Source organism: Stenotrophomonas sp. 05L413 (assembly GCF_056397945.1).
In genome coordinates this window covers 113262-170932 of the sequence record NZ_JBFTOL010000003.1, presented here as the reverse complement: position 1 = coordinate 170932, position 57671 = coordinate 113262, and the positions used below count along the sequence as shown (strand labels likewise).

The 57671-nt window shown below is 65.2% G+C and carries 45 protein-coding genes and 1 pseudogene (2 of these 46 cut by a window edge); 21 read left to right on the top strand and 25 right to left on the bottom strand.

The window, feature by feature from the left end; genetic code table 11:
* A protein-coding gene (locus AC1DIQ_RS07385) for a polysaccharide biosynthesis protein (protein WP_183073785.1) crosses the window boundary here: on the top strand, positions 1–572 show its final stretch. 1336 nt of this gene lie to the left of the window's left edge; 572 of the gene's 1908 nt are visible here — the last part of the coding sequence; its start codon lies beyond the left edge, outside the window; its stop codon occupies positions 570–572.
* Positions 572–1453: a UTP--glucose-1-phosphate uridylyltransferase GalU gene (gene galU, locus AC1DIQ_RS07380; RefSeq protein WP_121042144.1), complete on the top strand. Its 882-nt coding sequence runs from the start codon at positions 572–574 to the stop codon at positions 1451–1453. The genes AC1DIQ_RS07385 and galU overlap by 1 nt, the downstream gene beginning before the upstream one ends.
* Positions 1454–1723: 270 nt before the next feature.
* Here galU and AC1DIQ_RS07375 read toward each other — a convergent pair whose 3' ends face one another.
* Genes AC1DIQ_RS07375 through AC1DIQ_RS07365 form a run of 3 tightly spaced genes read right to left on the bottom strand, consistent with a single transcriptional unit; the run spans position 1724 to position 6033 of the window.
* Positions 1724–2932, bottom strand: a complete 1209-nt coding sequence (locus AC1DIQ_RS07375; RefSeq protein WP_478049759.1) for an acetyl-CoA C-acyltransferase — start codon at positions 2930–2932, stop codon at positions 1724–1726.
* A gap of 22 nt (positions 2933–2954) precedes the next feature.
* The gene (locus AC1DIQ_RS07370) at positions 2955–5327 is read right to left on the bottom strand and encodes a 3-hydroxyacyl-CoA dehydrogenase/enoyl-CoA hydratase family protein (RefSeq protein ID WP_478049758.1); all 2373 of its coding nucleotides are present in this window, start codon (positions 5325–5327) and stop codon (positions 2955–2957) included.
* Positions 5328–5370: 43 nt separating this feature from the next.
* Positions 5371–6033, bottom strand: coding sequence for a TetR/AcrR family transcriptional regulator (locus tag AC1DIQ_RS07365; protein ID WP_478049757.1), 663 nt, complete (start codon positions 6031–6033; stop codon positions 5371–5373).
* Between the two features lie 321 nt (positions 6034–6354).
* Here AC1DIQ_RS07365 and ndk point away from each other — a divergent pair, with 321 nt between their 5' ends.
* The 15 genes and pseudogenes from ndk (at position 6355) to AC1DIQ_RS07290 (ending at position 25498) form a co-directional block, all read left to right on the top strand.
* Positions 6355–6780 carry a nucleoside-diphosphate kinase gene (gene ndk / locus AC1DIQ_RS07360; RefSeq protein WP_008265389.1) on the top strand — a complete coding sequence of 142 codons (426 nt, stop codon included), beginning with the start codon at positions 6355–6357 and terminating at the stop codon, positions 6778–6780.
* A 10-nt stretch (positions 6781–6790) separates the two neighbouring features.
* Positions 6791–7996 (top strand): dual-specificity RNA methyltransferase RlmN, encoded by a 1206-nt coding sequence (gene rlmN / locus AC1DIQ_RS07355; RefSeq protein ID WP_152150567.1) that lies wholly within the window; start codon positions 6791–6793, stop codon positions 7994–7996.
* Positions 7983–8780 carry a type IV pilus biogenesis/stability protein PilW gene (gene pilW / locus AC1DIQ_RS07350; protein WP_121042154.1) on the top strand — a complete coding sequence of 266 codons (798 nt, stop codon included), beginning with the start codon at positions 7983–7985 and terminating at the stop codon, positions 8778–8780. The genes rlmN and pilW overlap by 14 nt, the downstream gene beginning before the upstream one ends.
* A 6-nt stretch (positions 8781–8786) precedes the next feature.
* Positions 8787–9650 (top strand): helix-turn-helix domain-containing protein, encoded by an 864-nt coding sequence (locus tag AC1DIQ_RS07345; protein ID WP_121042156.1) that lies wholly within the window; start codon positions 8787–8789, stop codon positions 9648–9650.
* Between the two features lie 59 nt (positions 9651–9709).
* Complete coding sequence (locus AC1DIQ_RS07340; RefSeq protein ID WP_019183086.1) at positions 9710–10348, top strand: YfgM family protein; 639 nt, start codon at positions 9710–9712, stop codon at positions 10346–10348.
* Positions 10348–11556 carry an outer membrane protein assembly factor BamB gene (gene bamB, locus AC1DIQ_RS07335; RefSeq protein ID WP_121042158.1) on the top strand — a complete coding sequence of 403 codons (1209 nt, stop codon included), beginning with the start codon at positions 10348–10350 and terminating at the stop codon, positions 11554–11556. The genes AC1DIQ_RS07340 and bamB overlap by 1 nt, the downstream gene beginning before the upstream one ends.
* Before the next feature lie 12 nt (positions 11557–11568).
* Positions 11569–12960: a ribosome biogenesis GTPase Der gene (gene der / locus AC1DIQ_RS07330; RefSeq protein WP_121042160.1), complete on the top strand. Its 1392-nt coding sequence runs from the start codon at positions 11569–11571 to the stop codon at positions 12958–12960.
* A 138-nt stretch (positions 12961–13098) separates the two neighbouring features.
* Positions 13099–14232 (top strand): molybdopterin-synthase adenylyltransferase MoeB, encoded by a 1134-nt coding sequence (gene moeB / locus AC1DIQ_RS07325; protein ID WP_478049756.1) that lies wholly within the window; start codon positions 13099–13101, stop codon positions 14230–14232.
* A gap of 165 nt (positions 14233–14397) precedes the next feature.
* Positions 14398–16224, top strand: coding sequence for a monovalent cation:proton antiporter-2 (CPA2) family protein (locus AC1DIQ_RS07320; protein WP_121042164.1), 1827 nt, complete (start codon positions 14398–14400; stop codon positions 16222–16224).
* 138 nt (positions 16225–16362) lie between these two features.
* A pseudogene (locus AC1DIQ_RS07315) lies at positions 16363–17082 on the top strand (tetrahydrofolate dehydrogenase/cyclohydrolase catalytic domain-containing protein); the annotation flags it as partial.
* Between the two features lie 207 nt (positions 17083–17289).
* Positions 17290–18747, top strand: coding sequence for an IMP dehydrogenase (gene guaB / locus AC1DIQ_RS07310; RefSeq protein ID WP_176989807.1), 1458 nt, complete (start codon positions 17290–17292; stop codon positions 18745–18747).
* 111 nt (positions 18748–18858) lie between these two features.
* The gene (guaA, locus tag AC1DIQ_RS07305) at positions 18859–20424 is read left to right on the top strand and encodes a glutamine-hydrolyzing GMP synthase (RefSeq protein WP_176989808.1); all 1566 of its coding nucleotides are present in this window, start codon (positions 18859–18861) and stop codon (positions 20422–20424) included.
* 177 nt (positions 20425–20601) lie between these two features.
* On the top strand, positions 20602–23814 hold the full coding sequence (locus tag AC1DIQ_RS07300; protein ID WP_478049755.1) for a hypothetical protein: 3213 nt from the start codon (positions 20602–20604) through the stop codon (positions 23812–23814).
* Positions 23814–24275: a response regulator gene (locus tag AC1DIQ_RS07295; protein ID WP_478049754.1), complete on the top strand. Its 462-nt coding sequence runs from the start codon at positions 23814–23816 to the stop codon at positions 24273–24275. The genes AC1DIQ_RS07300 and AC1DIQ_RS07295 overlap by 1 nt, the downstream gene beginning before the upstream one ends.
* Complete coding sequence (locus tag AC1DIQ_RS07290) at positions 24272–25498, top strand: phosphorylase family protein (RefSeq protein WP_478049753.1); 1227 nt, start codon at positions 24272–24274, stop codon at positions 25496–25498. The genes AC1DIQ_RS07295 and AC1DIQ_RS07290 overlap by 4 nt, the downstream gene beginning before the upstream one ends.
* 458 nt (positions 25499–25956) lie before the next feature.
* Here AC1DIQ_RS07290 and lpdA read toward each other — a convergent pair whose 3' ends face one another.
* Genes lpdA through AC1DIQ_RS07270 form a run of 4 tightly spaced genes read right to left on the bottom strand, consistent with a single transcriptional unit; the run spans position 25957 to position 31013 of the window.
* On the bottom strand, positions 25957–27363 hold the full coding sequence (gene lpdA, locus AC1DIQ_RS07285; RefSeq protein WP_478049752.1) for a dihydrolipoyl dehydrogenase: 1407 nt from the start codon (positions 27361–27363) through the stop codon (positions 25957–25959).
* Between the two features lie 3 nt (positions 27364–27366).
* Complete coding sequence (locus AC1DIQ_RS07280) at positions 27367–28710, bottom strand: dihydrolipoamide acetyltransferase family protein (RefSeq protein WP_478049751.1); 1344 nt, start codon at positions 28708–28710, stop codon at positions 27367–27369.
* Positions 28711–28713: 3 nt separating this feature from the next.
* A complete protein-coding gene (locus AC1DIQ_RS07275) occupies positions 28714–29757 on the bottom strand; it encodes an alpha-ketoacid dehydrogenase subunit beta (RefSeq protein ID WP_070427218.1) in 1044 nt (347 codons plus the stop codon).
* 5 nt (positions 29758–29762) lie between these two features.
* Positions 29763–31013, bottom strand: coding sequence for a thiamine pyrophosphate-dependent enzyme (locus tag AC1DIQ_RS07270; RefSeq protein ID WP_478049750.1), 1251 nt, complete (start codon positions 31011–31013; stop codon positions 29763–29765).
* A gap of 262 nt (positions 31014–31275) precedes the next feature.
* On the opposite strand from AC1DIQ_RS07270, the gene AC1DIQ_RS07265 reads away from it, so the two are divergent.
* Entirely contained in the window at positions 31276–32187 is a 912-nt protein-coding gene (locus AC1DIQ_RS07265; RefSeq protein WP_478049749.1) for a LysR substrate-binding domain-containing protein, read from the top strand.
* Here AC1DIQ_RS07265 and AC1DIQ_RS07260 read toward each other — a convergent pair.
* From AC1DIQ_RS07260 to AC1DIQ_RS07225, 8 genes are all read right to left on the bottom strand, one after another.
* Entirely contained in the window at positions 32157–33353 is a 1197-nt protein-coding gene (locus tag AC1DIQ_RS07260) for a YkvI family membrane protein (RefSeq protein ID WP_121036608.1), read from the bottom strand. The genes AC1DIQ_RS07265 and AC1DIQ_RS07260 overlap by 31 nt on opposite strands.
* The gene (gene bla / locus AC1DIQ_RS07255; RefSeq protein WP_121036609.1) at positions 33350–34351 is read right to left on the bottom strand and encodes a class A beta-lactamase; all 1002 of its coding nucleotides are present in this window, start codon (positions 34349–34351) and stop codon (positions 33350–33352) included. Before bla ends, AC1DIQ_RS07260 begins: the two co-directional genes overlap by 4 nt.
* The gene (locus AC1DIQ_RS07250) at positions 34348–35391 is read right to left on the bottom strand and encodes an N-acetyltransferase DgcN family protein (protein WP_121036610.1); all 1044 of its coding nucleotides are present in this window, start codon (positions 35389–35391) and stop codon (positions 34348–34350) included. Before AC1DIQ_RS07250 ends, bla begins: the two co-directional genes overlap by 4 nt.
* A gap of 192 nt (positions 35392–35583) precedes the next feature.
* The gene (locus AC1DIQ_RS07245; protein ID WP_478049748.1) at positions 35584–37791 is read right to left on the bottom strand and encodes a TonB-dependent receptor; all 2208 of its coding nucleotides are present in this window, start codon (positions 37789–37791) and stop codon (positions 35584–35586) included.
* A gap of 484 nt (positions 37792–38275) precedes the next feature.
* Positions 38276–39607, bottom strand: coding sequence for a peptide MFS transporter (locus AC1DIQ_RS07240; RefSeq protein ID WP_282258948.1), 1332 nt, complete (start codon positions 39605–39607; stop codon positions 38276–38278).
* 19 nt (positions 39608–39626) lie between these two features.
* Positions 39627–41627 (bottom strand): serine hydrolase domain-containing protein, encoded by a 2001-nt coding sequence (locus tag AC1DIQ_RS07235; protein WP_478049747.1) that lies wholly within the window; start codon positions 41625–41627, stop codon positions 39627–39629.
* A complete protein-coding gene (locus AC1DIQ_RS07230) occupies positions 41624–42622 on the bottom strand; it encodes a dipeptide epimerase (RefSeq protein ID WP_121036614.1) in 999 nt (332 codons plus the stop codon). The genes AC1DIQ_RS07235 and AC1DIQ_RS07230 overlap by 4 nt, the downstream gene beginning before the upstream one ends.
* Before the next feature lie 33 nt (positions 42623–42655).
* The gene (locus AC1DIQ_RS07225) at positions 42656–44530 is read right to left on the bottom strand and encodes a serine hydrolase domain-containing protein (protein ID WP_478049746.1); all 1875 of its coding nucleotides are present in this window, start codon (positions 44528–44530) and stop codon (positions 42656–42658) included.
* Between the two features lie 389 nt (positions 44531–44919).
* On the opposite strand from AC1DIQ_RS07225, the gene AC1DIQ_RS07220 reads away from it, so the two are divergent.
* On the top strand, positions 44920–45555 hold the full coding sequence (locus AC1DIQ_RS07220; protein ID WP_121036616.1) for a helix-turn-helix domain-containing protein: 636 nt from the start codon (positions 44920–44922) through the stop codon (positions 45553–45555).
* 72 nt (positions 45556–45627) lie between these two features.
* Here AC1DIQ_RS07220 and AC1DIQ_RS07215 read toward each other — a convergent pair whose 3' ends face one another.
* From AC1DIQ_RS07215 to AC1DIQ_RS07200, 4 genes are all read right to left on the bottom strand, one after another.
* A complete protein-coding gene (locus AC1DIQ_RS07215) occupies positions 45628–48747 on the bottom strand; it encodes a galactose-binding domain-containing protein (protein WP_478049745.1) in 3120 nt (1039 codons plus the stop codon).
* Positions 48748–48913: 166 nt separating this feature from the next.
* Positions 48914–49807, bottom strand: coding sequence for an SDR family oxidoreductase (locus tag AC1DIQ_RS07210; protein WP_121036618.1), 894 nt, complete (start codon positions 49805–49807; stop codon positions 48914–48916).
* A 44-nt stretch (positions 49808–49851) separates the two neighbouring features.
* Complete coding sequence (locus AC1DIQ_RS07205; RefSeq protein WP_220668885.1) at positions 49852–50382, bottom strand: hypothetical protein; 531 nt, start codon at positions 50380–50382, stop codon at positions 49852–49854.
* Positions 50383–50392: 10 nt separating this feature from the next.
* Positions 50393–51130 (bottom strand): SDR family oxidoreductase, encoded by a 738-nt coding sequence (locus AC1DIQ_RS07200; protein WP_478049744.1) that lies wholly within the window; start codon positions 51128–51130, stop codon positions 50393–50395.
* A 113-nt stretch (positions 51131–51243) separates the two neighbouring features.
* Between AC1DIQ_RS07200 and AC1DIQ_RS07195 the strand changes: the two genes are divergently transcribed.
* Together AC1DIQ_RS07195 and AC1DIQ_RS07190 are read left to right on the top strand one after the other, a co-directional pair.
* Positions 51244–52149: a LysR family transcriptional regulator gene (locus AC1DIQ_RS07195; protein WP_121036620.1), complete on the top strand. Its 906-nt coding sequence runs from the start codon at positions 51244–51246 to the stop codon at positions 52147–52149.
* 167 nt (positions 52150–52316) lie between these two features.
* Positions 52317–53345, top strand: coding sequence for a phosphotransferase enzyme family protein (locus AC1DIQ_RS07190; protein WP_478049743.1), 1029 nt, complete (start codon positions 52317–52319; stop codon positions 53343–53345).
* Between the two features lie 112 nt (positions 53346–53457).
* Here the strand turns inward: AC1DIQ_RS07190 and AC1DIQ_RS07185 are convergent, their stop codons facing one another.
* The 6 genes in view from AC1DIQ_RS07185 to AC1DIQ_RS07160 are tightly spaced (at most 50 nt apart) and all read right to left on the bottom strand, a layout consistent with a single transcriptional unit that may run on beyond the window.
* A complete protein-coding gene (locus AC1DIQ_RS07185; protein ID WP_478049906.1) occupies positions 53458–54345 on the bottom strand; it encodes a DMT family transporter in 888 nt (295 codons plus the stop codon).
* Between the two features lie 32 nt (positions 54346–54377).
* Complete coding sequence (gene murB, locus AC1DIQ_RS07180; RefSeq protein WP_478049742.1) at positions 54378–55427, bottom strand: UDP-N-acetylmuramate dehydrogenase; 1050 nt, start codon at positions 55425–55427, stop codon at positions 54378–54380.
* Complete coding sequence (locus AC1DIQ_RS07175) at positions 55424–56479, bottom strand: quinone-dependent dihydroorotate dehydrogenase (protein ID WP_478049741.1); 1056 nt, start codon at positions 56477–56479, stop codon at positions 55424–55426. Before AC1DIQ_RS07175 ends, murB begins: the two co-directional genes overlap by 4 nt.
* A gap of 9 nt (positions 56480–56488) precedes the next feature.
* On the bottom strand, positions 56489–57259 hold the full coding sequence (locus AC1DIQ_RS07170; protein ID WP_121036623.1) for a class I SAM-dependent methyltransferase: 771 nt from the start codon (positions 57257–57259) through the stop codon (positions 56489–56491).
* 7 nt (positions 57260–57266) lie between these two features.
* Complete coding sequence (locus AC1DIQ_RS07165) at positions 57267–57551, bottom strand: DUF4190 domain-containing protein (protein ID WP_121036624.1); 285 nt, start codon at positions 57549–57551, stop codon at positions 57267–57269.
* 50 nt (positions 57552–57601) lie between these two features.
* Positions 57602–57671, bottom strand: partial view of an SDR family NAD(P)-dependent oxidoreductase gene (locus AC1DIQ_RS07160; RefSeq protein ID WP_282258916.1) — the 3' end only. The gene runs 716 nt beyond the window's last position; only the last 70 of its 786 coding nucleotides appear in the window; its start codon lies off the right edge, out of view; its stop codon occupies positions 57602–57604.

Below are 57671 nucleotides of genomic sequence, written 5' to 3'. Positions count from 1 at the left end.
TGCGCTTCGGCAACGTGCTGGCCTCGGCTGGCAGCGTGGTGCCGGTGTTCCGCGAGCAGATCCTCAAAGGCGGCCCGGTCACCGTGACCGACCCGGAAGTCACCCGCTACTTCATGACGATTCCCGAGGCCTGCCAGCTGATCCTGCAGGCGGCCGCGTCGGCCTCGCATGGGGCGATCTACACGCTGGACATGGGCGAGCCGGTGCCGATCCGGGTGCTTGCCGAGCAGATGATCCGCCTGGCCGGCAAACAGCCGTACAAGGACATCGCCATCGTCTATACGGGCCTGCGCCCGGGCGAGAAACTGCACGAGACGCTCTTCTATTCGGACGAAGATTATCGTCCTACCGCACACCCGAAGATTCTCGAAGCCGGCGTACGCACGTTCGCGCGCGAACAAGTATTGGCCAACGTGCCGAAACTGCGCGAGGCGATCGCCACCTACGACACTGATGCGATCAACAGCATTCTGTTCTCGACCATGCCGGAGTTCTCGCCGCTGCAACAGGATGATCACGTCAGCTCTGCTAAAGTTCTGGCCTTTCCCGCGCGTGAGGCCAACAGGTTCTGATGAGCAAGCGTATTCGCAAGGCGGTATTTCCTGTCGCAGGGTTGGGAACGCGATTCCTTCCGGCCACCAAGACCGTTCCGAAGGAAATGCTGCCGATCATTGATCGGCCGTTGATCCAGTACGCCGTTGATGAGGCGATCGAGGCCGGCTGTGACACCTTGATCTTCATCACCAACCGCTACAAGCATGCGGTCGCGGATTACTTCGACAAAGCCTACGAGCTGGAGCAGAAGCTCGAGCGCGCCGGCAAGAAGGAACAGCTCGAACTGGTCCGTCACGTGCTGCCCAACGGCGTTCGCGCGGTGTTCGTGACGCAGGCGGAAGCGCTGGGCCTGGGCCATGCGGTGCTGTGCGCCAAGGCGATTGTCGGTGACGAGCCGTTCGCCGTGCTGCTGCCGGACGATCTGATCTGGAACCGCGGCAACGGTGCCCTCAAGCAGATGGCCGATGCCAATGAAGCCACCGGCGCCAGCATCATCGCGGTTGAAGACGTGCCGCATGACAAGACCGGCAGCTACGGCATCGTGGCCACCGAGGCCTTCGATGGCCGCCAGGGCAAGATCAACGCGATCGTCGAAAAGCCCAAGCCCGAAGACGCCCCCAGCGACCTGGCCGTGGTCGGCCGTTACGTGCTCAGCCCGAAGATCTTCGAGCTGCTCGAAGCGACCGGGACCGGTGCAGGCGGCGAGATCCAGCTGACCGATGCGATCGCCGAGCTGCTCAAGAGTGAGCGTGTCGACGCGTTCCGCTTTGAGGGCCGCCGTTTCGACTGCGGCACCCATCTGGGCCTGGTCGAAGCCACGATCCGCTTCGCGCTCGACAACGAGAAGCTGGCCGGCCCGGCGCGCGAAGTGCTGCAGAAGATGCTGGCCGAAGGCTGAGGACGGGCTGCCGCCGCGCGATGCAGCGGTGGTAGTGCCGGCCGCTGGCCGGCTCATCAAGCAGCGAGGGTAGTGCCGGCCGCTGGCCGGCTCCCGACAGAACAGAAAAGGGCAGCCGCGAGGCTGCCCTTTTCGTTTCCGACTGCGCACCGACCAGCGGTCGGTGTCTACCCGTTGCATTGGCGCCACCGGGTTGCACCGGTGACACCCACTGCACCGGTGACACCCACTGCACCGGTGCCGACCCGTCGGCCGGCACCGATCAATGCCTTACAGCGACTCGAAGATGCCCGCCGCGCCCATGCCGGTGCCGATGCACATGGTCACCATGCCGTACTTCTGCTGACGACGGCGCAGGCCGTGCAGCAGGGTGGCGGTGCGGATCGCGCCGGTCGCACCCAGCGGGTGGCCCAGGGCGATCGCGCCGCCCAGCGGATTGACCTTGGACGGGTCCAGGCCGCAATCACGGATGACCGCGAGCGACTGCGCCGCAAAGGCCTCGTTGAGCTCGATCCAGTCCAGCTGGTCCTGGGTCAGGCCAGCCTGCTTGAGTGCCTTCGGGATCGCAGCGATCGGGCCGATGCCCATCACTTCCGGGCGCACACCGGCGACGGAGAAGCTGACGAAGCGGGCCAGCGGGGTCAGGCCGTAATCCTTGATCGCCTGCTCGGAGGCCAGCAGCACCGCACCGGCGCCATCGCTCATCTGCGAGGAGTTGCCCGCGGTGACCGTGCCACCGAACTGGCCGTTGCGGAACACCGGGCGCAGCTTGGCCAGGCCTTCAGCGGACGAATCCAGGCGCGGGCCTTCGTCGGTATCCACGATCTTGTCGCGGGTGATGATGCGGCGGCCGTCGGCCAGGTCCGGCTGGCGGGTGCGCACGTCGTACGGGCTGATCTCGTCCTTGAACTCGCCGTTCTGGATCGCGGCGATGGCCTTCTGGTGCGAGGCGAGGGCGAAGGCGTCCTGCTCCTCACGCGAGACCTTCCATTCCTCGGCGACCTTCTCGGCGGTGATGCCCATGCCGTAGGCAATGGCGACGTGGTCGTTGTCGAACACGCTCGGCGCCATCGCGATCTTGTTGCCCATCATCGGCACCATCGACATCGACTCGGTACCACCGGCCAGCATCAGGTCCGAATTGCCCAGGCGGATCTGGTCGGCGGCCATGGCCACGGCCTGCAGGCCGGAGGAGCAGAAACGGTTGACGGTCTGCGCGGCAATGGTGTCCGGCAGGCCGGCCAGCAGCACGCCGATGCGCGCCACGTTCATGCCCTGCTCGGCTTCCGGCATCGCGCAGCCGATGATCGCATCATCGATGCGGTTGAGGTCGATGCTCGGCGCCTGTGCGACCACGGAGCGGAGCACATGGGCCAGCATGTCGTCGGGGCGGGTATTGCGGAACACGCCCTTGGGCGCCTTGCCCACCGGGGTGCGGGTGGCGGCGACGATGTAGGCGTCCTGGATTTGCTTGGTCATTGCAGTGATCTCTTTAAAAGGGTCAGTTACGCAGCGGCTTGCCGGTCTTGAGCATGTGCGCGATGCGGGCCTGGGTCTTTTCCTGCTGGGCCAGTTCGACGAAGTGCTTGCGCTCCAGCGTCAGCAGCCACTCTTCGTCCACAAGCGTGCCGCGATCCACTTCGCCACCGCACAGCACGGTGGCGATGCGCACGGCGATCTCGTAGTCGTACGGGCTGATGAAGCGGCCTTCCAGCATGTTGACCAGCATCATCTTGAACGTGGCGATGCCGACGTCACCGGCGACCTGGATGCGGCGGGCCGGCATCGGCGGACGGTAGCCACCTTCGGCCAGCGCCAGCACTTCGGCCTTGGCGATGTGCAGCGTCTCGAAGCTGTTGAACACCACCTTGTCGGTCGCGCGCATCAGGCCCAGTTCCTTGGCGTTGACCGCCGAGTTGGAGACCTTGGCCATCGCGACGGTTTCGAAGGTCTTCTTCAGCTCGGCGAACACGTCGCCGCCGGGACCTGCGGCCTGCGAGGCGCGCACGGCCAGTTCCTTCAGGCCACCGCCGGCCGGCAGCAGGCCTACGCCTGCTTCAACCAGGCCGATGTAGCTTTCCAGCGCGGCCACGCTCTTGGCGCTGTGCATCTGGAACTCACAGCCGCCCCCCAGGGCCAGGCCGCGCACGGCGGTCACCACCGGCACCAGCGAATACTTGATCGCCTGGCTGGTGCGCTGGAAGTTGTGCACCATTTCTTCGAACTGGTCCACCTTGCCGGCCTGCAGCAGGCCGAGCGCACCGGACAGATCCGCACCGGCGGAGAAGGGTTCCTTCTGCTGCCAGATCACCAGGCCCTTGTAATCCTGCTCGGCGCGCTTGATCGCTTCCTGCAGGCCGTTGAGCACGTGGTCGGACACGGTGTTCATCTTGGTCTTGAAGCTGACCACCGCGATGCCGTCGCCGTCGTGCCACATGCGCACGCCGTCGTTCTCGAACACGGTTTCGCCCGGGCTGAAGGTCTCGCCCAGCAGCAGATCCGGGAAGCGCTGGCGCTGGTACACCGGCAGGGCCGAACGCGGCAGCTTGGCATTGCGCGACGGGCTGTAGCTGCCTTCGGCGGCGTGCACGCCGTCGCGGCCATCAAACACCCAGTCCGGCAGCGGGGCATTGCTCATGCTCTTGCCGGCGACGATGTCATCGGCGATCCACTGGGCGACCTGCTTCCAGCCGGCAGCCTGCCAGGTTTCGAACGGGCCCAGCGACCAGCCGTACCCCCAGCGGATGGCCAGATCCACGTCGCGCGCGGTCTCGGCGATATCGGCCAGGTGGTAGGCGCTGTAATGGAACAGGTCGCGGAAGGTCGCCCACAGGAACTGCGCCTGCGGGTGCTGGCTCTCGCGCAGCTTGGCGAACTTCTCGGCCGGGTTCTTGATCTTGAGGATCTCGACCACTTCCGGTGCGGCGGCGCGGTCGGCGGGGCGGTAGTCCTGCTTGTCCAGGTCCAGCACCATGATGTCCTTGCCGACCTTGCGGAAGATGCCGGCACCGGTCTTCTGGCCCAGCGCGCCCTTGGAAATGAGCGCGTCCAGCCACGTCGGCGAGGTGAAGAATTCATGCCACGGATCGTTGGGCAGGGTGTCGCCCATGGTCTTGATCACGTGCGCCATGGTGTCCAGGCCGACCACGTCGGAGGTGCGGTAGGTCGCCGACTTCGGGCGGCCGACCAGCGGGCCGGTCAGGCCGTCCACTTCATCGAAGCCCAGCCCGAAGGCCTGCGTGTGGTGGATGGTGGACAGGATCGAGAACACGCCGATGCGGTTGCCGATGAAGTTCGGGGTGTCCTTGGCATACACCACGCCCTTGCCCAGCGTGGTGACCAGGAAGGCTTCCAGGCCTTCCAGCACGGCGGCATCGGTGGTGGTGGCCGGGATCAGCTCGGCCAGGTGCATGTAGCGCGGCGGATTGAAGAAGTGCACGCCGCAGAAGCGGTGGCGCAGCTGCTCCGGCAGCACGTCGGCGAGCTTGTTGATGCCCAGGCCCGAGGTGTTGGAGGCCAGCACGGCGTGATCGGCCACGAACGGGGCGATCTTCTTGTACAGGTCCTGCTTCCAGTCCATCCGTTCGGCGATGGCTTCGATGATCAGGTCGCAGTCGCGCAACTGCTCCAGGCCGGTCTCATAGTTGGCCGGCGTGATCGCCTCGGCGTAGGACTTGCTGGCGAGCGGGGCAGGGCTGAGCTTGCCCAGGTTGGCGATGGCTTTGAGCACGATGCCATCGGCCGGACCTTCCTTGGCGGGCAGGTCGAACAGCACCGTGTCGACGCCGGCGTTGGTCAGGTGGGCGGCGATCTGGGCACCCATGACGCCGGCACCCAGCACGGCGGCACGGCGGACTAGCAGGGAATTGGACATGTCGATAAGCCTTTGTTGTCTGGAAGCCGGTCAGCGCCCGGCTCTACGGGGTGGAAAGGGAGGTCGTCGGAGCGCTCGAGGCCGCGCTGGCGCGGAATCCGGCTTCGGCGAAATGAATCAGTTCCTGGGCGGCATGGGCACGATGCGCCGCTTCGGTGACACCGGCGGGTCGCTTGATCAGGCCGAAGTCGGCCATGGCATAGGTCAGCGAGCCGGCGAGGAAATCCAGGCGCCAGTACAGCTCTTCCTTGCTCAGCCCCGGCACGCAGGCGGAGATCGCCTTGCCGAAGTCGCGCAGGACGTGGCCGTAATGGTCGGAAAGGAACTTGCGCAGGTTGTCGTTCTTTTCGGCGTAGGCGCGGGCGATGACCCGCACGAACGCGCCGCCGGTCTGGCGGTCCTGGGCCATCGCCAGGGCCGGCTCGACGAAGGCGGCCAGCACCGGGCGCAGCTCACCGGGGTGCTCACGGCGTGCAGCCTCCAGCTGGCCCAGGCGGGCCGAGGTCATTTCATCCATGCGGCGGCGGAAGACCTCGTTGACCAGGTTCTCCTTGGAGCCGAAGTGATAATTGACCGCGGCGATGTTCACATCGGCCTGGCTGGTGACCTGGCGCAGCGAGGTGCCCGCGAACCCGTGCAGGGCGAACAGTTCCTCGGCAGCGCCGAGGATGCGGTCCTTGGTGGAGAAGTGGGCAGGTTTGGCCATGGGGCAGGGCAGTTCAATCAAACGATTGTTTGATACTAGACCTGTGGTTGCGTCACCGCATTGTGCGGCGCAGCAGAAACGGGGGTTCGTTCATCCGCGCTCCCGACAGTGCCGGCCGCTGGCCGGCAACCACGCCGTTGCCTGAACAGGCCGATCACCCGAGGCGCACAGGGCGTTGCCGGCCAGCGGCCGGCACTACCGTACGGCGGGGTTACACGTTAGAATTGGCGCACGTATATCAGGCTAAGCCCGCGTTTTGACGCGGGTTTTTTTCATGCTAACCTCGGGCCGATCAAGTGGCCCGCCCAACGGAGTATTCCCATGGCGCTGGAGCGCACCCTTTCCATCATCAAGCCGGACGCCGTCGCCAAGAACGTCATCGGCGAAATCTACGCCCGCTTTGAAAAGGCCGGCCTGAAGGTCGTCGCCGCCAAGTACAAGCAGCTGTCGCGCCGTGAAGCCGAAGGCTTCTACGCCGTGCACCGCGAGCGTCCGTTCTTCAACGCGCTGGTCGAGTTCATGATCTCCGGCCCGGTGATGATCCAGGCGCTGGAAGGCGAGAACGCCGTGCTGGCCCACCGCGACCTGCTGGGCGCCACCAACCCGAAGGAAGCCGCCGCAGGCACCATCCGCGCCGACTTCGCTGAATCCATCGATGCCAATGCCGCCCACGGCTCGGACTCGGTTGAGAATGCCGCGATCGAAATCGCCTACTTCTTCGCCGCGACTGAAGTCGTCTCGCGCTGAGAGTGATGCCGTGAACGAGGTCGTACAGCCAACCGCCATCCCATCCGTGCTCGTCTCGAGCCCGGCTGTGGCCAAGCAGAACCTGCTCGACCTCGATCGCGAGGGTCTGGAGCGCTTCTTCGCCGAGACACTCGGCGAAGCGCGCTACCGTGCCCACCAGGTGATGAAGTGGATCCACCATCACTACGTCACCGATTTCGATGACATGACCGACCTCGGCAAGGCGTTGCGCGCCAAGCTCAAGCAGCATGCCGAGGTGCTGGTCCCGAACATCGTGTTCGACAAGCCCTCCGCCGATGGCACCCACAAGTGGCTGCTGGCCATGGGCACCGACGGCAAGAATGCGATCGAAGCGGTCTACATCCCGGACAAGAATCGCGGCACGCTGTGCGTGTCCTCGCAGGTCGGCTGCGCGCTGAACTGCACCTTCTGTTCGACCGCCACCCAGGGCTTCAACCGCAACCTGTCCACCGCCGAGATCATCGGCCAGGTGTGGGTCGCGGCGCGCCATCTGGGCAACATCCCGCACAAGCAGCGTCGTCTCACCAACGTGGTGATGATGGGCATGGGCGAGCCGTTGATGAATTTCGACAACGTCGTGCGCGCCATGAGCGTGATGCGCGACGATCTGGGCTACGGCCTGGCCAACAAGCGCGTGACGCTGTCCACCTCCGGCCTGGTGCCGCAGATCGACCGCCTCTCCACCGAGAGCGACGTGTCGCTGGCGGTGTCGCTGCATGCGCCCAACGATGCACTGCGCGAGACCCTGGTCCCGCTCAACAAGAAGTACCCGATCGTCGAGCTGATGGCCTCGTGCGCACGTTACCTGCGCGCCAACAAGCGCCGCGAATCGGTCACTTTCGAATACACCTTGATGAAGGGCATCAATGACCAGCCTGAGCACGCCCGCCAGCTGGCGCGGCTGATGCGCCAGTTCGACAACGCCGTGCAGGCCTCGAACGCGGGCAAGGTCAACCTGATTCCGTTCAATCCATTCCCGGGCACGCGCTATGAGCGCTCCGGCGAAACCGATATCCGCGCCTTCCAGAAGATCCTGCTCGATGCGAAGGTGCTGACGATGGTGCGACGCACCCGTGGCGACGACATCGATGCCGCCTGTGGCCAGCTCAAGGGCCAGGTCATGGATCGCACGCGCCGCCAGGCCGAGTTCAATAAAACGCTGCAGGACGGGAAAGGCCGGGATGCCGCTGCCTGATTGCCGATTGCCAGCCGTTGTTTTCCTCGCGCTGGCAGTGGTCGGCTGTGGCAAGCAAGGCATCAAACCGCCGTCCGGTCCTCTCGAGGTCGCGCCAACCTACGAGGCCCGCGACAACCCCGAGATCCGCAAACGCGTGAACTACCAGGACCAGATGGTCCTGGCCGGCGAGTCGCTGCGCGCGGGTGCCCCGGATGCCGCCGAGAAGCGGGTGCGGGCGGCGATGAAGATCGATGCGCGGCGTCCCGAGGCCTACATGCTGCTGGCAGCCATCGCCGCCCAGCGCGGCAACCAGGCCGAAGCGGGGCAGCTGTACGCCAAGGCCGCCGAGCTGGGCCCGGAGCGCGGCGACGTCCTCAACAATTATGGCGCGTGGCTATGTGCTCATGGCCGGCCGGCCGAGTCGCTGGTCTGGTTCGACCGGGCGCTGCAGGCGCCGGGCTACACCACCCCGGCGTCCGCCCTGGCCAATGCCGGTGGCTGTGCACTGGACGCCGGCCAGCCCGAACGGGCCGTGCCGGACCTGCGACGGGCACTTGAGATAGATCCCGTCAATGCCTATGCGCTCGAGTCGATGGCCCGCAACGAGTACGCCCAAGGGCGCTATTTCGAGGCCCGGGCCTTTTCGCAACGGCGTTTGACGGCTGCACCGGCCACACGTTCCGTGTTACAACTTGCCTCTCAAATCGAGGCGCGGCTTGGCGACAGCGTGGCATCCGGTCGCTATCTGCAGCGAATTCATGACGAATTTCCGCAGGATGCGGCACCTAATCCCCGGGGTTGAAGCATTGTGATTGATGACCAGACTGTGAACGCTTTTGATACTGCGGCCGGTTGCGGAGCTCGTCTTCGCCAGGCCCGGGAAGCGGCCGGACTGACCCTGGAGGCGGTGGGGCAGCAGCTGCACATGCCCGTTCAGGTACTCAAGTCCCTCGAAGAAGAACAGTGGCAGCGCCTCGGCGCGCCGGTTTTCGTGCGCGGCCAGCTGCGCAGTTATGCCCGTCTGCTGAAGGTGGACATCGGCGAGATCCTCGAGCAGGCGCATATCGGGCCGATCGTGCCACCGCAACTGGTCAGCCACACTCATACCCCGCGGGCCCGGCGCATTGCCGAGAGCCTGGGGCGTCGTGTTCTGTATGTCGGCATCACCGCGGTTCTGGCCGTGCCGGTCTGGTTCGCCACCCGCGGCCATTTCGATGGCACGGCGACCACCCCGAACACCGCCTCGCTGGATGTGATCCCGGCGGCGGTACCGGTGGCCGGTGGCGACACCCCGGACCCGGCCGCACCGGCGGCGGTCGAAGCGGCCAAGCCCTCGGCACCGGCGGCGCCGTATCTGGCATCGCTGACCCCGGTTCCGCGTCCGGCCGCTGCGCCGGCACCGCAGGCCGGCGCGCTGAGCCTGCAGTTCAAAGGCGACAGCTGGGTGGATATTTCCGGGCCCGACGGCACCACCGTCGAAAAGGCCCTGATCAAGTCGGGCGAGACCCGCAGCTTCGCGCCAGGCCAGGTGGCCCGCATGGTGCTGGGCAATGCATCGGCGGTCGAGGTTCAGCAGGCCGGCACTATCGTCGACCTTTCGCCGTACCAGCGAGCCAACGTGGCACGCTTTACGGTATCCTCTGACGGCTCCGTGGTCCCAGTTTCGCACTGAACCGCGTTTCCCCAATCCAATTCAAATAGCTCCTCCTCATGGGCGGGGCGAGAGTACGCATGGCGATCGACGACCTGCTCGACGAGCACGAACAAAGTGAACGCGTCCGCGGCTGGCTGCGGAAGAATGGTGTCAGCATCCTTGCTGGCGTAGCCATCGCGATCGGTGGCATCTGGGGCTGGAAAGAATGGCAGACCCGGCACAGCAACAGCCTGGCCGGCGCCAACGTCCAATACCAGATCGTCCTCAAGAGCCTGGAAGAAAAGGATCTGGAGCAGGCCGCCAAGGGTGTGAAGGACCTGGAAAGCGGCAAGGCCAACATCTATGCCGATCTGGCCGCATTGCAGCTGGCCAAGGCCCAGGTCGATGCCGGCAAGAACGAAGATGCGCTGGCGACCCTGCGCGCGATCAAGGCCGACCCCGAATTCAAGCCGGTGATCGAGCAGCGCGTTGCGCGCCTGCTGGTGGCCACCGGCAAGACCGAGGATGCGATCAAGCAGCTCGGCACCGCAACCGACAGCGCCAGCCTGGAAATCCATGGCGACGCACTGATGGCGCAGGGCAAGCGTGATGCGGCCCGCGAGCAGTATGAGAAGGCGCTCAAGACGCTGGACGTGGCAGCGCCCCAGCGGCGCCTGCTGGAAACCAAGTTGACGGATGCCGGTGGCACCGTCACCGATCCTGCGGAGTCGGTGTAATGAATCAGATGGTCATGATCAAGCGCGTTGCCACGGTTGCCCTGTTGGGCATGGCCCTGACCGGCTGCAGCACGATGAAGGGCTGGTTCGCCGGCAAAGATGCCGCGGCCAAGAAGGCACTGGAACCGGCCGAGCTGGTCAAGTTCGATGCCACTGCCAAGGTCGACAAGATCTGGACGGCCAACGTCGGCAAGGGTGAGAAGCGCATCGGTGTCCGTCAGGGCCCGGTGGTCGCCGATGGTCGCGTGTACGCGGCCGCCATCTACGGTGGCGTGCATGCCATCGACCTGCAGACCGGCAAGAAGATCTGGACCTACGAACCTGCCAAGGTGAAGAAGCAGCCCAAGCTGCGTCTGTCCGGTGGCCCGGGCGTGGGTGACGGCCTGGTCGTCATCGGCACGCTGGATGGCGAAGTCATCGCGTTGAACGCGGCCGACGGCACTGAGAAGTGGCGTGCCAAGGTGCCGGGTGAAGTGATCTCCGCGCCGGCCGTGGGCCAGGGCATGGTGTTCGTGCGCAGCAACGACGGTCGCGTGACCGGTCTGGATGCCGAGAATGGCACCCAGCGCTGGTTCAACCCGCGCGAGCTGCCGGCACTGACCGTGCGTGGCAACGCGCCGGTCGTCACCGGCCCGGGCGTGCTGTTCATCGGCAACGACGACGGCTCCATCGCCGCGCTGGCCATGCAGGACGGCCGCACGCTGTGGGACCAGATGGTAGGCAACGGCGAAGGCCGTACCGAGCTGGACCGCATGGCCGATATCGACGGCGCCCCGGTGCTGGAAGGCAATACGCTGTTCGTCAGCAGTTTCAAGAACCAGACCATGGCGATCGAAGGCCCGACCGGCCGTCCGCTGTGGGCACGTGATCATGGTGGCGCCGGTGGCGTGGCCCTGACCTCGAGCAATGTGTTCGTCACCGACAACAAGGGCGGCGTGTTCGGCCTGGACAAGGCCAGCGGTTCGGCCATGTGGTCGCAGACGGGCCTGGCCCGTCGTTCGCTGACCGGTCCGGTCATCCACGGCGATTACGTTGTGGTCGGTGATTACAAGGGGTATCTGCACTGGTTGCGGACCGATAACGGTGAGTTCGCGGCGCGCGCCAAGAGTGGCGGCGACGCCCTCCTGGCACAGCCGGTAGCTGCCGATGGGATTCTGCTGGTGCAGAACGTTGATGGAAAGCTGACCGCGTTCCGGTTGGCACAATAAGGAGTTACCGCGATGCTGCCCTTGGTCGCCCTGGTTGGACGGCCGAATGTCGGCAAGTCCACGCTGTTCAATGCGTTTACCCGTACGCGCGACGCGCTGGTCCATGACCAGCCCGGCGTGACCCGGGACCGTAATTACGGTGTTTGTCGTCTTGATGAAGACCACCCGTTCCTGGTGGTCGATACCGGCGGTATCGCCGGTGAAGAAGAAGGTCTGGCCGGTGCTACCGCCCGCCAGGCCCGCGCCGCCGCCGCCGAGGCGGACCTGATCCTGTTCGTGGTCGATGCCCGTGAAGGCCCGATGGACGACGAGATCCTGTCCTGGCTGCGCAGACTGGCTCGTCCGACCCTGCTGTTGATCAACAAGATCGATGGCATGAACGAAGACACCGTGCGTTCGGAATTTGCCCGTTACGGCTTCAGCGAAATGCTGACCGTCTCGGCCGCGCACCGCCAGGGCCTGGATGATCTGCTGGACGAGGTCGTGGAACGGTTGCCGGAAGAGGGCACCACCGAGACCCTGGACACCGATCCGAACCGCATTCGCATCGCCTTCGTCGGCCGCCCCAACGTGGGCAAGTCGACGCTGGTCAATCGTCTGCTCGGCGAAGAGCGCATGATCGCCTCTGAAGTGCCCGGTACCACCCGTGACTCGATCGCGGTGGACATGGAGCGCGACGGCCGCGAATACCGCCTGATCGATACCGCTGGCCTGCGTCGCAAGGCGCGTGTCGAGGAAGTGGTCGAGAAGTTCAGCGTCATCAAGACCCTGCAGGCCATCGAGCAGTGCCAGGTTGCGGTGCTGATGCTCGATGCCTCTGAAGGCGTGACCGATCAGGACGCCAGCGTGCTCGGTGCGGTGCTTGATGCCGGCCGTGCATTGGTGGTGGCGATCAACAAGTGGGATGGCCTGACCGATTACCAGCGTGAGCAGGCCGAAGCGCTGGTCTCGCGCAAGCTCGGCTTCGTGCCGTGGGCGGAAGTGGTGCGCATCTCGGCCAAGCACGGCTCGGGCCTGCGTGAGCTGTTCCGCTGCATCCATGCCGCGCATGCCTCGGCCACGCACGAGTTCAGCACCAGCGAAGTCAACAAGGCGCTGGAAACGGCCTACGAGACCAACCCGCCGCCGGCGATCCGTGGTCACGTGTCCAAGCTGCGTTACGTGCATCCGGGCGGTTCCAACCCGCCGACCTTCATCGTCCACGGCACCCGTCTGAAAGACCTGCCGGAGTCGTACAAGCGCTACCTGGAGAACTTCTTCCGCAAGCGCTTCAAGCTGGTCGGCACGCCCGTGCAGTTCATCTTCCGCGAGGGTGTGAACCCGTACGAAGGCAAGAAGAACGTGCTCACCGAACGTCAGCTCAAGCGCAAGCGGCGCTTGATCAAGCACGTCAAGGGCAAGTGATGCAAAGAAGAGCCGGCGCAAGCCGGCTCTTTTCATTGGCGCGGCCGGCCAGTGGCCGCACGCAGCCGTAGTGCCGGCCGCTGGCCGGCAACCCGGACAAACCGACCGCCGGCGCGCACGTGCGCGATAATCCTCCGCATGAGCATCCCCGAACTCACCCCGGCGCAGGCCCGTGAACGGCTCGCCCACGGCGCGCTGCTGATCGACATTCGTGAGGCACACGAACGTGCCACCGGCATGGCCGAAGGCGCGCTCGGCATCGCCCAGGGCGATCTCCAGGCCGAAGCCGGCACGCACCTGCCGGCCATCGACCGCGAGGTCGCCCTGATCTGCCAGAGCGGCAAGCGCTCGATGCAGGCCGCGGCTTTCCTGGCCGGCCTCGGCTACACCCGCATCGCCTCCGTGCACGGTGGCACCACCGCGTGGCGCGCCGACGGCTTGCCGCTGGTGCAGCCGATGCAGAGTGATGCCGAGCGTGACTTCAACGAGCGGTACTCGCGTCATCTGCTGCTGCCGCAGGTGGGTGTCCAGGGCCAGAAGACGCTGCTCGCCTCACGCGTGCTGGTACTCGGCGCCGGCGGCCTCGGTGCACCGGCCAGCTTCTACCTGGCCGCGGCCGGGGTAGGGCACCTGCGCATCGCTGACGACGATGTGGTCGACCGCAGCAACCTGCACCGGCAGATCATCCATACCGATGCCAGCGTCGGCGAGCCCAAGGTGCTCTCCGCCCGCGCGCGCCTGCTCGCCCTCAATCCCTCGCTGGATGTGGAGGCCGTGCAGACGCGGGTCACCTCGGACAACATCGATGCGCTGCTCGAGGGGGTCGACGTGGTGCTGGATGGCTCGGACAATTTCCCGCTGCGTTATCTGCTCAACGATGCCTGCCTCCAGCACGGCATCCCGATGGTGTATGGCGCGGTGGAGCGCTTTACCGGCCAGGTCAGTGTGTTCGATGCCGGTCGCCAGCGCGGCACCGCGCCTTGCTACCGCTGCCTGTTCCCCGAGCCGCCGCCGCCCGAGTTCGCGCCCAACTGCTCGGAGGCCGGTGTGCTCGGCGTGCTGCCGGGCATGGTCGGCCTGCTGCAGGCCACCGAAGTGCTCAAGCTGCTGCTCGGCATCGGCGAGCCACTGATCGGCCGCCTGCTGACCTTCGATGCGCTGGGCATGCGCTTCCGCGAGACGCGGCTGCGTCCGGATCCGGCCTGTCCGCTCTGCGCGCCCGGGCGCGCGTTCCCCGGGTACATCGATTACGCCGCGTTCTGCAGCGGCTGAGGGGTCGGGTTCCGGTGTCGTTATGGCGGCGATTTCGGGACGATGTGGCGTCCAGATTCAAAATCGTTCTGAATTCAGCACGATAAAACGCAGCATCCGCGCTATTGCCCTTCACCGCTTTGCCCTATCGTTGACCCATCTTATGTAGTCCGGGGAAACAACCGCATGGCGGTGGAAGCAGGTGCCAGTGAACTGGTGAAAGTGGTCGCCCTGCTGGGTGCGGCAGTGGTCATGGTGCCGCTGTTCCGCCGGCTCGGGCTGGGCTCGGTGCTGGGCTATTTCGCCGCGGGCCTGGCCATCGGCCCGTTCGGGTTCGGCTGGTTCTCCGATCCGCAGGCCATCCTGCATACCGCCGAGCTGGGCGTGGTGATGTTCCTGTTCGTGATCGGCCTGGAGATGCGGCCCTCGCACCTGTGGAGTCTGCGCAACGAGATCTTCGGCCTGGGCACGCTGCAGATCGTGGTCTGCGGCGCGGTGCTGACCGGCGTGTGCATGCTGCTCGGCTTCCCGTTGCCGGTGGCCTTCATCGGCGCCGCCGGGTTCGTGTTGACCTCCACCGCAGTGGTGATGCAACTGCTCGCCGAACGTGGCGACATCGCGCTGCCGACCGGCCAGAAGATCGTCTCGATCCTGCTGTTCGAAGATCTGCTGATCGTGCCGCTGTTGGCTGTGGTCGCGTTCATGGCGCCGGTGCACAGCGACGCGGGCGAGAGCTCGCGCTGGGTCACCGTGGGCATCGCCGCCGGTGCGATCGTCGGCCTGGTGCTGGTCGGCCGCTTCCTGCTCAATCCGCTGTTCCGCATCCTTGCCGCCGCCAAAGCGCGCGAGGTGATGACGGCCGCTGCCCTGCTGGTCGTGCTCGGCGCCGCGCTGCTGATGCAGCTGGGCGGGCTGTCGATGGCGATGGGTGCGTTCCTCGCGGGCGTGCTGCTCAGCGAATCCACCTTCCGCCACCAGATTGAAGCGGACATCGAGCCGTTCCGCGGCATCCTGCTCGGCCTGTTCTTCCTCAGCGTCGGTATGGCGCTGGACCTCACCGTGGTCGCCAACAACTGGCCGCTGATCGTCTCCGGCGTATTCGCGCTGATGTTTGCCAAGGCAATCTGCATCTACGTGGTCGCGCGCATCCTCGGCAGTGATCATCGCCAGGCGCTGGACCGTGGCGTGGTAATGGCGCAGGGCGGCGAGTTCGCCTTCGTGCTGTTCTCCGCCGCGGCGGTGGCGGGTGTGATCGACGTGCAGGTCAACGCCAACCTCACCGCGATCGTGGTGCTTTCGATGGCACTGACACCGCTGTTCGTGCTGCTGCACGACAAGCTGATGCCGGACCGTGAAGTCTCACTCGATGGCGTCGAAGAAGCCGACGGCCTGTCCGGCAGCGTGCTGCTGATCGGCTTTGGTCGCTTCGGCCAGGTGGCGAGTCAGTCGCTGCTGGCGCGCGATGTGGATGTGACCATCATCGACAACGACATCGAGATGATCCAGAGCGCCGAGAAGTTCGGCTTCAAGATCTACTACGGCGATGGCACGCGTCTGGATGTGCTGCATGCTTCCGGCGCGGGTGTCGCGCGGGCGATCGCGGTGTGCGTCAACGACAGTGCGCAGGCCGATCGCATCGTCGAACTGGTCGCGCACGAATTCCCGCAGGCCAAGCTGCTGGTGCGCTCGTTCGATCGCGAACACTCACTGCGCCTGATACACGCCGGTGTCGATTTCCAGATCCGCGAAACCTTTGAATCCGCGGTGGCCTTCGGTGAGGCTGCGCTGATCGAGCTCGGCCTGGACGAAGAAGATGCCGCGACCATCGCGCGCGAAATCCGCCGCCGCGATGCCGAGCGTTTCGAGCTGGAAATGGCCGGTGGTGGGCTGATCGCCGGGGCGCATATGGTCTACGGCAGTTCCCTGCCGGGCGTGCCGACGCCCACGCCGTTCACCGCGCCCAAGCGCAAGGCGCGCACGCTCAACGCGGATGAGTTGCCCGAAGAGGAATAAGGCTTCGGTAGTGCCGGCCGCTGGCCGGCAACCCGATAGGGCCGGCCGATATGCCGGTGTCGGCGGGCATGACCGGTGTCCGCCACGGGCCGAATCAGGGACAATAGACGACCGTCGCCCCCACGCCTGCCGCCCTCGATGAGCTCACCGACTTCCGACACCGCTTCTTCCGCCCGCATTCTCGACGGCCGCCGCATCGCCGAAGACCTGCTGGACAGCCTCAAGGTCCGGGTTGATGCCCGCCTGGCTGCCGGTGGCAGCCGTCCGGGCCTGGCCGTGGTGCTGGTGGGTGGCGACCCGGCCTCGACCGTGTACGTGCGCAACAAGCGCCGCGCGGCCGAGAAAGTGGGTATCGAAGCCTTTGATTACGATCTGCCGGCCGGGACCACCGAGGCCGAGCTGCTGACGTTGATCGACCAGCTGAACGCCGATCCGAAGATCCACGGCATCCTGGTCCAGCTGCCGCTGCCGGGCATCCCGGACGCCAATCGCCTGATCCACCGCATCGACCCGCGCAAGGACGTGGACGGCTTCCACCCGGAAAACGTCGGCCATCTGGCCCTGCGTGAGTTCGGCCTGCGCCCGTGCACGCCGCGTGGCATCGTGACCCTGCTGGGCCACACCGACCAGCCGGTGCGTGGCCGCAATGCCACCATCGTCGGCGTCAGCAACCATGTGGGCCGCCCGATGGGACTGGAGCTGCTGATTGCCGGCTGCACCGTGACCAGCTGCCACAAGTTCACCCCCAAGGACGTGCTGGAGCAGTCGGTGCGCAACGCCGACATCCTGGTGGTCGCGGTGGGCCGCCCGGGCATCGTCCCGGGTGAATGGGTCAAGCCGGGCGCGGTGGTGATCGAGGCCGCCAACCCCGTAGCGCCGCCGAAGGATCATGAGGAGCCGGCCAGCGGCCGGCACTACCGCGGGTTGGCTTTGGCGGCATTCTCGGCTGCCTTCCACCGTCCTGAACCGACGTTTGCCGGCGCGACACAGCGTCGCACCTGCCCCCTGCCAATGACGCCCGAATCAGGGTAAAATGTCGCGCTTCCCCACATCTCGGGTATGCCGATGCTGCGCATCCAGGCTGAAGCTCTCACCTACGACGACGTCTCCCTCGTCCCCGCTCATTCCATCATCCTGCCCAAGGATGTCAGTCTGGAAACGCGCCTGACGCGCGACCTGCGGCTGAAGCTTCCGATCCTCTCGGCTGCCATGGATACCGTCACCGAAGCCCGCCTGGCCATCGCCATGGCCCAGCTCGGCGGCATGGGCATCATCCACAAGAATCTGAGCGTCGAGCAGCAGGCTGCCGAAGTGGCCAAGGTCAAGAAGTTCGAGGCCGGCGTCATCCGCGACCCGATCACCGTCGGCCCGGAAACCACCATCCGCGACGTGCTGGCCCTGACCCAGGCGCGCAACATCTCCGGTGTGCCGGTAGTGGACGGCGGCGGCCAGCTGGTCGGCATCGTCACCCACCGTGACATGCGCTTCGAGACCGAGCTGGACGATCCGGTCCGCCACATCATGACCAAGAAGGATCGCCTGATCACGGTCAAGGAAGGCGCGGCCTCCGATGAAGTGCTGCAGCTGCTGCACCGCAACCGCATCGAGAAGATCCTGGTCGTCAACGATGAGTTCGCCCTGCGCGGCCTGATCACCGTCAAGGACATCCAGAAGAACACCGACTACCCCAATGCCGCCAAGGACACCGCCACCCGCCTGCTGGTCGGCGCGGCCGTCGGCGTCGGTGGTGATACCGACCGCCGGGTCGAGGCGCTGGTCGCCGCCGGGGTGGACGTGCTGGTGGTCGACACCGCGCACGGCCACTCGCAGGGCGTGCTGGACCGCGTCAGCTGGGTCAAGAAGCACTTCCCGCAGGTGCAGGTCGTCGGTGGCAACATCTGCACCGGTGAAGCCGCACTGGCACTGCTGGACAGCGGCGCGGACGCGGTCAAGGTCGGCATCGGCCCGGGCTCGATCTGCACCACGCGCGTCGTCGCCGGTGTCGGCGTGCCGCAGATCACCGCGATCGACCTGGTCGCCGAAGCGCTGCAGGACCGCATCCCGCTGATCGCCGACGGTGGCATTCGCTACTCGGGCGACATCGGCAAGGCGCTCGCCGCCGGTGCCTCCACCATCATGATCGGTGGCCTGCTGGCCGGTACCGAGGAATCGCCCGGCGAGACCGAGCTGTTCCAGGGCCGCTCCTACAAGAGCTACCGCGGCATGGGCTCGCTGGCCGCGATGGAGAAGGGGTCCAAGGACCGCTACTTCCAGGACGCCTCCAGCGCCGACAAGCTGGTGCCCGAAGGCATCGAAGGCCGCGTGCCGTATCGCGGCCCGGTCGGCGGCATCATCCACCAGCTGATGGGCGGTCTGCGCGCCACCATGGGCTATGTGGGCTGCGGCACCGTCGATGACATGCGCACCAAGCCGAAGTTCGTCAAGATCAGCGGCGCCGGCCAACGTGAGAGCCACGTCCACGACGTGCAGATCACCAAAGAGCCGCCGAACTACCGCGCCTGATGCGGCATGAGCAAAGAGGAACGAGGAAGCTGATTCCCGTTCCTCTTTCTCTATCCGCCGCCGGTAACGACGCTGTGTTTCCCGTATTTACTCCTGCATTGCCCGGGCACCATGACCAACATCCATAACGACAAGATCCTCATCCTCGATTTCGGCGCCCAGTACACCCAGCTGATCGCGCGCCGCATCCGCGAGCTCGGCGTGTACTGCGAGATCTGGGCATGGGACCACAACCCGGCCGACATCGCCGCGTTCGGCGCCAAGGGCATCATCCTGTCCGGTGGCCCGGAATCGACCACGCTGCCGGGCGCGCCTGCCGCGCCGCAGGAAGTGTTCGACAGCGGCCTGCCGATCTTCGGCATCTGCTACGGCATGCAGACCCTCGCCGCCCAGCTCGGCGGTGCCACCGAAGCGGCCGACCAGCGTGAGTTCGGCCATGCCGAAGTCAACGTCGTCGCCCCGGACGCGCTGTTCAAGGGGCTGAGCGACCACGGCGGCGAGCCGAAGTTGAACGTCTGGATGAGCCACGGCGACCACGTCTCCGTCGCGCCCCCGGGCTTCACCGTCACCGCAGTGACCGATCGCATCCCGGTGGCCGCGATGGCGAACGAAGAGAAGCGCTGGTACGGCGTGCAGTTCCACCCGGAAGTGACCCACACCCTGCAGGGCCAGGCGCTGCTGCGCCGCTTCGTGGTGGACGTGTGCGGCTGCGAAACCCTGTGGACCGCCGCCAACATCATCGACGACCAGATCGCCCGCGTGCGCGAGCTGGTGGGCGATGACGAAGTGATCCTGGGCCTGTCCGGCGGCGTCGATTCGTCTGTCGTGGCCGCGCTGCTGCACAAGGCGATCGGCGACAAGCTGACCTGCGTGTTCGTCGATACCGGCCTGCTGCGCTGGCAGGAAGGCGACCAGGTGATGGCGATGTTCGCCGAGCACATGGGCGTCAAGGTGATCCGCGTCAACGCGGCCGACCGCTACTTCAGCAAGCTCGAAGGCGTGAGCGACCCGGAAGCCAAGCGCAAGATCATCGGCAATCTGTTTGTGGATATCTTCGATGAAGAGTCCACCAAGCTGAAGAACGCCAAGTGGCTGGCGCAGGGCACCATCTACCCCGACGTGATCGAGTCGGCCGGCAGCAAGACCGGCAAGGCCCACGTGATCAAGAGCCACCACAACGTGGGCGGCTTGCCCGAGCACATGAAGCTGGGCCTGGTCGAGCCGCTGCGTGAGCTATTCAAGGACGAAGTGCGTCGCCTCGGCGTTGAGCTCGGCCTGCCGCGCAGCATGGTCTACCGCCACCCGTTCCCGGGCCCGGGCCTGGGTGTGCGCATCCTCGGCGAAGTGAAGCGCGAATACGCCGAGCTGCTGGCCAAGGCCGATGCCATCTTCATCGACGAACTGCGCAAGGCCGATCTGTACGACAAGACCAGCCAGGCGTTCGCCGTGTTCCTGCCGGTGAAGTCGGTGGGCGTGGTGGGTGATGCGCGGGCGTATGAGTGGGTGATTGCGCTGCGCGCGGTGGAGACCATCGATTTCATGACGGCGCATTGGGCGCACCTGCCGTATGAATTCCTGGGTACGGTGAGTAACCGGATCATCAATGAGCTGCGGGGGGTGTCGAGGGTGGTCTATGACATCTCGGGGAAGCCGCCGGCTACTATTGAGTGGGAGTGAGTTGAAGAACGAGGGCGCCGAGAGGCGCCCTTGTTGTTTGTGGTGGGCCTGTATGGCCTCTGTCTAGGACTTCGTAGTCCACCCAGCACCCTGTACGTCAGACAATTTCAGGCGCACCCGGATTCGAGAGTGAAGAGTGCGCTGCGAACAGCGTGAGCTCCGTATAGGATATGACGAATGGACGCGCAGCGGCGCTTAGGGGGAAGGATGAGTTCCGAATGGAGTGGGAAGAGGCTGGTAAACCATTTACGAGCATCAATCAGTCATGGACGTGGACGTGGTGCACTTGAACATGTAAGAACCGTTGCGCATCCTTCGCAGTACAGAGTTCTCATTGCGACTGCATATCGAGTCCCTAATCGTAGCCGATACCCACTGCTCCCGGGATTTAGGCAGAAGTCGCGCGAAATATTATCTTTCACTCCATTTCGTGCGCTTGATTTAAAGCGCGAACTTGAGTGGGCTGCGGCGATTCTTGAGCGAAATGAATCCAAGGTTGTCGATTTCTTGCAGCAATTGGTAGGGATGCAAAACTGTGTCTGTAATGGTGATGATGCTGCGGCGCTAAGAATACTGGCTGAAATTCAAGAGAAGTACGGCTATTCGGGTTGGGCAATTCAGTCCAAGATCGCCCTTCTACAAATTACAGAAGGCCAAGAGGCACAAAAAAGCTACGCTTCGGACATTGTCAGTGAAAATAGTGGGCTGCTACTTGGCATCGCCCACTTGGCCAGTCAGCGTAACGAAGTGCCCGTTGGAATTTCGGGATTCAAGTATCGTGCAAGTGAGACCATTGGCAGCTGGGATGTTCCGCATGCTTGGCGCACATACCTCCGCTACGCGCTTCTTGGGGATATTCCAGAGAATGAGGCCGGCGCAGTCGATCTCCTTACAACCGTGTGTTCGGGTACTTGTATCGACTTGGCCGTCACCCTGTCTGATCTGATGGCAATAAACCGTTCCCTCTACGAGAGTGCTAATCCAGCGGCAACTAAGCGAATCGAAGGAATTTTTGCGAAAGTTAATGTTGGTAATCGTGATGTGCTAAGGGGTGTATTAGCACAGGCGAGGAGTGGGGACGGTGGGGCTCCATCGGGAGGTGGCGCTATTGGGAAAGTTGTGAGCTGCTTGGCTGCGGTGCTGAACAGAAATTTTGATGCTGCTGAGCGAAGTGACGAACTCGACAAACTATGCACTAACTTCGGTTTCCTGCCGTTGTTTAGGGTGATTGGGAGTTTTTCAAAGAAATTGACGGGCGAAAAAGTTCCCAAACTGTCAGATTTAAAGTACGAGGCTTCTTTAAGGCTGCGAAGGCCGCTGCCTTTTTGGGGCGGCTCTAACCCCGCGCATTCGGAAAGCGAGGCGGCAATCGATCGGCTTGAAGAGAGCTGGAAGAATGCCGACTTCGATGCAGCCACACGAGCGTGCGAAGAGCTTTCCGGAGGCGACTCGTTCGACTTTGTAATTGCAGCCAAGGCTCGCTATGCGATCGGACTTGCTTGCGGCGATTGGCAGGCCGCCGCTCTAACTGCAGTTTCTTGTGTGGCGAAGCTACCTGGATCGCGCTACGAGTTTAGTTTTTCGGAGGTAATCGATGGTAAATCATGGGGTGAGCTGAAGACTTCTGAGCATCCTATGGTTACGGCTATCGCCGCATGTTATGCAGTGCGCGAGCTGCCTGCAGGGCGAGATGCGCAAAGGCTTCATAGGCATTTGCAACAACTCGCACTTCAAGTTCTAAGGAAAATTAAGGTTTCTCACTTTTCTGAACTTTTCTTGGACGAGATGACTCCTATCCAAAAGCAATTTCTCTCAGATGTTTGTACGCCTGACGTTATTGAGGTGAACATCAATCTTGGTAGCTCGAGAGCTCTCTTTGCTGAACGGATGAAGATATGCCAGCAACTTGTGAGGCAGGACCCTGGCGCAGCAACGAAGTACCTGGAGGAAATTCGTCAGATTACATACACCGTCGAGCTGGAGGAGGGTATTCGAAACTTCGATAGCAGCCGGTTGTTTGTTAATGAGGCGGCCATACAGGAATGGGGGGCGAAATCGCTCGCGGAAGATTATTCCCGATATCGACTTCTCCAAGATGCATCCCTTCCAGAGCTAGAGAATATCCAAGCGGCGGCTGTCTTCGTCTTGAATGACAGGGAATCCCCCCTTCCGCAGGCACTTCTTGATCAACCTAAGACAGAGGCTGATCGCTTGCTGTTGGATCTAGCTCAGCGGGTTCTGCGTGAATTTCTCTACGGTGCCACGTCAGGACTGAACGCGTATTTGAGTCTGAGGATCCGGCACGGGAGTCTGGCTGGACACCTGCGTGGACCATTGGAAGAGTCTGGTGCCATTGCTCTGAGAGATTCGACGAGCGGGGTCTATCAGTCTATTTCGACATGGTCGGGAATAATTTTTCATCTCCCAACACGCACCGGCAGTCTAATTAATAAAGAATTTGATGATTTTTCGCGGCGATTTGACGAGAGAGTTGCCTATTTCATAGAAGAGATTTTGCAGATAAGAAGTGATTCCAAGCCGCTAGGGGTTTTTGATCTCCAAGTGTCTACTGTTTTACTCAATCTCTTGAAGGCGTCAACTTCCGAAATTGAGGAGGCGTATGAATTTGTCGAGGCTTGCACTAGCAACTTCAAGAGTGCCCTTGCTCCTGCGATGATGAAGATAAAGACCCATCTGCAAGACATTAAGGATGAGACCGGGAGGGATGTGGATAGGCTCTTGGAGCATATACAGTCCGAGTCCTCAGATGGAGCGATATCGCCAATTCTCGATTCTATCAACAGAGGTCGTACGAATTTCAACTTTGCTGCTGACAGAGTGTCAGACTGGTTCTCTTCGATTGATCGAGCTGAGCACGAGAGGCACTACTCGATCGACCAGGTCATTCGGATAGGCGAAAATCTTACGAGGAATACTAGGCCCTACTTTTCGCCGGATCTAAAAATCCATTTGATTGGAGAGTTGCCGAGGTTTGCTCCTCAGTTTGGTGCGTTCTTGATTGCTGACGCAATGTTCATTGCTCTGGATAATGCGTATCTTCATTCGAAGATAGATGGTCGTATTTCTATAGATGTAAGGGTGGAGTTGTTTGAGGGAAAACTCCTTGTCTTCGATGTTGTGAATGATGTTTCGGATGATGCGGCTACGCCTCAAGCACTTGAGAAGCTGGAGAGAATTCGAGCTCAGCTCGATTCTGGTGAGTACAAGGGGATGGTGTCGGGCGAAGGTGGCACAGGACTATTCAAGTTGAGGAGGCTGACGGACCGCTCAGGTGGCGGCGGTGACCTCTCCTTCGGGTTTGATGGTGATCGATTTAAAGTCAAATTTGGAATTCCCATCCGGTCCATCGAAGTGGAAGAGGACCAGTGATGAGGAAAATTCTTATAGTTGAAGATGATGAATTCAAACTGGAAAGCATCGCCAAGTGCGTGTCTTCAAGGATGCCTGATATAGTGCTGGTATTTGCCAGATCAATCGTCAGTTCGCTTCGTGAAATTGAGTTGGATCAGGCAATCGAGTTCGTGATCTTGGATATGTCCCTGCCTACTTACGACGTTGGGTCTGATGAGTCTGGAGGTCGTCCCCAAGGGTTCGGTGGGCTCACCGTGATGCAGCATCTGGATGCATTGGAGAGGCGAATTCCAGTTCTCGTGGTGACCCAATTTCTCAGCTTTGAAGAAGGTGATGAGATCCTTGAGGTAGAGGATTTGAAACGGGCCTTGGTGGATGATTATGCCGATCTCTTTGTCGGTCTGGTTCAGTACAGTGGCGGGTCAAGTAACTGGAAGGATGAGTTGATGATGAGGCTTGAGTCGGTGGTGCGCCAATGAAGAGTTTGAGTATTCTTATTGTTGAAGATAATTCGGAGAAGCTTGGCAAGGTCGAGGCGGCCATTAAATCTGCTGGTATCGTGTTCAGCTGCGATGTGGCGGAAACGATAATTAGTGCGAAGCAGTTTGTTGTGGCTAAGCAGTATGATTTGCTCATCCTCGATCTTTCTCTCCCAAATTATCCTGGCGAGGCGGAGCGTGAAGACGCAGGTGCAAATTTCCTGAGAGAAGTTCAGGACTATGATATCTATCATCCTCCGAAGTACGTCATTGGCGTAACCGCTTTTGAAGAACTTTCCGATAAATACGGAGACAAATTTTCTGAAAGGTTCTGGAGAGTTATAACCGTCGAATCTGGGAGCGATAGCTGGTCTAGGGAGATAACTTCGTTCGTGCAGCATCTCGGCAGGGTCATCTCAAAGGATGATGCCCAGGCGGTAGTGGATGTAGTGGTGATCACAGCGCTTTCAGATGAATTTGATAAAATATTGTCCCTTCCATTTGGTTGGTCCAGTCCAATGGAGCTGGATGACCAGATCTACTATAGGCTCGGCACTGTTGTTTCTGGCGGGCAGTCTATTTCTGTGGCTGCCATTTGCTCGCTCCGGATGGGACCAGTCCCTGCTGCAACGCTTGGCTGCAAAGCCATGGCTCATTTGAGGCCTCGCGTCATCGGGATGACAGGGATATGCGCAGGGGTAAAAGGCCAAGCAAATTTAGGCGACATTGTTGCTGCGACGGAAGTCTTTAGCTGGGAGTCTGGGAAGTTGATTGCAGATTCCGATAATCCTTTTTTGCCAGAGCCCGTTTCTGTAAGTATTGCTGAAATTGTCGTTGCGAAGGTCCAGCAAATCCAGAGTGACAGCAACTGGCTTGATCAAGTTCGTCGTGAGTACGGCGGGCAAGCTCCGGTAAATGCGCTTCAGATTGTTTCTGGGCCGATTGCCACCGGAGGGCCGGTTGTGTCGGACACCGAGATTGTTGAGCGAATTAGGAAGATAAACAGAAAGACTGTTGGCATAGAGATGGAAGCGTTTGGATTGCTTTTCGCGGCACGGTCTTGGCGAGCGTCGCCGCCGCTGCTTTTTTGTTTCAAGGCTGTCTCTGACTTTGCTAATAGTGATAAGGACGACAGCGTCAGGCACTACGCGTCTTATGTAAGTGCGCGTCTTTTTGGGGAAATGCTGATACGGTTTGGTGGTGTCCTATTGCCGCCGCGATAGGGTATGTCCGCTTTCGTATAGAAGTTTCTTTTGATTGGCGTCAATTTCCAGCCGGCCCGTGCGAGGTATCCGGCGACCTGATAGAGCCGCCCGGCGTCGGTCAGGTCTGCGGGCCGGGCGGTCCGTTGCTCCGGTTGCCTGCCTAGTCGTGCTTCAATACGAATGACCGCGCGACTCAACCCTGAGAGGGGGGGGCAGCGCCACCGCGGCTTGGAACCGCTAGCTGATCACCGGGCAGAATCCGGCGTCGGTGCTGGAGGTGGGGCAACGGTTGGTCGAGCGGCTGAAGATTGAAAAGAACTCTGCGCTGGCTTCCAGCAGCAACCAGAACTAGGTGCCTAGCAGACGATGATCGCACCACGCGGCAGAGATCGGTACCACGCGAGACGCACCTCTGATCCCAGAAAACGAACGGCCCGCAATGCGGGCCGTTCGTCGTCCATCAAACCCACACACCCTCAGATATGCAACGCATGCCCCAGCGCACGCAGCGCCGCTTCCTGCACCGCCTCACCCAGCGTCGGGTGCGGATGGATCGTGCCGGCGATGTCTTCCAGCGTGGCGCCCATCTCAATCGACTGCACGAAGGCGATGGACAGTTCCGAGACCTGCACGCCCACGGCCTGCCAGCCGAGGATGCGGTGGTCACTGCTGCGTGCGACGACGCGCACGAAGCCATCGGTGGATTCCAGCGACATCGCACGGCCATTGGCCGCGAACGGGAACAGCGCGACCTTGGTCTCGACGCCCTGGGCCTTGGCTTCGTCCGGCGACAGCCCGACCACCACGATTTCCGGATCGGTGAAGCACACCGCCGGAATCGCGGCCGGCACGAAGTGGCGCTTCTTGCCGCTGACGATCTCGGCCACCAGTTCGCCCTGCGCCATCGCGCGGTGCGCGAGCATCGGCTCACCGGCGACATCGCCGATCGCCCACACGTTGCGCATCGAGGTCTTGCACTGGTCGTCGATCTTGATCGCCTTGCCGGTCAGATCCAGCTGCAGCGATTCCAGATGGAAGCCGTCGGTCTTCGGGCGACGGCCCACCGCGACCAGGATCTGGTCGGCGTCCAGCGCGATTTCGTTACCGTCCTTGTCACGCACGCGCAGCTGGCCGTTGTCGGCCAGGCCGAGCACGCTGTGCCCGGTCAGCAGCTTCACGCCGGACTTCTCCAGGTGCGTGGCCACCGGCTTGGTCAGCTCGGCGTCGTAGGCCGGCAGGATGCGCTCCTGGGCCTCGACCACGGTGACTTCGCAGCCCAGCTTGCGGTACACGGTGCCCAGCTCCAGGCCGATGTAGCCGCCACCGACGACGATCAACTGCTTCGGCAGCGCGGTCGGCGAGAGGGCTTCGGTGGAGGAGATGACCTTGCCACCGAACGGCAGGAACGGCAGTTGCACCGGCACCGAGCCGGTGGCCAGCAGCAGGTGCTCGCAGGTGATGCGCAGCGTGCCGCCGTCTTCCGCGGCACCGGCGATCTCGACGGTCTTGCCGTCGACGATCGTGGCCCAGCCCTTGATCAGCTGCGCGCCGTTCTTCTTCAGTAGTGCGCTGACGCCACCGGTGAGCTTCTTGACGATGCCGGCCTTCCACGCGACGGTCTTGGCCAGATCCAGCGACGGTGCCTGCACGCTGATGCCCAGCGGCGAGGTGCCCGCCGCGTACGCGGTGACCTTGGCGAATTCCTCGGCGGCATGGATCAGCGCCTTGGACGGGATGCAGCCGATGTTGAGGCAGGTGCCACCCGGATTGACGCCCTCGACCACGATGGTCTTGACGCCGAGCTGGCCGGCGCGGATGCCGGCGATGTAACCGCCGGGACCGCCGCCGATGATCAGCAACTGGGTTTGAAGGGTATTGGACATCGCTTACTCCACGAACAGCAGGGCCGGGGTTTCCAGGCGCGTACGGATCGCCTGCACGAACTCGGCCGCATCCATGCCATCGACGATGCGATGGTCGAACGAAGACGACAGATTCATCAGCTTGCGGGCCACCACCTGGCCCTCGCGGAACATCGGGCGTTCGATGATGCGGTTCACACCGACGATCGCCACTTCCGGATGGTTGATGATCGGTGTCGACACCACACCGCCGACCGCACCGAGGCTGCTGATGGTGATGGTCGAGCCGGACAGCTCCTCACGCGTTGCTTTGCCCACGCGCACGGCATTGGCCAGGCGCGCGATTTCGGTGGCGGTCTGCCACAGATCCAGCGATTCGGCATGCGCGACCACCGGCACCGACAGGCCGACCTCGCTCTGGGTCGCGATGCCCAGCTGCACACCCTCGTAGCGGGTCACGATGTTGGCCTGGTCGTCGAAGCGGGCGTTCATCTGCGGGAAGTCGCGTGCGGCCAGCACCACCGCGCGTGCCAGCAGCGGCAGCAGGGTCAGCTTGCCGCGCTCCTTGGCCCAACGTTCGTTGAGCTTGGCGCGCAGGGCTTCCACTTCGGTGACGTCGATTTCTTCCACATAGGTGATATGCGGAATGGTCGTCCAGGACTGCTGCATCTTCTGCGCGATCTTGCGGCGCAGGCCGATGATCGGCACCTGCTGCTCGCCGGTGCGGCGCGCGTAGCTGCTGCCACCGGCACTGCCGCCGACCGGCTGCGCCTTGCCACCGGCGGCGGCGTAGGCATCCAGATCGGCCTGCAGGATGCGCCCGCCCGGGCCGGTAGCCGGCACGTAGCGCAGCTCGACACCCAGGTCCCAGGCGCGGCGGCGCACGGCCGGCGAGGCCAGGGGGGCTTCACCGGCGTTGAGCACGCCGTTGGTCACCGCGCCACGCGCGTCCTGCTTGGCGGCGCAGGCGGGGGCGGAGGCAGCGGCGACCTTGGCGGGCGCCGCGGCCGGTGCAGCCTCGGCGGCGGCCGCAGGTGCAGCAGCAGGCGCAGCCGCCTTGGGCGCAGCCACCGGTTCGGCCGGCGTGGCAGCAGCCGGTGCACTGGCGGCACTCGCATTGCCGGCGCCTTCCACTTCCAGGCGGATCAGCTCGCTGCCGACGGCCATCATCTGGCCGGGCTTGCCGCCCAGCGAGACCACGGTGCCTGACACGGGGGAGGGGATCTCGACCATGGCCTTGTCGGTCATGACCTCGGCCACGACCTGGTCTTCGGCGACCGGGCCACCGACCTCGACCTTCCAGGTGATCAGTTCGACTTCGGCGATACCTTCACCGATGTCCGGCATCTTGATGACGTGATGTCCCATGGTTCAGTCCTCCAGCACGCGCTGCATTGCATCGATGACCCGGGACGGACCCGGGAAGTAGTCCCATTCCTGCGCGTGCGGATACGGGGTGTCCCAGCCGGTAACGCGTTCCACCGGTGCCTGCAGGTGGTAGAAGCAGTGCTCCTGCACCAGCGCGACCAGTTCGGCGCCGAAGCCGCAGGTGCGGGTGGCTTCGTGCAGCACGATGCAGCGGCCGGTCTTCTTGACCGAGTTGACGATGGCGTCCAGATCCAGCGGCCACAGGCTGCGCAGGTCGATCACTTCGGCGTCGATCCCGGCATCTTCGGCGGCGGCCTTGGCCACCCACACGGTGGTGCCGTAGGTGATGATCGTCAGTGCCTTGCCTTCGCGGGCGATGGCGGCCTTGTCCAGCGGTACGTTGTAGTAGCCCTCCGGCACCAGGTTGTCCGGGTACTTGGACCACGCGGTGACCGGGCGGTCGTGGTGACCGTCGAACGGGCCGTTGTACAGGCGCTTGGGCTCCAGGAAGATCACCGGATCGTCGTTCTCGATCGAGGCGATCAGCAGGCCCTTGGCGTCGTACGGGTTGGACGGCATGACCGTGCGCAGGCCAGTGGCGTGCGCAAAGATCGCCTCCGGGCTCTGGCTGTGGGTCTGGCCACCGTAGATGCCGCCGCCACACGGGGTGCGGAACACCAGCGAGGAGGTGAAGCTGCCACCGGAGCGATAGCGCATGCGCGCCGCTTCGGAGACGATCTGGTCGTAGGCCGGGTAGATGTAATCAGCGAACTGGATTTCGGCGACCGGGCGCAGGCCGTAGGCAGCCATGCCGATCGCCGCGCCGGCGATCCCGTTTTCGGAAATCGGCGCATCGAACACGCGCTGCTTGCCGTACTTGGTCTGCAGGCCATCGGTGCAGCGGAACACGCCGCCGAAGTAGCCCACGTCCTGGCCGAAGACCACCACGTTGTCGTCGCGTTCCAGCATCACGTCCATCGCCGAGCGCAGCGCCTGGATCATGGTCATCGGCGTGCCGCCGGTGTTGTTCTGTTCAATCCCGCTCATGGTGTTCAGACTCCCAACTGCTGACGCTGGCGACGGAGATGTTCGGGCATGTCCTTGTAGACGTCTTCGAACATGAGGGCCGCGCCGGGACGGTTGTCGCTGCCGAGCAACCCGTGGGTTTCGGCTTCCTTGAGGGCACGCAGGACCTCGGCATCCAGTTCGGTGCGCAGTTCGTCGTGCTGCTGCTCGCTCCACAGGCCGCGCTTGATCAGGTGCTGCTTCAGGCGGTCGATCGGATCGCCGAGCGGGAACTGCTGGGCATCATCGGCCGGGCGGTACTTGGAGGGATCATCCGAGGTCGAATGCGGGCCGGCGCGGTAGGTGACCCACTCGATCAGGGTCGGGCCCAGGTTGCTGCGGGCGCGTTCGGCGGCCCAGCGCGAGGCGGCGTATACGGCCAGCAGATCGTTGCCGTCCACACGCAGCGACGGAATCCCGTAGCCCACGCCGCGCGCGGCGAAGGTGGTGTTCTCACCGCCGGCGATGGCCTGGAAGGTGGAAATCGCCCACTGGTTGTTGACCACGTTGAGCACGACCGGGGCGCGGTACACGTGCGCGAAGGTCAGCGCGGCGTGGAAGTCGCCTTCGGCGGTCGCGCCATCACCCACCCATGCGGTGGCGATGCGGGTGTCGCCCTTGATCGCCGAAGCCATCGCCCAGCCCACGGCCTGGATGTACTGGGTGGTCAGGTTGCCGGAGATCGAGAAGAAGCCGTAGTCCTTGTACGAGTACATGATCGGCAGCTGGCGGCCCTTCAGCGGGTCGGCCGCGTTGGACAGCACCTGGCAGATCATGTCGACCAGCGAGACCTGCTTGGTGATCAGGATGCCCTGCTGGCGGTAGGTCGGGAACTGCATGTCGTCATCGCGCAGCGCCAGGGTCTGGCCGACGGCGATGGCTTCTTCACCCAGGCACTGGATGTAGAACGAGGTCTTCTTCTGGCGCTGGGCGATCAGCAGGCGGGCGTCGTAGGCGCGCGTCTTGAGCATGGCGTGCATCGCACGCAGCAGCACCGCGTCGTCGATGTCGGCAGCCCAGGGGCCCACGGCGTCGCCGTTGTCATCCAGCACGCGGATCAGCTGGCCGGTCATCGGCGCGGTCTGGCTGGCGCTCACATCCACGGGCGGCTTGTCGACCGCGCCGGCGGGGCTCAGCTTCAGATAGGAAAAGTCGGTGGCCTGGCCGGGACGGGCGCTGGGCTCGGGCACGTGCAAACGCAACGGTTCACTCGTGGCGGGAATCTGGGGTGATGACATGTCAGGGGCCTCGCTGGGCTTGGGTCATGGAGCTACAGGCATACCGCAGGCGGGGGGCAACGGTAATGGCGATGTTGGCGCGCCGACATCCGGTCAGGATCTCGTCGCGAAGCGGGTAAGGACCAGCGCTTGCAAGGCGGCTGGGGCCATGGCGCATTGCACCCAGTGTGAAGTCTAGAGGCACAGCGGCTTATCGTAAATTTGTTTAATTGCGTATGAGGTATTGTTTATTCAGATATCTTCGTTCCGTGGGAGCCCGTGAATGCAAATCCCCGCCAACATGACCCTGCGCCAGCTCCGGTACTTTGCCGAAGCGGCCGAGTTGGGGCAGTTTTCGCAGGCTGCGCGCAAGCTGCACGTCTCCCAGTCGGTCATCACCACCGCGGTCGCCCAGCTGGAAGCCTCGCTGGGCCTGAAGCTGTTCGACCGCATGCCGCACGGGGTCGGGCTGACCGCCGAGGGGCACCGGTTCCACCAGCATGTGCGGCACATCCTGGACACCCTGCAGGACGCGCTCAGCGAGCCGATGTTCCTGGCCAACACCCTGCCGGGCCGGGTGAGGATCGGCGCGTCCTACACGGTGCTCGGTTACTTCCTGCCAAGCCTGCTGGCGCGCTTCAAGCGCTCCTACCCGCAGGTGGAGGTGGATCTGGTGGACATGGACCGTGCCGCGATCGAGCAGGGCGTCGGCAGCCGCGACCTCGATTTCGGGCTGTGCATCATTTCCAACATGGCCGAGCCCTATGTGCTGCGGCGGCAGGTACTGATCCGCTCGCGCCGCCAGCTGTGGCTGGCCGAATCGCACCCGCTGCTGCAGCTGCCGGTGATCAGCCCGGCCGACGTCGAGCCGTATCCGTACATCATGCTGATGGTCGACGAAGGGCAGGAGTCGGCGATGCGCTACTGGCGCTCGGTCGGGCGCGAACCCAATGTGGTGTTCCGCACCTCGTCGCTGGAAGCGCTGCGCGGCATGGTCGCCTACGGCTTCGGGGTGAGCATCCTGTCGGACATGGTCTATCGGCCGTGGTCGCTGGAGGGGCGCCGGATCGACGTACGCACCCTGACCGACGCGGTGCCGCCGATGGAAGTCGGCCTGGTCTGGCGCCCGGACGAAGACCTGTCCGCGCCGGCACGCGCACTGCATCAGTTCCTGGTCTTTGCCTGTGGCGGGTGAGCGCCGAGTGCATCGGCCAGGGCAGGACGCGGATCGGGCAGCTCACCGACGGGCGCGGTGAAGGCCTGCCCACGGCGTGTCCAGATCTGCCACGCCGAGTACGTCAGCAGCGGCACCACGTAGGTGGCCAGGATGGCGTAGGCCAGCAGCCGGTAGCCCTTCGCGATCAGCGCGACCAGTCCGATGCCATCGGCCAGGAATACGGCCATCAGCAGAATGGCGGCAATGATCGCCACCCGCATGCCGCGGCCGGGGGCAGCGCCGGTGCGCTCTTTCCAGTTGACGCTGATGCGACCGTCCACCGAGGCCATCAGCGTGACTCCGGTTTCGACCAGCGCGACCATGATCATCAGCCGGAACAGCCACTGGAACCACGGCAGGCCGAGCTGGCCGAGCATCAGGTCCGAGGGCAGGGGCGCATCGGCGATGTCCGGCAGGAAGGCGATCATGCAGACGTAGAACACGATGGCCGGCAGGATCGCCAACGGGCCGGCCAGGGCGCCGGCGATCACCGCATCGCGCCGGCACAGCAGGTGGCGCACCACCAGCAGGATCGAGACCGCCGCGAACATGTTGTAGCCGGCGTAGGTCACGCCGTTGAGCACCCAGTCCTGGCCGAGCTCATGGGTGTTGGACAGCTGTGCCATCGCGCCGCCGCCGAAGCGATAGAGGATCAGGCACGCGGCAATGGCGTAGACCAGGTACATGAAGGCCGACATCAGCTTGAACATGCGTTCGACGGCGTTGGTGCCGGCCTGCACCACACCGGTGATGATCGCCACCAGCACCAGCGTGCCGACGATCCGTGGCCAGCCGAACATGGTCGCGGCCAGTTCGCCGGCGGCCGCGCCGAACACCGCCAGCACGACGACGATCAACGCCAGGTAGGCCACTTCGAAGGTCCACCAGCCACGGCCCAGCAGATGCCGGAAGAAGGTGCGGTAGTCGTTGGCACGGATCGCCCGTGCCAACAGGAACGTCAGGATGCAGATCACGCTCCAGATCAGCATCGACAACACCATCGCCGCCAGGCCGCCCCAGGGGCCTGAGGGCAGGAAAAACTCCGCCAGCTCACGGCCGGTCGCGTATCCGCCGCCGATCACGGCGGACTTGAACGCCAAGCCGGGCAACAGATACCGCTGGAACCGGCTGGCGGCGGCGGTCACTTGCGCGCGGCCGTCGGCTGCAGCAGGTAGAAGTCGCGCACGGTGCGGGCGATCTCGGCGATCACACGCTCACGTTCGCTGCGTGGGGCATTGCTGGCTTTGACGAACACGGAGATCGCAAACTGGCTGCCATCGGGCAGGGTGACTACGCCCACATCGTTGACGGTGCCGGCTACGGTGCCGCTCTTGTCGGCCACCTTGGTGCCCGGCGGCAGACTGCCACGCAGGCGTGCACTGCAGGTGCGGCAACGTTCCATGATCTGCACCAGCACCTCGGTGCTGGCCGGGCTCAGCGCCTTGCCGGTGAACAGCCTGGTCAGCAGGGTCGACATCGCACGCGGCGTGGAGGTGTCGCGCGGATCCTTGTCGAAGGCTTCGTTGCCGGATTTCGTGCGCTTGACCACCTCGGGGTCGAGGGTCAGTTCGGCCACGCGTTCCTTGGTCAGCGGCTCATCGCCGAGGCCGAAGATATCGCTGAGCAGCTGCCGGGTGTTGCGATCCAGGCGCTGGCCTTCGATGCCCTGTGCGCGCAGCCAGGCGGTGACCGCAGCCGGCCCGCCAGCCTGCGCCACCAGCACGTCGGTGGCGGTGTTGTCGCTCTGGGTCAGCATCACTTCCAGCAGGTTGTGCACCGACAGGCTCACACCATCATGGATGAAGCGGTCCGCGATCACTTCCGAATCGACATAGAACGCCTTCGGCACCGGCACCATCGTGGTCAGTGCCAGTTCGCCGGCATCGACCTTGGTCAGTATCACGGCCGCCACGGCGACCTTGAACGTGCTGGCCATCGGGAATGCTTCGTCGGGATTGAGATGGACCTGCGCGCCCTTGCCATCCAGGCGCCACGCCGAGACCCCCACCTTGCCGTCGACCAGGGTGGCCAGGCGCGCGACTTCGGTTTCAACCGGGCTGGTGGTGGCGCTGAACGCAGCGAGCGGGCTCAGGCCCAGCAACGCGGCAACGCACAGGCTCAAGGTACGGGATGTCATCTTCATGCGATGCAGGCCTCCAGCAAACGGTTGAATTCCCCATCTTGCCGCATCGGGTCGGCCACCGGCAGACCAAGACGCGCGCTGACTTCGGCACAGGCGGCGGCTGCCGCGGCGTCGGTCATGCCATGGGTATTGAGACTGACGCCGACGCAGCGGATATCAGGATTGGTACGGCGCCCCAGCTGCACGGTCAATGCGATGACCTCTTCGATGGAGGGCAGCGGATAGTCCGGATACCCCAGCACGTGCTTGCGCCCCGGCTGGTGGCAGACCACGAACACATCCGGCTGGCTGCCATGCAGCAGACCGAGGCTGACACCGGCGTAGGCGGGATGGAACAGCGAGCCCTGGCCTTCGATGACATCCCAGTGATCGTCGGCCGCATTCGGGCTGAGCAGTTCGGCGGCACCGGCCGAGAAATCGGCGACCACCGCGTCCATCGGAATGCCGCTGCCGGCGATCAGGATGCCGGTCTGGCCGCTGGCGCGGAAGTCGGCATCCACGCCGAGCCCACGCAGGCCGCGTGCCAGCGCCAGCGCGGTGTACTTCTTGCCCAGCGCGCAGTCCGTGCCGACGGTCAGCACGCGCTTGCCGGTGCGCTTGCGGCCGTTGCCGACCGGAATGCCGCGCGGCGGCACGCGCACATTGATCAGCTCGCGCCCGTGGCGTTCGGCCGCCGCAGCCAGTTCCGGAATGTCACCCAGCTTCTGGTGCATGCCGCTGACCAGGTCCAGGCCGTTTTCCAGTGCGTCCACCAGCGCCGGCAGCCACTGCGGGGGAATGACCCCACCGCCGTTGGCCACGCCGATCACCATCGCACGTGCACCRGCGGCGCGCGCCTGCGCCGGCGTCATGCTCGGCAGGCCGGTGGTGATCGGGCAGCCCGGCAGGCTCCACTCGGCCACGCACACTTCCGGCGCCCAGTCGTGCAGGCCGATCGCGGTCTTGGCGAAGCCCGCTTCGGTGGTGTCACCCAGGAACAGCAGGTACGGCTGGGGGAGGGCGGCGAGGGCCTGTACGGCAGCGGTGGGCGTTGCGCTCATGAGGGATCCAGTAGTCGGGGGAGAGAAGAGAGGGGAGGCATTCACGACGAGGGGCTCGCAGTTGTTAGACCTGGTTGGATCTGTATAAGTCCTAATCAGAGAATATGCAACCCAATCAGGATACTCCTTTAGTCTCTTCCGACCGTGAGCCCGGCGACGGCTTGCGCCCCACCGGGCACGGCGCTACGGCACTCAGTAGCGGTAGTCGATCGACATGCCGATCGTGCGTGGCTGCAGCGGCACGCCGGTCACCGCGACGTAGCGGTTCAGCGCGTCCCGTACCGAGCCGGTTGAGACGTAGGCACGCTCGTCGGTGGCATTGCGGGCATACAGGCGGACCGTCCACGTCATGTTGGTCAGCTCGGCATGCAGGTCCAGCGCGTGGTAGCTGTCGATGTCGTACGCGCCGGCGACGCGCTCGCCGGTGACCCGGTAGCCAGCACCGACCCGGCCCTGCCACTGGTCGCTCACATCGAAGTCGTAGTCGATCGTGCTCGACCAGCTCAGGCGCGGCGTCATCGGCATCCGGCTGCCGGACACCAGGCCGCTGGAGGGCGGTACATCACCGATCTTCGAATCGATGTAGGCCGCATTGAGGCCGACCGTCAGGCGCTCGGCCGGGCGGACCATGAAGCTCAGTTCCGCACCCTGGCTGCGCGCGCTGCCGGCATTGCCCATCCAGCTCAGGCCGTTCTCGGAGACGCGCACCTGGATGTCGTCCCAGTCGATCCGGAACAGTGCCAGATCGATCATCGCGCGGCGGTCCCAGAAGTGCGATTTGAAGCCGAGCTCGAGGTTGTCCAGCGTATCGGCCTTGGTCATCGGCACCACGCCGGAGGTCGAGACGTTCGGTCCACCCGGGCGATAGCCGGTGGCGTAACGCGCGTAGATCATCGAGCTGTCGTTGAGGTGCCAGCGCGAGGCCAGCTTCCACGTGGTCACGCTGTCATCGGCGGAGTCGGCCAGATCGATCGGCCGCGGGCCGTACAGCAGCCCGATGCTGTGCTGTTCGAAATCCTGCTGGTTGCGCGCGTGCCGCACACCGGCGGAGACATCGAAGCGCGGGCTGAACTTGTACGTGACGTCGGCGAAGATCGCCTGCTCGTCATAGGTGCCGGGCAGGCTGGCGGTGCCGGGGTTGAACGGCAGCGGGATGCCGTTGGCATCGTAGGCACTGACCTGCTGGCGGTTGGTGTTCTTCTCGCCGGTGAAGAAGGTGCCGAGCAACCATTCGACGCGCTCGCTCTCCTTGGAGCTGATGCGGAATTCCTGGGTCCACTTGCGCGTGCCGAGGAAGACATCGAACTGCGCCTGGCCGGCCGGGTACGGTGTCAGCAGCGGCCAGGCCACGCCATAGACCAGCGTGGAATCCTGCACTTCGTCCATGCGGGTTTCGGAGAAGCTGGTGGCGGAGACGAAATCGACGTTGCCCAGATCCCAGTCCAGGATCGCCGAGTAGTAGTCGGTTTCCATCCGGTACGGCGTCGCGCGCTGCAGGATGCCTTCGAGCGGGCCGCGGATCGGCTCCAGCGTGGGATAGGTCAAGCCCACCGCACTGGAGTTGTCGGCGTCCACGATCTGCGACAACGCCTGCACGCGCAGGTTGGCGGTGTCGCTGATGCGCCAGGTCAGGGCCAGGCGGGAGGCCAGCTGGTAGTAGCCGTTGCTGTCTTTGGCATCCTCGCCGGTGAGGTCAGGCTGGTCGACGTAGCCGGGCGTGCTCTGGCGCGACAGGCTGGCGCGCATGGCCAGCTTGCCTTCAATGAGCGGTACGTTGAAGGCCGTGCGCACGCCGATGCCGGTATCACCGGCCTCCTTGGTCGCGTTCACATCCGTGCCGGCGCGGAACTCGAACGCATCCGGATCGGCCGCCTTGGTGATGTACTTGAACAGCCCGCCCATCGAACTGGCGCCGTACAGCGTGCCCTGCGGGCCGCGCAGCACTTCCACGCTCTGGATGTCATACGGCAGCAGGTCCAGTGCGTAGGTGGTCGCGCGCTGTTTGTTGCTGCTCGGGCCGATCGGCGTGTCATCGATGTAGGTGCCGATGATCGAGCCGCCCCCGAGAGGCGCGACACCGCGCAGTGCCATCGTGGTCTGGCCCGGTGCGCCGCCGCTGTCCACCTGGAAGCCCGGCACGTAGGCGGCGAAGTCGTTCAGGCGGGTGGCGCCGAACGCCTCGAGACGTTCTTCGCTGATCACGCTGACGCCGGCGGCCACCTCCATCACGTTCTCGGCGCGCTTCTGTGCGGTCGCCACCACGCGATCAAGCTCCACCACATCGGGTGTGCTGCGGCTGCCATCGGCGTCGGCATCCTGGGCCATCGCCGCGGTGGCAAGGCCCATGCAGCACAGGGTGACGGTGGAGGCGAGGATCGAACGTTTCATCGGCTTGCGCATGTGGCGGGCTCTCCGGAATCAGGAACGGGGTCAGGCAGGAAAAACGACGGCCATGCACGGCGGTAACAGCCGTGCAGGGGTATGGAGGCGCGCGCTGTCGACGCCGCGCCGGGTTGGCACGTCGGTCAGGGGAGGAGGCGTGGGGGAAGGAAACGGCAGACGACGGGCGTTGGCAGGTGCAAGGCCGTGTTGCTGGCCAGCGGCGCGATCGGCGCGGAGGCTGGCGGTGGGGTTGTACGGAAACTGATCGGGCATTTCGACATCCCTACAAATCCTATGTAAGGAATATTTAGCTTGATCAGGTTTATGTCAAGCTCAATCAGAAAACATCATCCCATTACGGACTATTGCGCCGCAGCAATTCAGCGGATGCGGAATCGCGTTTCCCGGCGTTCTGATCTGTCCCGGGGGCGTACGCCGGGAAACGGGTCGCTATCGGCCGCGATCGTCGCCACGGCCGATCGCCCTGCTCAACGCTGCGGCCTCAACCCGATGTCACGGCACCGTCGGCCGCGGCGGCATTCTGTGGTGCAGGTGCAGCATTGCCGGCGAGCAATGGCCGGGCACGTCGCTCCAGGCGCAGCAGCAGCACCGCAACCAGCATGCAGGTGCCGGCCATCAGCGAGAAGAAGACGGCACTGGAAAGCGTTGACCACAGCGTGCCGACCGCGCCGGCCAGCAGGTTGCCGCCGAACGAGGCCAGGAACCAGAACGCGATGATCGTGGCGCCAAAGCCGACCGGCGCCAGGCGTGCGAACAGGCCCAGCCCCACCGGCAGGATGAAGAGCTCGCCGAAGGTGAAGATCGCAAAGAACAGGACGGCCCACAGCCAGCCGACCTTGGCCGACGGTTCACCGCCCAGCATCGCCACCAGGGCAAAGGACAGGCCGACCACCGCAGCACCGATTGCCATCTTGGTCAGTGCGGCCGGCTCGCGGCCGTTGCGGGCCTGGCGGGTCCAGTGCTGCACCAGCATCGGCGTGATCAGGAACACCAGCAGGGGATTGAGCGAGAAGAACCAGGTCATCGGCAGGGTGAAATCGGCGGTGAGCACGCGGTCCACGCCGGTATCGAGCCAGATCGCGATGGTGTTGCCGATCTGCTCGTAGGCCAGGCGGAACACCACGATCAAGCCGGCAATCATCGCCATCACCTGCAGCAGTGGGCGGTAGGCTGGCTGCCACAGGGCGGAGAAGGGCAGTGTGGCGCGCTCGCTGCGCGGCGGATCCGGCGGCAGATGGCGGCGGCCGGTGATGTAGATCACCAGGCCGAGCAGCATGCCGATGCCGGCCGCGGAGAAGCCAACGTGCCAGCCATACACCTCACCCAGCGTGCCGCAGATCAGCGGGGCGAGAAACGCACCGAGGTTGATGCCCACGTAGTACACATTGAACGCCGAGCCACGGCGCGGATCATCGCGCTGGTACAGATCGCCCACCTGGCCGGGCAGGGTCGGCAGGAACAGCCCGTTGCCAAGCACGATCGCAAGCAGGGCCGGATACAGCAGCGCATCGAAGGCCATCAGGAAATGGCCGAACGCCATGATCGCCCCGCCCAGGATCACCGCCCGCCGCTTGCCCAGCCAGCGGTCGGCGAGCATGCCGCCGAACACCGGGCTGAGGTAGGCCAGCGCGGTGTACAGGCCGTAGACCATCGAGGCCTGTTCCTGCGAGAACAGCAGCTGCTTGGTCATGTAATAGACCAGCAGCGCCCGCATGCCGTAGTAGGAGAATTTCTCCCACATCTCGGTGAGGAACAGGATGGTCAGGCCGGGCGGTTGCCCGAACCAGGCCTTGCGCGGGGCATCGAGGGTCATGGGGCGGGGCGTCCGGGGGTCAGATCTGCAGGCCGGTGCTGATCAGGCGCTGGGTAATGGCGACGAACGCCACCACCAGGCCCGCCAGTGCGACGACCCAGGCACCGTAGCGGCGCACGCGCGGCCAGCTGGCCGGCGCGCGGACGGCCACCCAGACCAGTGCGAGGGCGGCAATAACGCTGAGCCAGGACAACGCCTGCACCAGGATCAACGGCCCGTTGGTGTACGAGGAGATCGCGCCCGGGCCAGCGATCGATTTCACGTACAGCGCCCAGGCGACCACGGTGCCCAGCTGCGTGGTGACCGACAGCGTCTGCAGCCAGCGCAGGCCGCGGCGTTCTGCCGGCGCGCTGACGCGGTAGTAGCGGCGCACGAACACGCCCCCGATGCGCAGCACGGCCGACAGCGTCAGCAACCCCAGCGCGACGAACAGCGCCGGGCGCAGCCATGCCGGCGAACGCCAGCCCGGGATCGGTTCAAAGCCGAACACCGAGGCGAACGGACCGCCGGAGAAGTACACCGGCCGGCCGTCCTTGACCTTCACTTCCAACAGGCCGCGGCCGTTTTCCTGCTGCCACAACCACGGCGACACCTCGCGCCAGCGCAGCAGCTGGCCGTTGAGGCCCTTCTGGCCATCCACGGTGATGGTGCCGTCCTCCTGCGGGTGCACACGGATCGGTGCGAACAGCGTCAGCATGCGCAGATACGAACTGTCCGAACGGCGCGTGCTCTGCCAGCTCGTTCCGGCCAGCGCAGCGGCGTGCTCGCGGGCAGTGGCAGCATCCACGCCCGGGCCAGCGCGTTCGATCGGCAGGGTCGGCAGGAAATTCTCGACGAAGCGCTCCCACACCTGGGCGCGCAGGGCAGAACCGGCCGCGTCACGCCCCACGCTGTTGGTGGACACGAAGACGCCGATGTTGCGTTCCGGAATCATCCACAGCCACGAGTAGAAGAACAGCATCGTGCCGCCGTGCGAGCGGGTGTCGTAGCCACCGGTGTCCGAGGCCATCCAGCCCAGGGCCATGCGCGGCAGATGCGGCAGGATCGCCGGCTGCGGGGTCAGCATCTGCGCGTTGGTTTCCGCGTGCATGATGCGCTGGCCGTCCAGTTCGCCATGGTTGAGCGTGGCCATCATGAAACGTGCCATCGCCGAGCCGGAGGCATACAGCCCGCCCACGCCCGGCGCGGTGTTCTTCTCGGCCGGGTAGCTTTTGCCCGAGCCCAGCAGATAGCCCTTGGCAGCGTGCGGCAGCAGCTCTGCCGGCAGCTTCTGTTCGAAGCTGGCGTACTGCATGTCCAGCGGCTGCAGGATGTGCTGCCTGGCGTAATCCTCGAAGCGCTGGCCGCTGACCCGCTCGACGATGTACGAGGCGATGCCGGTGGCGTAGTTGGAATACGCCGGCGTGGTGCCCGGTGCGGAGATCTGGTTGGGCACCCATTCCTTGAGGTAGTTGTCGCGGTTGGCCGGATGGTCCGGGCCCAGCACGATCAGGTAGCGCATGCGCTCTTCCAGACCGCTGGTGTGGGTCATGATCTGGCGCAGCGTGATCGGCTCACCCTTGGCCGGGACCTTGATGTCCAGGTAGGTGTTGATGTCGGTGTCCAGGTCCAGCTTGCCCTGTTCCACCAGCTGCATCACCGCGGTCCAGACGAACAGCTTGGAGATCGAGCCCGGGCGGAACAGGGTGGTCCTGGGATCCACCGGCGTGCGCTTTTCAACATCGGAGAAACCAAAGCCGCGCTCGGTGACGACCTTGCCGTTCTCGACCACGGTCACCACGGCGCCGGCGAGATCGCCCTGCGCCATCAGATAGGGCACCAGGCCATCCAGGAAGGTATCCACGCGGGCCGCATCCAGCGTGCCGGTGGCGGCCGGTGCGGGCGTGATGGTGTCCGGCGTCTCGGCAGCCACAGGTGCGGCGGGCGCCGCGACGGGCGTGGGTGCCTGCGCATGCAGCGGCGAGAACGCGGCGGTGGAGGCCAGCAGCAGGCCGCAGATCAGCGGGCGCCAGAGACTCATGCCTGCACTCCCTTGCCCCACACGGCATCGTCGCAATGCACCAGGCCCTCGTCGTAACGCAGGCCCGGCACGCGATCGTCGCGCAGGAACAGCGGGCCATCCAGATCCACCACGTCGCAATGCTGGCCCACGATGAAGGCCGGGCCCATCGCCCAGCTGCTGCCGATCATGTTGCCGACCATCACCTGCATGCCCAGCGAGCGTGCCTTGCCGACCATCGCCAGGCTTTCGGTGAGGCCGCCGGCCTTGTCGAGCTTGATGTTGATGACGTCGAACAGGCCTGCCAGCGCGTCGATCTCGGAAACGTCCTGCACACTCTCGTCGGCGGCGAACGGCAGCGGCCGCGCGAAGCCCTTGAGCTCGGCTTCGCGACCGCGCGGCAGCGGCTGCTCCAGCAGCTTGATGTCGTTGTCCAGCAGCACCGGAATCAGTGCATCGAGCACATCCACGCTGTAGCCCTGGTTGGCGTCCACGCCCATCCACACATCCGGGCGCACCTTGCGCACCGCGCGCACGCGCTCGATGTCGATATCCAGGTCACCGCTGAGCTTGAGCTTGAGTGCCTTGGCCGGCGCATAGCGTCCGGTGGCGATCGACTGCATCGTCGCCGGGTCATCGGCGCCGAGCGTCCAGGTGGTCAGCAAGGGACGCGTCTGCGAGAGCCCGGCCAACGCCCAGGCATGCTTGCCGGTGCGGCTTGCTTCCAGATCCCATAGCGCGCAGTCCAGCGCGTTGCGCGCACCGCCGCGGGGCAGCAGCTGCTGCAGTTCGGCACGGGTGATGCCGGCTTCGATCCGCGCACGCAGCAGTTCCAGCGTGGCCAGCATCTGCTCGGGCGTGTCATTGAAGTAGTACACGCCGCTGGCTTCGCCACGGCCGCGATGGCCGTCCTCTTCCAGTTCCACGCGCAGTACCGGCGCGTTTTCGAACACGTAACCGCTGATCCGGAACGGGGCCAGCAACGCAAGCGAGTCGATCTGCAGGGTCAGTTTCACAGGATGTCTCCAGCCCCATGGCGGGGCCATGGGTCAGTAGTTGAGAGCGAAGTCGGCCAGGCCCATCAGGACCAGGGCGTAAGCGAGCACGCAGGCCGACAGCAGCAGCAGCGCGGCCCACAGGCGCGCCAGCCAGCCGCGTCCAGCGCGGACCGTCTGCACCAGGTTCCAGGCCGTTGCGCCGATCCCACCGATGATCGCGATCACCGTGGCGATGCCCAGCCCGATCACTGCCGGATCCAGACGATCATCCAGGCGGGCGAAATCGGCTGACGCCCAGGCCATCACGGCCATCGCGGCCGCAGGCACCAGCAGCAGGAGCCAGCAGGCGGCGCGGCTCAGGCGATAGGCCAGCAGGGTGCTGCGCGGCCAGCCCAGCACGCGGCCATGACGGCGGCGGACGAGGGCGGCGATGGGCCACGCCAGCGCGGCCAGTGCCAACACCGCCACAGCAGCGGTCAGCAACGGCTTGAGCCACAGCGCCGAGCGGTAGCCTTCCGCGGCCAGGAACACGTTGAACGGGGAGGAGGAATCCACCGCGAAGCCGACCGGCGTGCCGTCCTTAAGGATGGCGGCCAGGCGCAGTTCGCTGTTGCTCGCCTGCCACAGCCACGGGCCGATCGGCTTGAAGGTGGTCGGCTGCCCGTTGGGCTGCTTCAGGCGCGGCAGACGCAGGCTGCCATCGTCGAGGGCTTCCAGGCGCGTCTGGGTGAGGATGCCGGTACGGCCGATGCCGGTTTCGGCACGGCGCGAATCGAGGTAGCTCGGTGCTGCCAGCTGGCGTGCCTGCGCCTTGGCCAGCGCCGCGTCGACGGCCGCTGCCGGGGCCGGGGCGCCCGCCGGGAAGTAACGGTCAGCGAAGTTCTCCAGCAGTTCACGCCGGATCGGGCCGGTGATCCCATTGGCGCCGGCGCTGTTGAGCGAGACGAACAGGCCGACATCGTGGTCGCGGAACAGGAACAGCTGCGAGTGGAAGGAGTAGGTGTCGCCGGCGTGCGACACCACGCGCTGGCCGTTGACATCGATCTCGTAGAAGCCGAGCGCCATGGTGTTCAGTGGCGGCGCGAAGCGGGTCTGCGGGGTCAGCATCAGCTGGCTGGTCGCCGCCTTCAGGATGGCGGTGTCATGACCGCCGGCGGCACTGAGGTGCGCGATCATGAAGCGCGCCATGTCGCTGCCGGTGGCCGAGAGTGCGCCGGCCGGCGCGGAGGGGGTCACTTCGAACGCACGCGGCTTGCCCGAGCCGAGGGCATAGCCTTTGGTCACCAGGGCGCGCAGCGCCGGCGGCAACGGCTGGCGGAAGCTGGCGTGCTGCATCTGCAGCGGCACGAAGATGTGCTGCTCGACATACTCGGCGAAGGGCTGGCCCGACACGCGCTCGACGATGTAGCCGGCCAGGCTGGTGCCGTAGTTCGAGTACGCGGGCACCGTGCCCGGCGCGAAGATCTGCGCCGGCACCCGGCGCTTGAGATACGGGCCCAGTTCGATGCCGCCGGCCTCGGCCACGGCTTCGCTGGTCCACATGTACTTGATGTTGGCCTCGAAGCCGCCGGTATGCGTCATCAGCTGGCGCAGCGTGATCGGCAGGCCGCGTTCGGGCACCTTGAAATCCAGGTACTGATTGATGTCCGCGTCCAGATCCAGCTTGCCGGCTTCCACCAGCTGCATCACTGCGGTCCAGGTCATCAGCTTGGAGACCGAGGCCATCCGGAACAGCGTGCGGTCCGGATCCACCGGCGTCTGCGCGGCCACATCGGAAACGCCGTAGCCGCGGCGGACCAGGATCTGGCCGTCCTTGACCACGGTGACCACCGCACCGGCGATATCGCCCCGCGCGATGGCATACGGCATGAAGCCATCCAGCCAGGTGGTCGCATCGTCGGCGGTGAGCCGGGCAACGGAATCCACGCCGGCAGGCGGTGTTGCCGCCTGGGGTGGGGCGGGTGGCCGCTGTGCGTCGGCCTGGAAAGACAGCAACAGCCCACAGCACAAGCCGACAAGCCCTGACAACGCACGCATGTGACGATCCCCTTCAAACCATCTCAATCAGACAACAATATTCCTGATCAGAGAAATGTCAAATGCGCGTGATCGTGATCGGATCGCGCCAACCGGGCTGAATGTGACGTTTGGATGCCCTGCGCAGGCCGTTCTTCGGCCATTGAGAACGTTTTCAGGGCGCAGAGAAGCGCTTAAGGCGGCGAACGCGACAAGAAAGCATCCTGATCAGGATGGCATTCATCTCTACGTAGTATCGTATCGGCAACTTCACCAGCAATAGCCCAAAGGTCCTGTCGATGAGCCCCAAAAGCCCGACGCTCGGAACCCTGCTGCGCGGTCTGCGCACCCGCCAGGGATGGACGCTCAAGGAAATGAGCGAGCACACCGAAATTCCGCTGTCCACGTTGTCCAAGATCGAGCATGACCGCTTGACCTTGACCTACGACAAGCTGCAGCACCTGTCCCAGCGCTTGAACCTGCGCATGTCCGAGCTGTTCTCCGAGCCGGAGAGCGACAGCGCGCCCAAGCCGGTCACCGCGCGGCGCAGCCTCGGCTCGCTCGACAAGGCACTGCGGGTGCAGACCGACAACTACGATTACTACTACCTGTGCACCGAACTGCGGCGCAAGCGGATGATCCCGATCCTCACCAAGGTGCGCGCCAAGACCACCGCCGAATTCGGTGAGCTGGTCCGCCACCCGGGCGAGGAATACGTGCATGTGATCGAAGGCCGCATCCAGGTCCACACCGAGTTCTACGATCCGGTGGTGCTGGAGACCGGGCAGGGCATCTACATCGACAGCCAGATGGGCCACGCCTACATCGTCGATACCGGCTGCGAGGAAGCGGTGCTGCTGGCCGTCTGTGCCAGCGCGGACGAGGATCTGATGGAATCGCTGATCACCCTGCATGAGCAGGAGGGTGGGGTCTGATTCTGCGCCCTGCGTGGCGCTGCGAGGACCCTGTGCCCGTAGCGCCGGATCGCAGTCGGCCGAAACGAACGCTTACCAGTTCGCCTCCAGCCGGCGGAACGGCTGGGTGAGCAGCACACCGCGTGCGTCGTAGTCGGTGACGTTGCGTCCATCCACCCGCACCGTGGTGGGGCGTGTCCGGCTCGGCCACCACACGCGCACCGCGGTGTCCTTGCGCAGTCCCTTGCCCAGCGTGACCTGCAGCGCTCCCTCGCGCTGCCGGGCCTGCAGCGCCAAGGTGCCATAGGCAGTCGGCAGGCGATCCACTGCCAGCCCATCACCGGCCAACCATGACGGCGGGGTGCCCGGCAGCAGTGACAGCGCGTCATCGTCTTCGCGCATCAGCATTCCGAACAGCGTGCGCCCGTACTCCGCACCGATCCAGGTATGCGGCATGTCGCCGAGGTAGCGCGGGAAGCGCAGCCGCGAGTGCACCACCTCGGCCAGCACCTGCCATTCCAGCGGGCGGCGGTCATGCAGCAACCCCTGCAGCAGTTCGTCGGCAGCCTCGGGCTGGTCCAGATGTACGTAGCTCAGCACGTTGCGGATTTCATACGGCGTGTAGGCGTACAACGCGTCCGGCTCGCCGCGCTTGCGCACATCCTGCAGATACCGCGCGAACGTGGTGCGCAGTGCCTCCGCCGGCAGCACATCCTGCGCGCCGGTCGGGTCGAGTGCAATCGACACACCGGTCGGGTCGCCATCGCCAAGGTCGGCCGAAGAGGGAATGAAGTCGATGCCCTTCCACGCCATCGTGGCGCGGATCGAAGCGGCCAGCGCATCGTGCAGGGCGGCGTACTGTCCGCGCGCCCATGCTGCGGTTTCGTGATCGCCGAGCGACTCGGCCAACCACGCGCCGTCATGCCAGCCCTTCAGGCCCCAGTAGTCGTCCCAGTAGCTGTGCGTGGGCGACGGGTAGCCCTCGTGGCTGATCGATGGCGCCAGGATGCCGGCGAAACGCTCGGGCGCGGGCTGGCTGGCCATGTAGCCGGGCACCAGCGTGCGCTCGCGGAGTTCCTGCAGGAAGCGCATCGCCGCTTTCACTTTGGGCAGGTACGCGCGCACCGAATCCGGTCCGCCATCCAGCCGCGCGACGTCGGCAACCAAGGCGATGTACTGCCCTTGGCTGTCGTATTCGATATCCGAGCCGAAGCCGGTGTTGACGCTGCCGTCGTCATTGAGGATCGGCGAGACCAGACCGTTGGCGTGCACGCCGTGCTCGCTGTACCAGGCCAGGTAATCGCGTGCGACCTGGGATTCCCCCATGCGCAGCAGCACCGCCGAGGTCGCCATGCCGTCGCGGATGAAGGAGCGGTTGTAGTTGCGCGGGCCGGGCTGCATCGCAGGGCCGGTCTGGTTGATCAGCATGTAGGCGGCCTGCGCGCGCAGCATGTCCACGAGGGAGGGATCGGGCAGACGCAGCCCGACCTGGCCCAGGCGTGCCTGCCAGTCGTCCGATGCACGTTTGGCCAGCGCGTCGTACGCCGCATCGGGTGCGCGCGGGACGCCGGCGAGATCCAGCGCCGGGGCGTCGGGCAGGGCGCCATCTGCGGCCGAGGCGGCGGTCCCGAGCGGGAAGGCGACCACCACGGAGCGGCTGGCACCGGGTGCGAGCTGCACGCGGTAGGCCAGCGCTGCGGAGGCCAGGCCGTCGGTATCGCGTGCCTGCGTGGCGGCGGGCAAGGTGCCGCTGGCGATCGCCGCGGTGATCTCGCTGCTGCCGTCCGGGCCGAATGGTGCCGCACCGGCAGCATCCACCGGGGTCAGCGACTGCAGCAGGGCGCGACCATTGATACGCACGCGTTGCCCTTCGATGGCGACCTCGCGGATCGGTGAGATGCCACCGTTCTGCCACGGCGGATTCATCTGCATCGGCCGCACCGCCAGGGTCAGGGTGCCGTCGACGGGCGCACTGCCGGTGTTGCGCAGGCGGTGACGCACGAAGGTGACCGGCTGGCCATCGAGCTCGACCGCAAACGCTTCGCTCTGCAGTTCAAGCCCGGATTGTGGCGACCAGGTGGCCGAGGGCATCGGCTTCCAGCCGTCGCGCAGTGCGTGCTGCACCGGTTGGTCGGCCGAGCCTGCGGCAACACCGTCGGCATTGCGCCAGATCGGCTGCACCAGCGGTGCGCCCTTGAAGGCCTCGATGTTGCCGTACTCGTCGAAGATCGATTTCTGCCGGCCGGCATGGATGCCGACCGCGGTCCAGTAGGTCTGCTGCAGGTGCAGCGAGGCCGGGAACAACGCGCGCTGCGCGCCACTGGCGGCGATCTGGTAACGCTTCATTGGCGTCATCACCGCCTTCGGCCCCAGCAGGCGCAGACGGTCGACCTGTGGCGCGTCGCCCTCCACCGTCAGCCGCAGCGCCGTGGCGGTCACGGCCGCAGTGCCGGCCAGCCAACTCTGCTGGCGTGCACCGGCCTGCGGATCGCGCGCAAGCTCCACCCAGCCACCCTGGGCATCACGTGCCTGCAGCCGTGCGGCGCCATGCGCGCCTGTCCAGTCCACGGCCAGGCCGGTGGTGGCCACGGCACGCGGCAAGGTGATCTCAAGCGTGTGCGTACCGTCCTTGCCACGTGGGATCGTGACCGCGCTGCCGCCTTGCCACAGCGCCGCGGCCTGGGCTGCATCCACACCGGCCACGCGCGCACTGGTGGTGCTGTCCAATGGCTCCAGTTCGAAGATCGACACGCCCCAGTCCGACGTGCGCTCCGGGCTCGCCAGGCGAAGGTAGCGGGCCTGGCGTGGCGCGAAGTAGAGCGTCTCGATACCGCCGAGTGAATCGCGCATGGTGTAAGCCGGCTGCCACTGCTGGCCGTCCAGCGAGGTCTGCAGGGTGTAACCCTCGGGATTGGAAACGTCCCAGGTGATCTGCGCGCCGCTGAGCGTGCTCGGCGTGCCCAGGTCCACCTGGAACCAGTGGCCGGGGCTGAAGGCGCCGCCGGTGACTGTCTTCGGGTCACCATCGATCAGGTGGCTGACCGCCATCGCCGGCACCTGCTGGGAGGAACTGCTGGCCTGCCACTGGCCGCGCGGCGGCAAGGTCCGGGCGGCAGCGCCGAGGCTCAGTAAGAGGGCGGAGAAGAGCACGGTGCCGGCCATGACGCGGCCCGGCCGGTGCACCACAATTGAACGGTCAGCATGCAGCCCCATCAATGCGCTCCTGTTCTGAAACGACCGCCGACGGCGGGGTGGAGGACACGCTAGCAGGGGATGTAACCGTTTACATGACGCGTCGCAATACTGAACAGGCGTGTCGTCCAGGCTGAAACGGCACGGGCACCCGCAGGTGCCCGTGATGGTGCGTCACACAGCCATGTCAGGCGCGCGGCGAGAGCAGGTCGGAAAGGCCGATCGTCCTGTACATCTCGGTGCGCATCCGGTCGGCTACACCATTGACCACTTCGGCACCGTCCTGCGACGGATCCACATGCACGCGGAACGGGCGCTTGCCATGCGGCAGGCCGACCACACGCACGATCTCGCGCGCGACCTGCTCGGGGTCGGCATCGGCCGGCTCCAGGCTGGCCAGGCCCTGCAGTGCCTGCTGGGCAACGCCGGCATACGGACCGTTCTCGTATTCGGCGGCGATGTCGGCATCCTCCGGCGTGCCCGAATGCGCGAAATGATTGGTGCCCTGGGTGAACGCGCCCGGCACCATGATCGTGGTCTCGATGCCCCAGCGCGCCAGTTCGGTTGAGTAGGCCACCGCCAACGCATCCATCGCGGCCTTCGCAGCGAAGTAGGGCGCGAGAAATGGCGGTGTGCCCCCGCGGGTGGAGGACGATCCGACCCACAGCAGCAGACCCCTGCCGCGCCCGCGCATGAAGGGCAGCGCAGCACGGTTGACCCGCTGCGTACCCAGCACGTTGACGTCGTACTGTTGCATCAGTTGCTCAGGCGTGAACGCCTCGGCCGGTCCAAACACCATGTGCCCGGCGTTGTGGATGATCACATCGAGCGTGCCCGCCTCGGCGAGTACCTGTGCAATGGCAGCGTTGCTGGAAGCCTCGGACTGCACGTCCAGTTCAACGGTGCGCAGGTCGGCGCGCTGCTGGGCGGCCCACGCGGCGATCTCGGCAACGCGTGCGGCATTGCGTCCGCCGATGTCGCGCATCGAGGCGTAGACGGTGTGACCGGCCTGGGCCAGGGCTTTGGCGCTCATCAGGCCGAAGCCGGAGGACGCGCCGGTGACAAGGATAGTGTGCGGCATGGGAATCTCCAGGTTGAAAAGGGGGCGGCGAGGGAGAAGGACAACTAGGGAGTGAGAGGGCGCGTGCTGTCGCGCAGGCGGCGGTAGAGCACGCGACCGGCATCCAGGTGGGGGGTGAAATCGAAGCCCTGGGCCAGCATCGCGTCCATGTCCTGCGCGGGAATCTGCATGACGTAGCTGTGGTCGTTGGCGACCAGTTCGAACGCCTCCGGGCCGAGCGACGCAGCGCTGAACCATTTGCCGGCATCGGCATGTCCGCTGCGCAGTACCTGGCCGCGGTAATGCAGTTCCCAGCCGCCATCCAGCAATACCCAGACGTCATCGCGGCCCTCGGCGGTAACGTTGCCGAGGATGGGGGCGCCGGCGCTCACCTCCCATTCCCGCGAATGGTCGATCACGTGGCGCAGCTGCGCGGTGGTCAACGCGGTGAAGAACGGGGTGTTGCGAAGCAGGTGCAGATAGGTGATGGACGGCTTCATGGCGGGGTGTGGCGAGGGCGTGCGCGCTTCGCACGACGCCGTCATGACGGTCGCGCAGAGCAGGGGCAGCAGCACGGCCAGGTGGCGGGGCGACATCCGGGCGACCTCAGGCCACGCCGCCGTTGGCGCGCAGGATCTGGCCATTGACCCAGCCGCCGTCCGGCCCGGCGAGGAAGGCAACCACGCCGGCGATATCGTCCGGCTGGCCGAGGCGTTCCAACGGCGGCATCCGCGCGAAGGTGTTGATCTGCTCTTCGGTCTTGCCGTCGAGGAACAGTGCGGTCGCGACCGGGCCCGGGGCCACCGCGTTGACGGTGATCGCGCGGCCGCGCAGCTCCTTGGCGAACACGTGGGTGAACGCTTCCACCGCGGCCTTGGTGCCGTTGTAGATCGCATAGCCCGGCAGATTCAGGGCCAGCGTGGTGCTGGACAGATTGATGATGCGGCCGCCGTCGTTGAGGCGCGTTGCCGCTTCGCGCAGGGTGTTGAACACGCCCTGGGTGTTGATCGCGAAGTTCTGCAGATACAGCGCGTCGCTGGTCTGCGCCAGCGGGGCGGTCTTGAGGATGCCGGCGTTGTTGACCAGCACATCGATGCGGCCCAGCTGCTGTTCAACCGTGGTGAACATCGCGCCGACCTGATCGGCCTGGGAGACATCGGCCTGGATCGCGATGGCGGACGCACCGCCGCGGGTCAACTCGGCGACGAGCGCATCGGCCTCGGCGGTGTTGAAGGCGTAGTTGAGGGCGACGGCGAAGCCATCGGCAGCCAGGCGCCGGGCGATGGCGGCGCCTATGCCGCGGGAGGCGCCGGTGATCAGGGCGACGCGGGAGGAGGTGGACATGGTGGGGCTTCCTTCAGTGGTGGGCACGGAAGGAAGGATGGATCATTCGGCGGCAGGGATAATCCTGCTAAAGTTGCGATCACAATTCCAATTGCTTTAACAATGGGTGGGTCATGGACCGCTTCCAGGAGATGCAGGTGTTCGTCCGGATCGCCGAACGCCAGAGCTTCACCCTGGCGGCCGAGGATCTGCAGATTCCGCGCGCCACGGTGACCAACCTGATCAAGCGGCTGGAGCAGCGCATCGGCGTGCGCCTGCTGGAACGGACCACTCGTCAGGTGCGCATGACCCATGACGGCGAGGCTTACTACCATCGCTGCGTGCGGTTGCTGACCGATCTGGAAGAAACCGAAAGCGCCTTCCGCGATGCCCCGCCCAAGGGGCTGCTGCGGGTCAATCTGCAGGGCACGCTGGCCCGGTACGTGGTGATGCCGGCCATGGGCGAATTCCTTGCACGCTATCCCGGCATCACCCTGCACGTGGGCGAGGACGACCGCTTGGTGGACTTGGTCCGCGAGGGCGTGGACTGCGTGCTGCGCGCGGGCGTTCTGCAGGATTCGTCGTTGATCGGCCGGCAGGTCGCGCTGCTGGAGCAGGTCACCGTGGCCAGCCCCGCGTATCTGGCGCGCGAGGGTGTGCCGACCCGCCTGGACGATCTCGCGCAGCACTACGCGGTTGATTACGGCCCCGGCGGCGCGCACTCGGCCGGCTTGGATTTCCTGCTTGATGGCGACGTGGTGGAGCGGCAGCTGCAGTCGCGCATCTCGGTGACGGGCGCTGACCTGTACACCGGCGCGGCGCTCTCGGGGCTGGGCTTGATCCAGGTGCCGCGCTATCGCATTGCGCAGGCGCTTGCCGAGGATCAGCTGCGCATCGTGCTCGCGGATCACCCGCCACCGCCGATGCCGGTGTCCGTGCTGTATCCGCAGAACCGGCAACTGTCCGCCCGCGTGCGGGTGTTCGCGCAATGGCTGGCCGCGTTGTTCGAACGCGCTGCGGGCACCGCAGCATCCCCCTGACAGCAGATCGTCATGCCACCGCCGCCGCGAACTATTCGCGCAGCCAGCATCGGTCGGAGGAGGCGACAACGCCCTGTCACGCGTTGTCGCTTTCGTGATGCACTGCGCTGGGCGGTACGGGACCGGTCTGCGATAGTCGAGATATATCCATTACGCGCGTTGGATTGATGCTCCATCCACAAGAGTTGTCCGCGGCGCAGATCAGCCAGGTGCTGGGTGAGGTGTTCGGCGTGCATGCCACGACGGTGCTGCAGCGCGCCGGTGGTGCGGATGCAGGCGCGACGGTGTACCAGGTGGCGGGCCCGGACGGCGCGGGCTGGTGGCTCAAGTGCCGCCGCTATGCCGTGGACCCGGTCGTGTGGGAGGTGCTGCACCACCTGCGCGACCGCGTCGGCCTGCGCGAAGTGATCGCACCGCTGCCCACGCGCGATGGGGCGGCGGCAGCGAGCTGGGCGGGTTTGCAGTGGACCCTGTTCCCGTATGTCGACGCGTTCTCCGGTTTCGAGGAAGCGCTCTCGCGTGCGCATTGGCAGCGGCTCGGGCGCGTCCTGCGCCAGGTCCACGACGTGCCGCTTCCGGCCGAGCTGTCCGATCGCCTGCGTTGCCCTGGCTTCGACGACGACACCGCCGTGGAGCGGGTGGGCGCGTGGCTGCAGCGGGCCGACGCACGGATACCGGTGCGCGATGCACTGGGTGAGGAGTACCTGGCGCTGTGGTGCCGCCACCGCCAGCGTATCGAGGCGATCTGGCAGCGCTGCCGCGAGCTGCGTGCGCGTATCGGTGAGGGACGCACTTCCCGCGTGCTGTGCCACGCTGATCTGCACGCGGGCAATGTGCTGGTCGGGCCGGAGGACGGTGTCTATCTGATCGACTGGGACGAGATGGTGCTGGCGCCGCGCGAACGCGATCTGATGTTCGTCGGCGCCGGCATCGGTGGTCGTTGGGGGCGCGAGCAGCCGCCGGGATTCGCGGAAGGCTACGGGCCGGTCACGGTGGATCCGCTGCGGGTTGCCTACCACCGCCACTGGCGGATCCTGCAGGACCTGCAGGAGTTCCATGATCTGCTGCTCGAGCCCGGCGCCACCGCGCGCCCACCTGCACAGCGACGCCAGGCGCTGCGCTACATGGCCGAGCAGTTCGCGCCCGGCAACGTGGCCGATTGTGCGACCCGTGCGTGGCAGGCCGCGCAGGGCTGAGGCTGCAGCCCAGCGAATGTCCGTACGCAGGCTGCCGCGGATCTGACCGCACCCGTCGCGTGCTGACCGAGCCGACCTTCTATCGCTCCCGCGCATCACCCCATGCGCGGGTCTATTCCCCCGGCTTGGCGGCCGCCGTGACTGCCTGCGACTTCGCCCGGCGTGCCAGTACCGCTTCGCGGTGGGCGATGTAGGCATTCGCGCCGAGGATGATGCCGGCGCCGATCACGGTCCAGCGGTCCAGCGTTTCGTTGAACAGCAGCCAGCCCAGCAGGYTCACCAGCGGCAGCTGCATGAAGCTGATCGGGGTCAGCGCGGAGACCTCGCCCAGGCGCAGCGCACGGGTCCACAGCAGCTGGCCCAGCGTACCGAGTACGCCGGTCGCGACCAGCCAGACCCACGCCAGGCCGGTCGGCCAGACCCACACGAACAGTGCCGGTACCAGCGACAGCGGCACCCAGAACACATAGGTGTAGAACACCACCGTATCGGCGCTGTCCACGCGGGTGAGCTGCTTGATCTGGATCGCCACCAGCGAGCTCAGTACCGCGGCGCCCACGGCCACCAGGGTGCCGGGGGTGAAGGTGGTCGAGCCCGGGCGCACGATGATCAGCACGCCGATGAAGCCGATGATCACCGCCGCCCAGCGGCGCATGCGCACGGTCTCCCCCAGCCACAGCACCGCGGCGATGGTGACGAACAGCGGCGTGGAGTAGGAGAGCGAGATCGCCTGGGAGATCGGCAGGTGCCCGATCGCCCAGAACGCGCACAGCATCGAGGCCAGCCCGATCGCACTGCGCAGGAAGTAGCGCGGCAGCTGCTGGGTCTTCAGCGGTGCGCTGCCCGGGCGGATCAGCATCGGCAGCAGCGCCAGCAGGCCGAAGGCGTTGCGGAAGAACGCCACTTCCTGGGTCGGCACGTAGCGGGTGGCGTAGCGGATCGCAATCGCCATCAGGCCAAAGGCCAAGGTACTGCCGAGCATCAGCAGGGCGGCCCGCAGCGGCGTGGCCACCGGTAACGCGGGGGCGGGGTTCACCACTGTGCGCCGATCAGCCTGGGCTCCGGTTCGATCGGCACGCCGAACTTCTCCACGACCGAGGCGGAGATCCGCCGCGCCAGTGCGAGCAGTTCTTCACCGGTGGCCTGGCCATGGTTGACCAGCACCAGTGCATGGCTCGGCGCCACGCCGGCATCGCCATCGCGGTAGCCCTTCCAGCCGCAGCTCTCGATCATCCAGGCGGCGGAAATCTTGCGGCGGCTGTCGTCGTCGGCCGGGAACACCGGCAGCTCGGGGAAGTGCTGCAGCAGCACCTCCACCTGTTCCAGCGGCAGGATCGGGTTCTTGAAGAAGCTGCCCGCATTGCCGAGCACGTCCGGATCGGGCAGCTTGCGGCGGCGGATGTTGATCACCGCGTTGGCCACATCGGCGGCCACCGGCAGTTCCACGCCCATCGCCTCCATTTCCTCGGCGATCCCGGCATAGCCCAGGCGCAGGCCATGCAGCAGCGGCAGACGCAGTTCGATCGCGGTGATCAGGTAACGGTCCGGGTCGTGCTTGAAGATGCTGTCGCGGTAAGCGAACTGGCAGCCTTCCGCATCAAGGCGCACCCAGTCGTTTTCGTGTCGGTCCCAGGCATCCACGGCCTGGATGAACTCGCCGACCTGCGCGCCATAGGCGCCGATGTTCTGGATCGGCGAGGCGCCGGCGGTGCCCGGGATCAAGGCCAGGTTCTCCAGCCCGGACAGCCCGTTCTGCAACGACCACATGACCAGCCCATGCCAGTTCACGCCGGCACCGGCGCGCACGATGGTGTGGTCGGCGCGGTGCTCCAGAATCTCGATGCCGCGGTTGGCGAACACCAGTACGGTGCCTTCCACGTTGTCGGCGATCAATACATTGCTGCCGCTGCCCAGCACCAGCAGCGGTTGTTCGGCGACGCGCGGGATGGCAAGTACCTCCGGCAGCACGGAAGGATCGAACACCTCCAGCAGCTGCGCAGCGGTGGCGTCGACGTGGAACGTGTTGAGCGCCTTCAGCGAGGCGTTTTCAGTGATGGCCCAGGCAGTCATGGCGTCGTTCACAGCGGTGCCACCGCGCCGCGGCTGGGCGCCTCTCTGCGGCGGCGGATCGCTTCCACGCACTCGTGCACCAGTTCCGGACCACGGAAGATCAGGCCGCTGTAGCATTGCACCAGCGCGGCGCCGGCCGCCATTTTGGCGACCGCATCCGCGCCGGATTGAATGCCGCCCACGCCGATCAGCGGCATCGACTCGGGCAGGCGCGCACGCAGGCGGCGCAGCACCAGGGTCGACTGGCCCAGCAGCGGCGCACCGGACAGGCCGCCGGCTTCGTTCGCACGCGGGTCACCGGCCACCGCACTACGGTCGATGGTGGTGTTGGTGGCGATCACGCCGTCCACCTTGAGTTCGCCGAGCACGCGCGCGGCGGCGTCGATATCGCGGTCGCTCAGATCCGGGGCGACCTTGACCAGCATCGGTACGCGCTTGCCATGGTTGGCCGCCAGGCTTTCCTGGCTGTCGCGCAGCTGCGAGATCAGCTGGCGCAGCGCGGTCTCTTCCTGCAGCTCGCGCAGGCCGGCCGTGTTCGGCGAAGAGATGTTGACGGTGATGTAGTCGGCCAGCGGATACACCTTCTGCAGGCAGTGCTGATAATCGTCGAACGCCTGCTCGTTGGGGGTGTCCTTGTTCTTGCCGATGTTGATGCCCAGCAGACCGGTGCGGCGCTTGGCGCGCTCGACATTGCGAACCAGCGCATCCACGCCCAGGTTGTTGAAGCCCATGCGGTTGATGATGGCCTGGTGCTCCGGCAGCCGGAACAGGCGCGGCTTCGGGTTGCCCGCCTGCGGGCGCGGGGTGATCGTGCCGATCTCCACGAAGCCGAAGCCCAGGGCCAGCAGCGCATCGATGTGCTCGCCGTTCTTGTCCAGGCCGGCGGCCAGGCCCACCGGATTCGGGAAACTCACTCCGAACGCGTTGGTCGGCAGCGGGTCGATGCGGCGGCCCATCAGCGGCGTGGTGCCGGTGCGATAGGCCAGGTCCAGCGCGCTCAGGCCAAGGCCGTGGGCGCGTTCTGCATCAAGGGCGAACAGGAAGGGGCGGGCAAACGAGTACATGGCGTTCAATCAGTCCAGCGTGCCGACAAAGGCACGGGTTTGGTATTCAAAAGCGATCTGGCCGTCCACCGCATGGGCGTCGAACAGCTGTTGCAGCGCGGCCAGCATCGGCGCGTGGCGCGGGTGACCGGCCTGCGGTGCATACGAGGAGGACAGCAGGCGGCCACGCAGGCCATCCAGGTCCATGCGCTGCACGTTTGGCAGCCGGGCCATGCCGCGCAGGCCCTCGCCGAACCACGCACGCATGGTGTCATCGTCCTGGTAGCGCTCGGCCACCTCGGTGTAGTCGGTGCCGAACTCGAGCAGCAATTGCTCATAGCCGATCAGGAACGGGGAGGCATCGAGCAGGCGCGAATTCCAGAACACCAGCGCCATGCCTTCGGGCTGCAGGATGCGCGCCCATTCGCGGCGCACTGCAGTGGTATCGAACCAGTGGAAGGCCTGCGCTGCGGCGACCAGACCCACGCTGTTGTCGGCCAGGCCGGTCGCTTCGGCGGTGCCGTCGGCCACCTTCAGGCGCAGATAATCCGGCGCCAGCAGTTGCTCGGCGGCGTCGCGCATCGCCGCATTCGGCTCCACTGCGATGACCGGGTGGCCAGCGGCCAGGAACAGCCGGGTGGAAATGCCGGTGCCGGCGCCGATATCGGCGACCAGGGTCTCGGTGGGAACACCGATGTCCTGGTGCAGCCAGTCCAGCAACGCCGGAGGATAGTCGGGACGGTAGCGGACGTAGTCGGCAACCCGACTGCTGAAGCGTTCGGTCGAATCCGAGCGGCTCATGTGCACCTCACGATTGGGTAGCGGCAAACCAGGCCAGTCCGCCGAAGAACAACAGCACCACCACCAGCGCGAGCAGGCTGCCGATCACGATGATCCAGCCCAGGATCAGGCCGGCCAAGGCCATGCCGTCGCCTTCCAGCTCCAGCGGGCGGCGCCGGATCTCGGCGCGGGCCAGGTGGCCGGTGATGATCGCCGCGATGCTGCCGATGAAGGGCAGGGCGGTCCAGCCGAGGATGCCCATGATCAGGCTGACCACGGCCATGGCACTGGTTTGTCGGGGCGGAAGGCTCATGCAGGTCCTGGTCGCGGTGGGGTGGTTCGATGATAGGGCCAGCGGCGGGTTTATCCCATCAGGACCTGGCCACCATCCACATTCAAGGTATGCCCGGTGATCCAGCCCGCCAGCGGCGAG

Excerpts from the sequence above, each read along its gene's own strand:
- AC1DIQ_RS07200 (WP_478049744.1), bottom strand. The coding sequence starts at position 51,130 with ATGTCCACCTCCTCCCGCGTCGCCCTGATCACCGGCGCCTCCCGCGGC.
- AC1DIQ_RS07175 (WP_478049741.1), bottom strand. The coding sequence starts at position 56,479 with ATGTACTCGTTTGCCCGCCCCTTCCTGTTCGCCCTTGATGCAGAACGC.
- AC1DIQ_RS07370 (WP_478049758.1), bottom strand. The coding sequence starts at position 5,327 with ATGTCCAATTCCCTGCTAGTCCGCCGTGCCGCCGTGCTGGGTGCCGGC.
- AC1DIQ_RS07290 (WP_478049753.1), top strand. The coding sequence starts at position 24,272 with ATGAAGAGTTTGAGTATTCTTATTGTTGAAGATAATTCGGAGAAGCTT.
- AC1DIQ_RS07165 (WP_121036624.1), bottom strand. The coding sequence starts at position 57,551 with ATGAGCCTTCCGCCCCGACAAACCAGTGCCATGGCCGTGGTCAGCCTG.
- lpdA (WP_478049752.1), bottom strand. The coding sequence starts at position 27,363 with ATGTCCAATACCCTTCAAACCCAGTTGCTGATCATCGGCGGCGGTCCC.
- AC1DIQ_RS07215 (WP_478049745.1), bottom strand. The coding sequence starts at position 48,747 with ATGGGGCTGCATGCTGACCGTTCAATTGTGGTGCACCGGCCGGGCCGC.
- AC1DIQ_RS07205 (WP_220668885.1), bottom strand. The coding sequence starts at position 50,382 with ATGTCGCCCCGCCACCTGGCCGTGCTGCTGCCCCTGCTCTGCGCGACC.
- guaA (WP_176989808.1), top strand. The coding sequence starts at position 18,859 with ATGACCAACATCCATAACGACAAGATCCTCATCCTCGATTTCGGCGCC.
- AC1DIQ_RS07320 (WP_121042164.1), top strand. The coding sequence starts at position 14,398 with ATGGCGGTGGAAGCAGGTGCCAGTGAACTGGTGAAAGTGGTCGCCCTG.
- AC1DIQ_RS07235 (WP_478049747.1), bottom strand. The coding sequence starts at position 41,627 with ATGAGTCTCTGGCGCCCGCTGATCTGCGGCCTGCTGCTGGCCTCCACC.
- AC1DIQ_RS07275 (WP_070427218.1), bottom strand. The coding sequence starts at position 29,757 with ATGAGCGGGATTGAACAGAACAACACCGGCGGCACGCCGATGACCATG.
- AC1DIQ_RS07340 (WP_019183086.1), top strand. The coding sequence starts at position 9,710 with ATGGCGATCGACGACCTGCTCGACGAGCACGAACAAAGTGAACGCGTC.
- AC1DIQ_RS07210 (WP_121036618.1), bottom strand. The coding sequence starts at position 49,807 with ATGCCGCACACTATCCTTGTCACCGGCGCGTCCTCCGGCTTCGGCCTG.
- AC1DIQ_RS07170 (WP_121036623.1), bottom strand. The coding sequence starts at position 57,259 with ATGAGCCGCTCGGATTCGACCGAACGCTTCAGCAGTCGGGTTGCCGAC.
- AC1DIQ_RS07190 (WP_478049743.1), top strand. The coding sequence starts at position 52,317 with ATGCTCCATCCACAAGAGTTGTCCGCGGCGCAGATCAGCCAGGTGCTG.
- bamB (WP_121042158.1), top strand. The coding sequence starts at position 10,348 with ATGAATCAGATGGTCATGATCAAGCGCGTTGCCACGGTTGCCCTGTTG.
- AC1DIQ_RS07240 (WP_282258948.1), bottom strand. The coding sequence starts at position 39,607 with ATGACCCTCGATGCCCCGCGCAAGGCCTGGTTCGGGCAACCGCCCGGC.
- galU (WP_121042144.1), top strand. The coding sequence starts at position 572 with ATGAGCAAGCGTATTCGCAAGGCGGTATTTCCTGTCGCAGGGTTGGGA.
- AC1DIQ_RS07265 (WP_478049749.1), top strand. The coding sequence starts at position 31,276 with ATGCAAATCCCCGCCAACATGACCCTGCGCCAGCTCCGGTACTTTGCC.
- AC1DIQ_RS07220 (WP_121036616.1), top strand. The coding sequence starts at position 44,920 with ATGAGCCCCAAAAGCCCGACGCTCGGAACCCTGCTGCGCGGTCTGCGC.
- AC1DIQ_RS07300 (WP_478049755.1), top strand. The coding sequence starts at position 20,602 with ATGGACGCGCAGCGGCGCTTAGGGGGAAGGATGAGTTCCGAATGGAGT.
- guaB (WP_176989807.1), top strand. The coding sequence starts at position 17,290 with ATGCTGCGCATCCAGGCTGAAGCTCTCACCTACGACGACGTCTCCCTC.
- bla (WP_121036609.1), bottom strand. The coding sequence starts at position 34,351 with ATGAAGATGACATCCCGTACCTTGAGCCTGTGCGTTGCCGCGTTGCTG.
- AC1DIQ_RS07245 (WP_478049748.1), bottom strand. The coding sequence starts at position 37,791 with ATGCGCAAGCCGATGAAACGTTCGATCCTCGCCTCCACCGTCACCCTG.
- pilW (WP_121042154.1), top strand. The coding sequence starts at position 7,983 with ATGCCGCTGCCTGATTGCCGATTGCCAGCCGTTGTTTTCCTCGCGCTG.
- AC1DIQ_RS07270 (WP_478049750.1), bottom strand. The coding sequence starts at position 31,013 with ATGTCATCACCCCAGATTCCCGCCACGAGTGAACCGTTGCGTTTGCAC.
- moeB (WP_478049756.1), top strand. The coding sequence starts at position 13,099 with ATGAGCATCCCCGAACTCACCCCGGCGCAGGCCCGTGAACGGCTCGCC.
- der (WP_121042160.1), top strand. The coding sequence starts at position 11,569 with ATGCTGCCCTTGGTCGCCCTGGTTGGACGGCCGAATGTCGGCAAGTCC.
- AC1DIQ_RS07365 (WP_478049757.1), bottom strand. The coding sequence starts at position 6,033 with ATGGCCAAACCTGCCCACTTCTCCACCAAGGACCGCATCCTCGGCGCT.
- AC1DIQ_RS07195 (WP_121036620.1), top strand. The coding sequence starts at position 51,244 with ATGGACCGCTTCCAGGAGATGCAGGTGTTCGTCCGGATCGCCGAACGC.
- AC1DIQ_RS07280 (WP_478049751.1), bottom strand. The coding sequence starts at position 28,710 with ATGGGACATCACGTCATCAAGATGCCGGACATCGGTGAAGGTATCGCC.
- AC1DIQ_RS07375 (WP_478049759.1), bottom strand. The coding sequence starts at position 2,932 with ATGACCAAGCAAATCCAGGACGCCTACATCGTCGCCGCCACCCGCACC.
- AC1DIQ_RS07295 (WP_478049754.1), top strand. The coding sequence starts at position 23,814 with ATGAGGAAAATTCTTATAGTTGAAGATGATGAATTCAAACTGGAAAGC.
- ndk (WP_008265389.1), top strand. The coding sequence starts at position 6,355 with ATGGCGCTGGAGCGCACCCTTTCCATCATCAAGCCGGACGCCGTCGCC.